Here is a 57,245-nt window from a genome sequence, read left to right on the forward strand (position 1 = left end):
CCGGGGTTCCGCAATTTCAATGGAAATCGGACCTCTGATTTCCATTGAAATTGCGGAAGTTGTCCACAGCCTCCGGCGTGTCGGGGTCTGACACGCCGGAGGGCCGCAATTTCCATTGAAATTGCGGGAAGTCCGGGGTCTCGCGCCTTCAGGCCCAGTTCGACCCCGATCTTGTCGGTGACAAGATCGGGTCTGCTGGTCTTATCTTGTCAATGGCAAGATGGGTTGCATGAGCACGGTGCGGCCCTACCACCACGGAGATCTCCGCCAGACGCTGCTGGACGCGGCTGTCGAGATGATCGCCGAGCACGGCCCGGCGCAGCTGAGCCTCCGGGACCTGGCCCGGCGCGCCGGCGTCTCGCACGCCGCGCCGCGGCACCACTTCAAGGACAAGGCCGGGCTGTTCACCGCACTGGCCGCGGAGGGCTACCGGCTGCTCGCGGACGCCCTGGCCGACGACCTGGCGCTGATCGAGCTCGGCGCCCGCTACGTCGGCTTCGCGGTGGCGCACCCCTGCCACTTCGAAGTGATGCACCAGCCGGACCGGTGCCACCTCGACGATCCCGACCTGCTCGCCGCGAAGGCCCGGGCCTGGGACGCCCTGCGGGCGGGCCTGCCCGCGACGCTCGGCGACGCCGAAGCCGACCGGGCCGCGCTCGCGGTGTGGTCCATCGCGCACGGCTTCGCGACGCTCCGCCTGACCGGCAACCTCCCGGCGGCGGCGCGCGACCGGGACCCCGCCGAGGCGTTCCGCGAGATCGCCGGGCTCCTCGACGTCGACCCCGACTAGGACGTGTCCGCAGGTGAATGCCCGTGAGCACTTTGTGCTGCCATGGCAGCACAAAGTGCTCACGGGACCTGACCAGGCGAAACCTAGGCTTCCGCCACCGCTTCGCGGGCGTGCTGGGGCTCCGTCGAACGGGCCTTGTGGGTCTCGCGCAGCAGCAGCACCGAACCGAGCGTGCACAGGCCCATCAGCAGCAGGTACACCGACACCGACGCCGAGCTGCCGGTGGCCGCCAGCAGCGCGGTCATGATGAACGGCGTGCCGCCGCTGACCAGGATCGCCGCCAGCTGGTAGGCCAGCGATGCGCCCGAGTAGCGGACGCGCGGGGCGAACAGCTCGCTCAGGTACGCCGCCAGCGGCCCGTAGGTCAGGCTCGACCCGATGCTGCCCACCGTCGCCGCGATCGCCACCCCGGCGATCGACGCGGTGTCGACCAGCCAGAAGAACGGGAACGCCCACACCGCCAGCAGGACCGCGCCGGCCACGATCAGCGGGCGCCTGCCCCAGCGGTCCGACAGCGCGCCGCTGGCGAAGATCACGACGATGCCGACCGCCGACGACGCCAGCGTCACCGCCAGCAGCGACTGGCGCGGCATGCCCAGCTCGCGGGTGCCGTAGTCGAGCAGGCCCGAGATGCTGATGTAGAAGATCGAGTTGGTGGCGAACAGCAGGCCCGCGCCCAGCAGCACGGTCCGCTTGCTGGTGCGCAGCACCTCCATCAGCGGCGCCTTGACGACCTCCGCGTCCGCCTTCTCCTTGCGCTCCTTCAGCTCCTGGAACACCGGGGTGTCCTCGATCTTCAGCTGGATGTACAGCACGACCGGCGCCAGCACCGCGCTGGCCAGGAACGGGATCCGCCAGCCCCACGCCTGGAACGCCTCGGGGCTCAGCGCCGCGCCGACGGCGAGGAACGTGATGTTGCCGAGGATCACGCCGAAGGGCACACCCATCTGCCCGAAGGTGCCCGCCATCCCGCGCCGGCCGCGGCCGGCGTTCTCGGTGAGCAGCAGGACGATGCCGCCCCACTGCCCGCCGACCGCGATGCCCTGCAGGAACCGCAGCGTCACCAGCAGGATCGGCGCGAACACGCCGATGGAGTCCGCGCCGGGCAGCACGCCGATCAGGAACGTCGCCGTGCCCATCATGATCAGGCAGGTCACCACGGCCGGCTTGCGGCCGATCTTGTCGCCGAGATGCCCGAAGATCAGGCCGCCGACGGGCCGGGCGATGAAGCCCGCCCAGAAGGTCGCGAAGGACAGCAGGACGCCGATCAGCGGGCTGGCGCCGGGGAAGAACAGGTGGCCGAAGACCAGGGCCGCGGCCGTTGCGTAGATGAAGAAGTCGTACCACTCGATGGAGCTGGCGATCAGCGCCGCGATCATCAGCTTCTTGGGGGTCCTGCTGGCGTGCGTCGTCGGGTCACTCGCAGTCATCGACAGACTCCCTTGACTTGATGGCTGGAGGCCAAGATCACTTTCAGACCGACCGGTTGGTACGACTGTGATGTGCGTCTCTGCTCTCGTCAAGACCGAATTCACATCCAGACCGAAGCCGTCTCAGTGCCCCATTTGCGCGTTCGGCTGGTCACGACGGAGTAACTCGTCCGGCCTACCCCGCACCAGGACGGGCGGTACTCGATCGCGTCGGCCGGTTCGCGCAGGAGAGACTGTCGGCGTGACTGGATCGACGCTGCTGCACCTGCTGCCGCTGAAAACCTTCCACGCCGACCGGAACTCCCCCGTCAGATCCGCCAGCCTCGAGACCGAGGGCTTCGTGCACTGCTCGCCGGACGAGCGCACCGCGCTCGCGGTGGCGAACACCCTGTACCTCGAAACGACCGAACCGATGGTGGCGCTAGAGCTGGACCCCGCGAAGCTGTCGGCGCCGGTGCGCTGGGAGGAGCCGATCCCGGCGCCCCCGGACGGCGCGCCGGCGGATGCGCTGTTCCCGCACGTCTACGGGCCGTTGGAGCGGGAGGCGGTGGTCGGCGTCCGCTACGCCCGGCGCGACGCGGCAGGGCGCTACCTGAGCCTGGAGACGCGCAGCCGGACCGCCGAGGAGTTCGACCTGCTGCCGCACCCGGAGGGCGGCTGGTACCGGCAGACCTGGGCCGGACCGGTCCGGATCGAGCACAACGGCGGCACCCGGTCGAGCGCGACGATGATCTACTTCCTGCTGCCGCCCGGCCAGTTGTCCGCCTGGCACACGGTCGCTTCCGACGAGCTGTGGCTGTGGCACCGGGGCGGGCCGCTGACCCTCTGCCTCGGTGGCGACGGGCCGCGCCCGGTCGACGAGCCCGAGCGGTTGGTGCTCGGCGCGGGCGCCGGGCAGGCGCCGCAGGCCGTGGTCCCGGCCGGCACCTGGCAGTGCGCACAGGCCGCCGCGACGGCCGAGACGCTGGTCAGCTGCGTTGTTTCGCCAGGATTCGACTTCGCCGACTTTCGCGTCCTGTAGGCCGGTCGAAGGAGTGCCGGGGCCCGGGGCGGCGCATCGCGCCGGGACCACCGGCAGGTGCCGCGGCCCGGCCGCGGACCGCCTCGGCGGACGTTCGGAGCATCGCGAAGACCACTGCGAACACGGCAGCGAGGGCGTTGCGCCGGGATCGGGCGCCCGGCGCCGCTCGCTGCTGCCGGTACTCGGCGACGAGCCTGCCGGTCTCGCGATGCCGGCCCCGCGCGGTCTCGCGGCGCGGCACGCCGGAACCGAGCATCTTGCGCTCCACCCAGGACATCGTGATCAGCATGCCGATGATCGCTCCGATGCCGATCGAGGCAGCCAACGCGAACCCTGCCAGCGAATTGATCACCGGCACCACCCCCCACGACGCAGCGGGCCACCGGTTCCAGCGACTCTTGCCGTCGACGCGGAACGGCACCGCACCAATGCCGTTTTCGCTGTGGCCCTTGGAGATTCACCGTAATTCGGGACGTTCATGACCGCCGGGTGTGAACGGCCCCACTCGCCCGAACAGGTGAAAAGTGATCAGGTTCGCCGGTTCGCCGGACGGCGGGCCCGGCGTGATCGGGCGGACAGTTCTTGATCGGGCAAAACGCGCGGAACCGGAGCTACCATCGAAAACGGTCCGGCCACCGCCGGCACCCGGCCGCCCGAGAAGGCGCGGCGCCGGGCAACCCGCCGCGATCGGCGCGCGTGTTCCACAGCGACCCGCTGTTCGCACCGGGATCGTCGACGGGCCGCGATTTCAGGGGAGGTAATCGGGTCGTGAGGGGTTACACCGTCCACCTGCTGTTCCATCTGCTGGCGATCGCGGCCGGTGCCGCGTGCGGCATCGCGGGCGGGCTGTGGTGGTTCGGCGGCGACCCGAGCGGCCTGTGGCTGGGGATCGGCGCGCTCGCCGTCGGGGTCATCGTGCTGATCCTGGAATCCCTCTACATCAGCGCCGACCAGCCGGCCGCGCCGCCGCGGCAGCCGTCGCGACCGCCGCTGGAGTCGCGGCCGCGGATCCCGTTGCCGCCCCGCGAGCGCACCCGGCCCGATCTCGAACCAGTGGCGGCCCCGCCGCCGGACACGCTGCTCCAGCCCTCGATGGACGCCGCCAAGTCCGTCGATCAGGAGACCAAGACCTCGGCGCTCGACGCGCTCGACGCGCAGTGGAGCGACGACCGGTCGACCCGCCAGTCCTGATCCGCGACCGATCGCACGCAACCTGAACGCACTCCGCCGCGTCCTACGGACGCAAGATCCACAACCAGGAGTGCCACGATGGCCACGCAGGACCACGCAGTCTTAGCCAGGGACGTGCGGCGCAGATTCGGTGCGGTGGAAGCCGTGCGCGGGCTGGACCTCGACGTTCCCTACGGCGAGGTGACCGCGCTCGTCGGACCGAACGGCGCGGGCAAGACGACATTGCTGTTGATGCTGGCCACCCTGCTGGCGCCCGACTCGGGCGAGCTGCGGGTGGCCGGCCTGGACCCGGTGGCGGATCCGCTGGCGGTGCGCCGCCGGCTCGGCTGGATGCCGGACGCCTTCGGCGTGTACGACCAGTTGACCGCCCGCGAATACCTGGACTTCTTCGCGGCCGCCTACCGCCTCCCGGCCGCCGACGCGCGGGCCCGGGTGGCCGGGCTGCTCGAACTGGTGCACCTGGCGGAGTTCGCCGACCAACCGGTGCACGTGCTCTCGCGCGGGCAGAAGCAGCGCCTCGCGGTCGCCCGCGCGCTCGTGCACCGGCCGTCGGTGCTGCTGCTCGACGAGCCCGCATCGGGCCTCGATCCGCGTTCCCGCGTCGAGCTCCGCGACCTGCTGCGCGCCCAGGCGGCGGAAGGCACCGCGGTGCTGGTGTCCAGCCACATCCTCAGCGAGCTGTCCGAGGTCGCGGACCGGGTCGTGTTCGTCAACGGCGGCCGGACCGCCGGGCAGCACCGGATGGACGAGCTCGATCATCGCGCGGTGTGGCGGGTGCGCGCGCTCTCCGGCGACCTGCCCGCCGCGCTGGCGCGGCACGGGATCGAGCACGCCGCCCACGCCGCCGGGGTCGACGTGCAGGTGGCTTCCGAGCAGGCCGCGGCGGAACTGCTCGCGCGGCTGGTCGCCGACGGCGTGCAGGTGTCCAGCTTCGCCCCGACCGGCAACCACCTGGAGTCCGCCTACCTGGCCTACACCGAGGAGCGCCGATGACCTTGAGCGGCATCAAGATCGTGGCCGAGCAGGAGTTCCGGGTGCGCCTGCGCACCGGCCGGTGGCGGTGGCTGCTGGCCGCGTGGTTCGTCGTCGTCGCGGCCTTCGCCGCCCTGCTCAGGTACTCCCTGGCGATCGTGCGCGATGACTCCGGCATCGCCGCCGGCAACACCGGCATCCCGCTGTTCGGCGGCGTGATGCTGTTCGTGCTCGCGCTGGCGCTGCTCGTGGCGCCCGCGCTGACGGCGCAGTCGATCAACGGCGACCGCGAGCGCGGCACCCTCGCCACGGTGCAGGCGACGCCGCTGTCGGCGTGGGAGATCACGCTCGGCAAGTTCGCGGCGGCCTGGATCACCGGGCTGGTCTTCCTCGGGCTGACGCTGCCGTTCGTCGTGTGGGCGCTGTTCGAGGGCGGTCTCGGGCCGTTGCGCGCGCTCGCGGTGCTCGCGATCGTCGCGCTGCTGATCGGCGTGATCTGCGCGATGGCGCAGGGCCTTTCGGCGCTGTTCGCGCGCGGGATCACCTCGACGCTGATGTCCTACCTGCTGGTGTTCGCCCTGACCGTGGGCACGGTGATCGTCTTCGGGCTCTCCCTGTCGCTGACGATGACGGAGAAGACCTACACGCCGACGGCCAGCGAGCAAGCCGACTACGGCATGGAGCCCTACACCTACGACGTGCCGCAGCCGCAGTACGTCTGGTGGCTGATGGCGCCGAATCCGTTCGTCGTGCTCGGCGACGCCGCGCCCGCCCCGCCGAGCCGGATCAACCCGCGCACCGGCGAGGAGGAACCGATCGTCGAGATGGATCCGCTGAGCACCATCGGGCTGATGGCGCGCAGCATGCGGGCGGAGCACGACGGCTACGACCACGATGCCTTGGCGGCGAGCCCGGCCGTGTGGCCCTACGGGCTCGGGTTCAACGTGCTGCTCGGGGCCGGTGCGCTGTGGCTGAGCGCGAACCGGCTGCGCACGCCGGTGCGCGGGCTCACCCGCGGCGTGCGGATCGCCTGATGCCGCCGATCCGCTGAGCCGCTGCCCTGGCTCAGCGGATCGGCAGCAGCACGCCGCGCTCGGACTCCGGGCGCGGGCCCCGGATCCGGCGTTCGGCCTCGGCGATCGCGACGTCGTTGATGCTGGCCTCGCGGCGGCTCATCAGCCCGTCCTCGGTGAATTCCCAGAGCTCGTTGCCGTAGCTGCGCCAGCACTGCCCGGCGGCGTCGCGGCACTCGTACTGGAAGCGGACCGCGATGCGGTTGCCGCGGAAGTCCCACAGTTCCTTGCGCAGCGCGTAATCCAGTTCGCGTGCCCACTTCTCGCGCAGGAAGGCCACGATCTCGTCCCGGCCGGTGACGAACCGGTCCCGGTTGCGCCACACCGAATCCGGCGTGTAGGCCAGCGCGACCCGCTCGGGGTCGCGGGTGTTCCAGGCGTCTTCGGCGGCCTGCACCTTCTGGGCCGCGGTCTGCTCGTCGAACGGCGGGTAGGGCGGACGTGACATCGCTCGTGGCTCCCAACTGGAGAACGGTCGTTCTCCGCAACGTCCGCTAGAGTAGAGAACGATCGTTCTCCCGACAACTCCGGAGTGTCCCGCGTGCAGCGCCACGAGGCCGAGTCCAAACTGCTGGACACCGCCGAAGCCCTGTTCTACGAACGGGGCATCCAGGCCGTCGGCATGGCCGAACTGCGCACCGCGTCCGGGGTGTCGCTCAAGCGCTTCTACCAGTGCTTCGCCTCCAAGGACGAGCTGGTCCAGGCCTACCTGCGCCGCCGCGACGAGCGCTGGCGCAGCGCGCTGTCGGCCTACGTCGCGCGAGGCGACCGCACCCCCGAGGAGTCCGTCCTCGCGGTCTTCGACTGGCTGCACGACTGGTTCGGCGAGCCCGGCTTCCGCGGCTGCGCGTTCCTCAACTCCTTCGGCGAGCTCGGCGGCAGCTCCCCGGGGGTCGCCGCAGCAGCGCGCGACCACAAGGCCGAACTGCGCCGCTACCTGGGAGAACTGGTCGACGGGCTGGGCGTCGCCGACCCCGACCAGCTCACCGGGCAACTGCTCGTCCTGGTCGACGGCGCGACCGCCACGGCCGCCGTCGGCGGGGACCCCGGCCCGGCCCGCAGCGCTCGCGCCGCCGCGGCCGCCCTGATCACGGCCGCCTCACGATGAGCCGGATCATCTTGCCCGGAGTGACCTGAGCCACAATCCTGTCTTCAGGTACGCCGATGCGGCGCGAGCGGGCCGAGGGCCCGCCCGGCACCTGGGTGAGGAGGGCCACCCATGTCAATCATGCGTGTCAAATCGGTCGAACAATCCATCCGAGATGCCGAGGCCCCGGAATTTCGCCTGCGCCGCGTGCTGCGCGCGGTCGATCTGCTGGGCATCGGCATCGGCGCGATCATCGGCACGGGCATCTTCGTGCTGACCGGCGTCGCCGCGGCCACCGATGCCGGGCCCGGCATCGCGATCTCGTTCGTCATCTCCGGAATCGCGTGCGGCCTGGCCGCGCTCTGCTACGCCGAGTTCGCGTCGGTCGTGCCGGTGGCCGGCTCGGCGTACACGTTCTCCTACGCGTCGATGGGCGAATTCCTGGCCTGGATCATCGGCTGGGACCTGATGCTGGAATTCATCCTCGGCGCGTCCACCGTGTCCGTCGGCTGGTCCAGGTACTTCGTCGCGGCACTCGACACGATCGGCCTGGGGTTGCCTGCGGCGTTGACCGCCGCCCCGGGCGCCGGCGGCGTGGTGAACCTGCCCGCCGCGATCATCGCCCTGATCCTCACCGTCGTGCTGGTGGTCGGCATCCGGCTGAGCGCCGCGGTGACCAACGTCGTCGTGGCGATCAAGCTCCTCGTGGTGCTGTTCTTCATCATCTTCGGCGCGTTCTTCATCAAGGCGTCCAACTGGAGCCCGTTCATCCCGCCGCACCAGCCGCCGGAGCCCGGCGCCGTGTCGGCACCGCTGGACGAACCGCTGGTCAACGCGTTCTTCGGGCAGACCGGGTCGTTCGGACTGAGCGGCCTGGTGGCGGGCGCGGCACTGGTGTTCTTCGCCTACATCGGCTTCGACATCGTCGCCAGCGGCGCGGAGGAGACCCGCAAGCCGCAGCGCGACATGCCGATCGGCATCCTCGGTTCGCTGGCCGTCTGCTCGATCCTGTACGTGCTGGTGTCGCTGGTGATGACCGGCGTCGTCAAGTACGACCAGCTGGACACCGCGGCGCCGATGGCCACCGCGTTCCAGGCGATCGGCGCGCCGTGGGCGGCCGGACTCGTCTCGCTCGGCGCGATCGCCGGCCTGACCACGGTGATCCTGATCCTGATGCTGGGGCAGGCCCGGGTCGGGTTCGCGATGAGCCGGGACGGCCTGCTGCCGGTGTGGTTCGCCAAGGTGCACCCGAAGTTCCGCACGCCGTACCGGATCACCGTGATCACCGGGATCGTGGTGGCGGCCATCGCCTCGCTGACGCCGATCAACGTGCTCGCCGAGATGACCAACATCGGCACCCTGTTCGCGTTCGTGCTGGTGTCCATCGGCGTCCTGGTGCTGCGCCGCACCCGGCCGGACCTGCCGCGGGCCTTCCGGGTTCCGTGGGTGCCGGTGATCCCGATCCTGGCCGCGGCGGCCTGCCTGTACCTGATGCTCAACCTGGTCGGCTGGACGTGGATCCGGTTCGGCGTCTGGATGCTGATCGGCCTGGTCGTCTACTTCGTGTTCAGCAGGAGGCACAGCAGGCTCGGCAAGGGCGAGACCGCCGAGAAGGCCTCCGGGGAGGGCTGATCCGCCGCGCAAGCCGCTCGTGAGCGATGGTTCCGGTAAGAACCGTCACCGCTCACGAGCGGGGCTCAGCCGAGCCGTTCGTCCACGTAGCACCAGGTCCAGGACTCGCCCGGCTCGAAGGAGCGCACCACCGGGTGGGCCGTCCCGTGGAAGTGGGCGGTGGCGTGCCGGTTGGGGCTGGAGTCGCAGCACCCCACGTGCCCGCACTGCGTGCAGATCCGCAGGTGCGCCCAAACGTGCTGGCCGGCGGCGAGGCAGTCCTCGCAACCGTCCTCGCGGCTGGGGGTCGGCGCTAGACCCGCCGCCTCGCGCAAATGCGCACAACTCATCGGAACCTCCAGGTGCTGAGCGCGGCGTCTGCGGCTCGAACAACAATGTGCTGTCGAACGTAAGCCACCCGCTGCGGATTCCGCAGGCGCCTCGACCGGAGACAGCATGCACGACCTACCCGCGTTGATGGCCCTGCTCGCCGGGGCGCTCGCCGTGACCGCCGTTTCCCGCCGGACCGGGATCTCCGCGCCGCTGGCGCTGGTCGTGGTGGGCCTCGCCGTGTCGTCGATCCCCGGCGTGCCGGATTACACGATCGATCCCGACCTGGTGCTGCTGGTGATCCTGCCGCCGCTGCTGTACTCGGCCGCGCTGAACAGCTCCACCATCGGGATCCGCGCCAACCTGCGGCCGATCGGGCTGCTCGCGTTCGGGCTGGTGCTGTTCAGCACCGCCGTCGCCGGGGTGCTCGCGTGGTGGCTGGTGCCGGGCATGCCGCTGAGCGTGGCGCTGGTGCTGGGCGCCGTCATCGCGCCGCCGGACGCGGTCGCGGCCACCTCGATCGGCCGCCGGCTGGGGCTCCCGCGCAAGATCATGACCGTGCTCAGCGGCGAGAGCCTGGTCAACGACGCCACCGCGCTGACCGCCTACCGGGTGGCCGTGGCCGCCGCGATCGGCACCGGCTACTCGCTGCTGGCCGGGGTCGGCATGTTCCTGCTGGCCGCGGTCGGCGGCGTGGTGATCGGCTACGCCATCGGCTGGGTCGTGCACCGCGTCCGGCGGCTGCTGCGCGACGACATGCTGGAAAGCGCGGTCGGGCTGATCGTGCCGTTCTTCGCGTACCTGGTCGCCGAGGAGGTGCACGCCTCCGGGGTGCTGGCCGTCGTGGTGGCCGGGCTGTACCTGGGGCACCGCGCGCCGTCCGGCAGCGCCGCGACGCGGCTGCAGGACCGGGCGGTGTGGAACGCGGCGGACACGCTGCTGGAAGCGGTCGTGTTCGCGCTGATCGGCCTGCAACTGCGCAGCGTCCTGGAAAGCGTGTCGACGGGCTTCGGGCTGCTGGTCGTCGCCGGTCTCGCCCTCACCGCCGGGATGGTGCTCGCCCGCGGCGCGTGGGTGTTCCTCGTGATGTACCTGCCGGAACTCCTCCGGCGGCGCAGCCCGGACTGGCGGCACAAGGTGATCGTGTCGTGGGCGGGGATGCGGGGCGTGGTGTCGCTGGCCGCCGCCTCCGCGATCCCCACCGCCACGCTGGCCGGGGAGCCGTTCCCGCACCGCGACGAGGTCCTGTTCCTGACCTTCTTCGTGACGCTGGCGACGCTGCTGCTGCACGGCACCACGCTGCCCTGGCTCATCGGATTCCTCGGCGTGCGGGGCACCGAGGACTACACCGACGCGCTCGCCGAAGCCGAAGCGCAGCACAACGCCGCCCGCGCCGCGCAGGAGCGGCTCGACGAGCTCACCGCGGAAGCGGAGCCGCCAGGCGACGTGGCCGAGCGGCTGCGCCGCGCCGCGCAGCAGCGCAGCAACCAGGCGTGGGAGCGGCTGGGCCGGTCCGCCGACGAGGTCGGCGAGAGCCCGACGGCGGCGTACCGCCGCCTGCGCGGCGAGATGCTGGCCGCGGAGCGGGCGGTGTTCGTGCAGTTCCGCGACGACCGCCGCATCGACGACGAAGTGCTGCGCCGCGTCATGCACCAACTGGACCTGGAAGAGCTCTGGCTCTCCCGCGACTGAACATTTGGGTCACTTTGCGCAGCGGCGCGGGTAGCGGAACCTCGGAATCTCTTGGTTGTGGCCGCTGCTACGTCAGGAAGCCGAGCTGCGAGGAGAGTTCCTTGGCCGCGATGCGCATCGCGCCGACGACCTCGCGCATCCGTTTGCGGGAGAAGCGGTACGACGGGCCTGAGGCGCTCAGCGCCGCGATCACGTCGCCCTCGTGGTTGTAGACGGCGACCGCCGCCGCGTTGAGCCCGAGTTCCAGTTCTTCGTAGCTCGTCGCGTATCCGTCGCGGACGATCAGCTCGAAGTCCTTGCGCAGCTCGCCGGCGTTGGTGACCGTTCTGGTCGTGTAGCGCTCCAGCGGCCGGACGAGCACCTCGTCCTGGTCCTCCCGCGGCGCGTGCGCCAGCAGGACCTTGCCGCTGGACGTGGCGTGCAGCGGGGTGCGCTGGCCGACCCAGTTGTGCGCCGTGACGGCCGCCGTGCCGCGGGCCTGGCTGATGTTGATGGCGACGTCGTTGTCCCGGATCGCGATGTTGACCGTCTCGCCCAGGTCGGCGGCCAGCGACTCGCAGAACGGCCGGCCCAGCCGGGGCAGGTCCATCCGCTCGGTCGCCGCGCCCGCCAGCCGCACGATGCCGAAGCCGATCGCGTACTTGCCGCGCTCCCCCAGCTGTTCCACCAGGCCCCGGGCTTCCAGCACGCTCACCAGCCGGGAGGCCGTCGACTTGTGCACTCCCAGCTCCCCGGCGATCTCGGTGATGCCGGCTTCCCCGTTGCGCGCCAGCAGTTCCAAGACGGTCACGGCCCGGTCGACGGACTGCACCAGAGCGCCAGAACTCCTTCCGCGTGCTTCAGCTGCGCTACCCACCGGTCAACCGTATCCGTTCGAGGTGCACATCCCGGAACCATCCGTTGTCCCTCTTGACGTTGTCGCAACAAAAGGGTCAGATTTGTTGCGAATACTACGCTCTGTTCCTCATTGTGCAACGGAGGTCGGCTTGTTGTCACTCACCGCGGCCGCCCCACCGGCCGTGATCGAGGCATGAACACGGTGGTCGTCGTCGGCTCGTCGGTGGCGGGCTGGCGGTCCGCGCAGGAGCTGCGCGAGCAGGGCTTCGACGGGCGGCTGGTGATCGTCGGCGCGGAACCGCACCGGCCCTACGACCGACCGCCGCTGTCCAAGGAATTCCTGGCCGGGAAGCTGCAACCGGAGGAACTCGCGCTGGGCAACGAGCAGGAGGAGGCCGACCTCGCCGCCGAGTGGCGGCTGGGCGTCCCGGCAGCGCGGCTGGACTCCCGGCGCGGCGCCGTGGTGCTCGCCGACGGCAGCGAGGTCCGCGCCGACGGCGTCGTGCTGGCCACCGGCTCCGCCCGGCGGAGCCTGCCGGGCAGCGCCGAAGCCGCCGGCAGCCACCGGCTGCGGACCGTCGACGACGCGATGGCGCTGCGCGGGGAGATCCGCGCCGGCGCTCGGGTGGTGGTCGTCGGCGGCGGGCTGATCGGCACCGAGATCGCCTCGACCTGCCGGTCCCTGGGCGCGGAGGTGACCCTCGTCGACGCCCAGCACCTGCCGCTGGCGCGCACCCTGGGCATCGAGCTGGCGCCGCTGTGCTTCGCGCAGCACGAGGACCACGGGGTTCGCGTGCGGTGCGGAACGCCCGCCCAGCGGGTGCTCGCCGACGACCGGGTCACCGGCGTGGAGCTCGCCGACGGCCGGGTGATCCCGGCCGACGTGGTGGTCGTCGAGGTCGGCGCGGAGCCCGCCACCCGGTGGCTGCGCGGATCGGGGCTGAAGCTCCGCGACGGCGTCGTGACCGACTCCGGGTGCGTGACCGCGCTGCCGAACGTGGTGGCGGTCGGCGACATCGCGCGCTACCAGCCGGCGCACCGGTCGCACACGGTGCGCAGCGACCACTGGTCGACGGCGATGAACCAGCCGCCGGTCGCGGTGCGCAACCTGCTCGCCGGGCGCACCGCGGCGGCCTACACCGGGGTGCCGCACTTCTGGTCGCAGCAGTACGGTTCGACGCTGCAGTTCGCCGGGTACGCCGGGCCGAAGGACCGGATCACGGTGGTGGACGGCTCGCTGAAGGCCCGCCGGTTCGTCGCGACCTACCAGCGCGGCGGCCGGACGATCGCGGTGTTCGCGATGAACAGCCCCAAGCAGTTCGCCACCCACCGCCGCCGCCTCATCACGGCCCTGACGAACCCCGGTCCGGCGGCATCCAGAGCGGTGCGGTGAACGGACCGTTCACTCCGCCAATCGAGGCGAACGGGCCGTTCGCTCCACAACCGCGATCAGGGCGCAGCGAACTCCTGCACCGCGTCCAGGAGCAGGTCCGCCAGGTAGTCGGCGAAGGAGTTGCGGACGAGGATCCGGTAGGCCGGTTCCGGGGTCAGCTGCCAGAGGATCGCCTGGGTTCTGCCCAGCAGGGTCTGGGCGCAGCGGCCCGGGGCGAAGGACCTCGGGTGCAGGTCCAGGGAGCAGATCTTCTCCAGGACCTCTCGGGACAGCGGGCCGGACAGGCGCAGCGCCGTGCGGTTCGCGGACACGTCCACTGTGGATCCCAGCGAGTCCGCGAGCGCGCCGCGGGCCGAGGCGACCAGCTCGGCCGCGCGGCCGTCCGGCGCCACCAGGAGCCACTCGTCCGGGCCGAGCCAGAGGGCCGCGGCGTTCTCGTCGCCCGAGACGAGGTTCGGTTCGTGGTGCGGCAGCGCGAGATCCAGCGCGTGCTCGACGCGCGCCACCGCCGGGCTGCCCGGGTGCACCCGCAGGTTCACCTGGGTCAGGAACGGTTCCTCCGCCAGCCGCAACCGATCGGTGCCGATCGCGGCGAACTCCGCCGCGCGGTCGGCGAGCGGGCTGCGGCGCAGGGACAGGGTGTCGACCTGTGCGGGGCTAGCGACCGTCACGGCGGGCTCCTTCGACGTCGTAGAACAGCGGCTTGGTCACCTCGACCGGGATCGACCGGCCGTCGAGCGGCACGTCCAGCACCTCGCCGATGCGCTGACTCCCGTTGCGCACCAACGCCATCGCGAACGTCCGGTCCAGGATCGCGCTGCGGTAGCTGGACGTGACGTGCCCGAGCATCGGCACCGGCGGCTCCAGCGGGGTGCCGGGCTCGACCAGGTGCGCGCCCTCCGGCAGGAGCTCCGCCGGGTCCAGCGGCAGCAGCCCGACCAGCTGCTTGCGGTCGGTTCGCGCGGTGTCCGGGCGGGCGAACGAGCGCCTGCCGATGAAGTCCTTGCGCTTCGACACCACCCAGTCCATGCCGAGGTCGTGCGGGGTCACGGTGCCATCGGTGTCCTGCCCGACGATCACGAACCCCTTCTCCGCCCGCAGCACGTGCATCGTCTCGGTGCCGTAGGGCGTGATGCCGAAGTCCCGGCCCGCCTCGTGCACCGCCTCCCACACCGCCAGGCCGTACCAGGAGGCGACGCTGACCTCGTACGCCAGCTCGCCGGAGAACGAGATCCGGCTGATCCGCGCCGGAATCCCGTTGCCCAGCACGGTTTCCCGGAATTCCATGAACCCGAACGCCTCCGCCGAGACGTCCAGGCCGGGCGCCACGCGCGCGACGACCTCCCGCGAGTCCGGGCCGACCACCGCCACCGTCGCCCACTGCTCGGTGACCGAGGTGCAGTGCACCGCCAGGTGCGGCCACTCGGTCTGCAGCCACTCCTCCAGCCACTCCAGCACCGCCGCGGCGTTGCCGGTCGTGGTGCTCATCAGGTAGCGGTCCTCGGCCAGCCGCATCGAGACGCCGTCGTCGAAGACCATGCCGTCCGCGGTGCACATGACGCCGTAGCGGGCCTTGCCGACCGGGAGCTTGGCGAAGGCGTTGGTGTAGATCCGGTTCAGGAACTCCGGCGCGTCCGGCCCGACGATCTCGATCTTGCCCAGCGTCGTCGCGTCCTGCATCGCCACCCCGGTGCGCGCCGCCAGGCATTCGCGCCGCACCGCCGCGGCCATGTCCTCGCCGGGACGCGGGTAGTACCAGGGCCGCTTCCACTGGCCGACGTTCTCGAACTCCGCGCCGTGCGCCACGTGCCAGGAGTGCATCGGCGTGGTCCGCACCGGGTCGTGCAGCACGCCCCGGTCCCGCCCGGCCAGCAGCGCGAACGACACCGGCACGTAGGGCGGCCGGAACGTCGTGGTGCCCACCTCGCCCGGCGATTCGGCCAGCAGCGCGTCGGCGATCACGCCGATGGCGTTCACGGCGGAGGTCTTGCCTTGGTCGCTGCCGGTGCCGATCGTGGTGTAGCGCTTGACGTGCTCGACCGAGCGCATCCCGGCGCCGACCGCGCGCCACACGTCGGCGACCGTGGAGTCCCGTTGCAGGTCGACGAAGTGGTCCGTCCACCGCGACGGGTCGCCGGACTCGCCGGGCACCAGCCACAGCGGGCGCGGCTGCGCGACCGGCCGGTCGCCGGTCACCGGCGGGACGGGCGGCGCGGCGGTCCGGAAGCCGCTCGCGGTCGCCGCCTCGGCGCCGGCCGACAGGCCCTGGGCGAGGCAGCCGGCGAGGTCGTAGGTGCCGCGCGCGGCACCGATCACCTTGGGCAGCCCGGGTTTCTGCGCCGGCACGAACCCGGCCACGAGCTGGTCCCAGCGCACCGCGCCGCCCGCCTGGCTGAACAGGTGCACGGCCGGGCTCCAGCCGCCGCACACCGCCAGCAGGTCGCAACCGACGTCCACCGGCGGGCCGGCGATCAGTCCCGCGCCGTCGATCTCGGCGATCCGCGCGGACGACACCCGCCGGTCCCCGGCCGTACCGACGACGGCGGAGCCGGTGCACACCTGGGCGCCGATCGACCGGGCCTGCTCGACGAGCCGTTGCGGCGGTTCGGGCCGCGTGTCGACGACCGCGCGGACGCGGGCGCCCGCGGCGGCCAGGTCGAGCGCCGCTTGGTAAGCGCTGTCGGACGTCGTGACCACGACGGCCTCCCGGCCCGGCAGCGCCGCGAAGCGCTTGATGTAGCTGCGCACCGCCGAGGCGAGCATGATGCCGGGCCGGTCGTTGTCGGCGAAGACCATCGGCCGCTCGTGCGCCCCGGTGGCCAGCACCACCCGCTGGGCGCGCACGTGCCACAGCCGCTGGCGGTTGCCGCGGCGCTCGGCGATGAGCAGGTAGTTGTGGTCGTAGTGGCCCACGGCGGTGGCGCGGGTCAACACCCGCACCTCGGGCAGGTCGACGAATTCCCTTGCCGCGCGGGAGATCCACTCGACGGCGGGCCGGCCGTCGATGCGCTCGCCGCCGTCCAGCAGCGACCCGCCGAGCTCGCGGCCCTGCTCCACCAGCACCACCCGGGCGCCGCTGCGCCCCGCCGCCAGCGCGGCGGCGATCCCGGCGGGACCGGCACCGACCACGACGACGTCGGCGTGCACGTACTTCTTGTCGTAGACGGTGGGATCCGGCGCGTTGCTGAGCCAGCCGATGCCCGAGAGGCTCGCGACCTGCAAGCCGTCGTAGAGCTCCAGCCGCGTCGCGGGCACCAGCGGCTCCGGGCCGCCGTCGAGCACCTGCACCAGCGCGTTCGGCTCGGTGCAGTCGGCGGTGACGATGCCGCGCGGGCGGTCCCGGTAGATCGACGGGCCCACCTCGATCCGGCCGTTCGCGAGCAGCGCCGAGGCGAGCGTGTCGCCGGGGTGCCCGGCGAACTCCATGCCGTCGAAGGTGAAGCGCAGCGTTCGGGTCCGGTCGATGCGACCACCCTCCGGCAGGCGGGAAGGAGGAGTGAGCCGTGTCATGGCGCCACCTTTCCGGGCATCTCCGGGTGCATCTCGTTGGTCGCGGTGTCGCGGACGACGTTGAACCAGCGCCGGCAGCCCGCGGAATGCGTCCAGCGCTCGTGGAACAACCCGCGCGGGTTGTCGCGCACGAACAGGTACTCGGCCCAGGCTGCGTCGTCGACGTCGGCGGGGCTGTCGGGGTAGTCGACGTGGGCCTGACCGCCGTAGTGGAACTCGGTCTCGTCCCGGTCGCCGCACCAGGGGCAATGGATCAGAAGCATCAGGGCCTCCAAACGGGATCGTGAGCGCTTTGGATTGCCGCAGCGGCCAAAACGCTCACCTCCTCAGTGGGCGACGGCTGCCGCGCCGTGCTCGTCGATCAGGGCTCCGGTGCGGAACCGGTCGAGGCCGTAGGGCTCGTTGAGCGGATGCGGGCTGCCGGTGGCGATCGTGTGCGCGTACGCCCAGCCCACGCCGGGCGTGGCCTTGAAACCGCCGGTTCCCCAGCCGCAATTGAGGAAGAGGTTCTCGAACGGCGTCGGCCCGATGATCGGCGAGGCGTCCGGCGTGACGTCCACGGTGCCCGCCCAGGTCCGGATCACGTGCGCCCGCGCGAAGATCGGGAACAGCTCCAGCGCCGCGGCCATCTGGCGCTCGATCACGTGCACCGATCCGCGCTGGCCATAACCGTTGTAGGAGTCGATGCCCGCCCCCAGCACCAGTTCGCCCTTGTGGGCCTGGCTGCAGTAGACGTGCACGTGGTTGGACATCACGACGCACGGGTGGATCGGCTCCAGCAGCTCCGACACCAGCGCCTGCAGCGGGTGGCTCTGCAGCGGCAGGCGCAGCCCGAGCGTGTCGGTCAGCAGCGTCGTCCGGCCGGCCGCCGCGAGCGCCACGCGGCCCGCGCCGATCGGGCCGAGCGACGTCCGCACGCCGGTCACCCGGTCGCCGTCGGTCTCGAATCCCGTTACCTCGCAACCCTGGATCAGGTCCACGCCCAGCTCGTCGGCCTTGCGGGCGAACGCCCACGCCACGTGGTCGTGCTTGGCGATCCCGCCGCGCCGCTGCAGCGTCGCGCCCAGCACCGGGTACCGGATGCCGGCGGAGAGGTTCAGGATCGGGCACAGCTCCGCGATCTCGGCCGGCTCCACCCATTCCGCGTCGACCCCGTTGAGCCGGTTGGCGAACACCCGCCGCCGGGAGTCCCGGACCTCCTGCTCGGTGTGCGCGAGGTTGAGCACGCCGCGCTGGCTGAGCAGGAAGTCGTACTCCAGCTCGGCGGGCAGCTGCTCCCACAGGTCCAGCGCGTGGTTGTAGAGCGCCGCGCTGGCGTCGAAGAGGTAGTTGGAGCGGATGATCGTGGTGTTGCGCGCCATGTTGCCGCCGGCCAGCCAGCCGCGTTCGAGCACCGCGACATCGGTGATGCCGTGGTTGCGCGCCAGGTAGTAGGCGGTCGCCAGGCCGTGGCCGCCGGAACCGACGATCACCACCTCGTAGTGCCGCTTGGGTTCCGGGGTGCGCCACAGCCGCGGCGGCGGCTCTGGAAGCAGGGGACGTGACACCGCAGCCTCCCGCAGAAGCAGGTTCTACCAGGTGAAATGGAATGAGTAGAAGTCATCGACAACTGATATATCAGTCTTTCGGGTAGGCTACGAGACGTGCCCGCAGCCGTCAATTCCCGATCCGGCGACCCGCTCTCCCAGGCCGAGCGCGCGTACCTGACGCTGCGCGACCTGATCCTGACCCTGCGGCTGCCGCCCGGCGCACCGGTGCAGGAGGAGCCGCTGACCACCGAGCTCGGCATCGGCCGCACCCCGTTCCGGGAGGCCGTCAAGCGGCTGGAGGCCGAGTCGCTGGTGGCGATCTACCCGCGCCGCGGCAGCTTCGTCACCGAGGTCAACATCACCGACCACGCGCTGATCGCCGACGTGCGCCGCCGCTTGGAGGGGCATGCCGCCCGCCGCGCCGCCGAGCGCGCGACCGAGGCGGAGCGGTCCGAGCTCGACGAGCTGCGGGTGCTGGCCGATGGCCTCGGCGGCGAGCAGGCGGTGATCATGGACGTCGACTCGCGGGTGCACCGCACGATCTACCGCTGCACCCACAACCGCTACCTCGAAGGCACCCTCGGCCAGTACTACAACCTGGCGCTGCGGATCTGGCACCTGTTCTTCGACCGGCTGCCGGACGTCTCCGAGCACGTCGAGGAGCACGCGGAACTGCTCAAGGCGGTGATCGCCGCGGACGCCGACCGCGCTGACCGCATCGCGGTCGCGCACGTCGACCACTTCGAGCAGGCCATCCGCCGGCTGATCTGACCGCAATTTCAATGGAAATCGAAGATCCGATTTCCATTGAAATTGCGGCCGGACCCGGGCGCGCGGCCAGGTGCACCTGATCGGGATTCTGGGGATCTCGTTTGCCGGCAACGAGATCCGCGTTGATCCGGAGCGGATCCGCGTTGATCCGTTCGGGGTCGCCGTCGCCCGGACGGACGCGCCGGGGCACGGTGCGTGGTCTCCGGGCCGTCTCCGGGTCTCGGTCGGCCGGTGCCGAAATTTGACTCGCGCGCGTCCTTGACGCGACCCTCGGTCGAAGCGCACTGTTGCGATACACGCGGAGAGTTGTCGTAGACGCAACAAGGCGGCAGCGATGGATTCGAGCGCCCAAGTCCTCGTCGTCGGGGCCGGCATCGTGGGGTGCAGCACCGCATTCCACCTGGCGCGCCTCGGGATCACCGATGTCCTCGTGGTGGAGCAGGGACCGCTGTTCGCCACCGGTGGTTCCAGTTCGCACGCGCCCGGCCTCGTCTTCCAGACCAACCCGTCCGAGACGATGAGCCGCCTGGCCGCCGACACCGTCCGCTGCTACGCCGGGCTGGAACTCGACGGGCTGCCGTGCTTCCACCAGGTCGGCGGCATCGAGGTCGCGACGACGCCGGAGCGCTGGGCGGATCTCCAGCGCAAGCTCGGCTTGGCCACCGCGTGGGGCATCCGGGGCGAGCTGCTCGATCCGCGGCAGGTGCACGACCGCATCCCGCAGATCGACCCGGAGCGCATCCACGGCGGTCTGCACGTGCCGACCGACGGCATCGCCAAGCCGGTCCGCGCGGCGGAAGCGATGGCGCGCGAGGCGAAGCGGCTCGGCGTGCGGTTCGCCGAGGGCACCGAGGTGATCGGCTTCGACGTGCGGGACGGGCGGGTCCGCACCGCGCACACCTCGAACGGCGACGTCGCGGTGCAGACCGTGTTGTGCTGCGCGGGGATCTGGGGCCCGAAGGTCGGCCGGCTGGCCGGGGTGTCGATCCCGGTGCAGCCGCTGGCGCACCATTACGCCGTGACCAGCCCGGTGCCGGGCCTGGAGCCGGGCGACGGCGAGGTCCGGCAGCCGATCCTGCGGCACCAGGACAGCTCCATGTACTTCCGGCAGATCCACGACCGCTACGGCATCGGCTCCTACCAGCACCGCGCGATCCCGGTGCGCAGCGACGACCTGCTGCCCACCGCCGCGCCGGGCGCGGGCGCCGAGGCTCCATCGGAGGGCGGCGGCTGGAAGGGCATGGCGTCGGTGCAGCCGTTCACGCCCGAGGACTTCGCCGGGCCGTGGGCGGACGCCTGCGAGCTGCTGCCCGCGCTGCGCCGCACCGAGATCGCCGAGGGCATGAACGGCCTGTTCCTGTTCACCGCCGACGGCATGCCGGTGCTCGGCCCGTCCAACGAGGTCGGCAACTTCTGGGTCGCCGAGGCCGTCTGGATCACCCACGCCGCCGGGGTCGGCCGGGCGATGGCGCAGTGGCTGGCCGGCGAGGTGCCCGGCATCGACCTGCGGCAGGCCGATCTCCGCCGCTTCGAGGACTTCGCGCACAGTCCGTCCTATGTGGGCGAACGCGGCGCGCAGAGCTTCCGCGAGGTCTACGACATCATCCACCCGCAGCAGCCGCCGGAGCACCCGCGCCCGCTGCGCACCAGCCCGTTCCACGACCGGCAGCGCGAGCTCGGCGCGGTGTTCCTGGAGGCGAACGGCTGGGAGCGCCCGCACTGGTACGAGAGCAACAAGTCCCTGGTCGACGGCCGCGACATCGCCGAGCCTGGGCCGTGGGCGGGACGCTACTGGTCCCCGATCGTCGGCGCCGAACACCAGGCCACCCGTGAGCGAGCAGCGATGTACGACATGACTTCCCTTCCCCGCGCGGAAGTCACCGGTCGCGGCGCCCTGGACCTGCTGCAGCGGCTGACCACCAACCAGCTCGACCGGCCGCCCGGCTACGTCACCTACACGCTGATGCTGGAGCCCACCGCGGGCATCCGGGCCGACATCACGGTCGCCCGGCTGGCGCGGGACGCCTTCCAGGTCGGCTGCAACGGCCCGCGCGACATCGCCTGGCTGCGCCGCCACGCCGACGAGACGGTCCAGGTCCGCGACATCACCGGCGGCACCTGCTGCATCGGCCTGTGGGGGCCGCGGGCCCGGGACGTGCTCGCGGCGCTGGCCGACCGGGACGTCTCGCGCGAGGCCTTCCGGTTCTTCCGCGCGAAGCGGCTGTTCGTCGGCGAGGTGCCGGTGCTCGCGCTGCGACTGTCCTATGTGGGCGAACTCGGCTGGGAGCTGTACACCTCGGCGGAGTTCGGCAGGCGGCTGTGGGACCTGCTGGCCGCCGCCGGCGCTGAGCACGGGATCTTCCCCGGCGGCCGCGGCGCGTTCAACGGACTGCGCCTGGAGAAGGGATACCGGGCCTGGGGGGCGGATATGTGGAGCTTGCACGATCCCGATGAAGCGGGCCTGGCCTTCGCGGTGAAGGCGGACAAGGGCGAGTTCATCGGGCGGGACGCGTTGCTGCGGCGCCGGGAGCAGGCCCCGCGGCGGCGGTTGTGCTGTCTGAGGATCGACGACGGCACCGTGTTGATGGGATCAGAGCCGGTGTTCGCCGACGACGCCCCCGTCGGCTTCACGACGAGCGCCGGCTATGGGCACAGCGTCGGAGCGAGCCTCGCCTACGCGTGGCTGCCCGCCGAGCTGTCCGATCCGGGCACCCCCGTGCGGGTGGCCTACTTCGACCAGCGACATCCGGCGACGGTCGTCGCTGACCCCGTGTTCGACCCCGAGATGACCAGAATGCGCTGCTGATCGGCGCATTCCCCCGCCAGACCTGCAAAGCGCCCGGCCGCGGTGATCGGCCAGCGGTGCGGGTGCCGCACACCCCGCTACCCGGACCAGGAGGAACCAGTCATGAGCATCAACCCGAACCCCGGCGTCCTGCTCTACCCGCGCCTGCGCAAGTCGCCGTTCTTCTACGCCTCCCGGCGGCACGGCGTCGGCCTCTACAGCGTCTACAACCACACCTACCACGCCCGCCACTACGGCGACCCGATCGGCGAGTACTGGGCGCTGCTGGAAGGCGTGACGCTGTGGGACGTCGGCGTCGAGCGGCAGGTGGAGATCACCGGACCCGACGCGTTCGAGTTCACCAACATGCTCGTGCCGCGTGACCTGACCAAGTGCAAGGTCGGGCAGTGCAAGTACGTGTTCGTCACCGCCGAGGACGGCGGCATCATCAACGACCCGGTGCTGCTGCGGCTCGGCGAGAACCACTTCTGGCTGTCGCTGGCCGACAGCGACGTGCTGCTGTGGGCGAAGGGCCTGGCGCACAACCTGGGGATGGACGTGCAGATCCGGGAGCCGGACGTCGGACCGGTGCAGGTCCAGGGGCCGAAGTCGCGGGACGTGCTGGTCGACCTGTTCGGCGAGTCCATCCTGGACGTTCCCTACTACTACGCCGTCGACCGCGAGCTCGACGGCATGCGGGTGGTGGTGTCGCGCACCGGCTACACCGCCGAGCTCGGCTACGAGATCTACCTGCACGACGCCAGCCGCGACGGCGTGAAGCTGTGGGACGCCATCTGGGAGGCCGGGAAACCGCACGACCTGAAGGTGATCGGGCCGTGCCACATCCGGCGCATCGAGGCCGGCATCCTGTCCTGGGGCTGCGACATCACCTACGACACCAACCCGTTCGAGGTGGGCTACGGCTTCGAGAAGACCTGGATGGTCGACCTCGACCAGGAGGCCGACTTCATCGGCAAGGCCGCCCTGCGGCGGATCAAGGACGAGGGCATCAGCCGCAAGCTCGTGGGCGTCGAAATCGGCGGCCCGAGCGTGGGTTCGTTCAACGACGGCGCGATGATCGACACCTTCGACGTGCACGACCCGCACGGCCTGCGCATCGGCGAGGTCACCTCGGCCTGCTACTCGCCGCGGCTGGAGCGCAACATCGGCTACGCGATGGTGCCGATCGCCTACCACGAGCTGGGCACCGAGCTGGTGGTGGACACCCAGCACGGCCCGCAGGAAGCGGTCGTCGTGGAGAAGCCGTTCCTGGACCCCACCAAGGACATCCCGAAAAAACTCGTCCGGACGGCGTGAAGGGGAGGTGATCGCGATGGACGCCAATGCCGGGCAACTGGAGCAGTACCTGATGAACGCCCGGTTCGAGGTGCTGCCGCTGCGCGGCGCGGTCGAGCAGGCCGAGCTGCTGCCGGCGGGGACGACCGTGACCGTCACCGCCTCCCCGTCGAAGGGCACCGAGGCGACCCTCGACGTCGCCGCCCAGCTGGTCGGCCGCGGTCTGCGCGCGGTGCCGCACCTGGCCGCCCGCCTGATCGCCGACACCGCGCACCTGACCGCGCTGCTGGACCGCGCGGACGGGCTCGGGCTGTCCGAGGTGTTCGTGGTGGCCGGCGACTCCCCCGAGCCGCGCGGTGACTTCCCGGACGCGTTGGCGCTGCTGCGCGCGATGGACGAGCTGGGCAGGCGGCCCGCGCGAATGGGCATCACCGGGTATCCCGAGCGGCACGCGTTCATCTCCGACGCCTCGACGATCCGCGCGATGGCCGAGAAGTCCCGCTACGCCGACTACGTCGTCTCGCAGATCTGCTACGACCCGCACACCGTGGCGGCCTGGCTGAAGGCCGTGCGGGCCCGCGGCCTGGCGCTGCCGATCCACATCGGGGTGCCGGGCGTGGTGGACGCGCACCGGCTGCTGCGGATCTCGCTGAAGATCGGGCTCGGCGAGTCGATGCGCTTCCTGCGCAAGCAGCACGGCGTGGTGTCGAAGCTGCTCACCCGCTACACGCCCGAGGAACTGCTCGGCGAGCTGTCCCCCCACCTCGCCGACCCGGACCTCGGCATCGCGGGCTGGCACTTCTTCACGTTCAACGAGATCGCGAAGACCCTGCAATGGCGCCACGACCTGGTCGCCAGACTACGGGAGGTCCCCGCATGAGCATTCCGTCCGATTTGGACATCTCCCGGGCCACCGCGCTGCTGCCGCTGGAGGACGTCGCGGCGCAGCTGGGCATCGGCGCGCACCTGCTCGAACCCTACGGGCGTAGCGCGGCGAAGATCTCGCTGGACGCGCTCGACGAGCTGCCCGAGCGGCCGACCGCGCGCTACGTCGTGGTCTCTGCCATCACGCCCACCCCGCTGGGCGAGGGCAAGACCACCACGACGGTGGGGCTCGGCCAGGCGTTGCGGCACCTCGGCAAGCGGTCCGCGGTCGCGATCCGGCAGCCGTCGATGGGCCCGACGTTCGGCATCAAGGGCGGCGCCGCGGGCGGCGGCTACAGCCAGGTGGTGCCGATGGAGGCGCTGAACCTGCACCTCACCGGCGACATGCACGCGGTCACCGCGGCGCACAACCTGCTGGCCGCGATGCTGGACAACCACCTGGACAAGGGGAATTCGCTGGGCATCGACCCGAACCGGATCACCTGGCGGCGGGTGCTGGACGTCAACGACCGGGACCTGCGCAACATCGTCACGGGCCTGGGCGGCAGGCTCGACGGCACGCCGCGGCAGACCGGCTTCGACATCACGGCGGCCAGCGAGGTGATGGCGGTGCTCGCGCTCTCCACGTCGCTACAGGACATGCGGCGGCGGCTGGGCCGCATCGTCGTCGGCTACACCCGCGACGGCTCGCCGGTCAGCGCCGAGCAGCTGCGGGCGGCCGGGGCGATGACGGTGATCATGCGCGAGGCGATCAAGCCGAACCTGATGCAGACCACCGAGAACACGCCGGTGCTGGTGCACGCGGGGCCGTTCGGCAACATCGCGCACGGCAACTCGTCGGTGGTGGCCGACCGGATCGCCAGCCGCTGCGCGGACTACGTGGTCACCGAGGCGGGATTCGGCGCCGACATGGGCGCGGAGCGGTTCTTCAACATCAAGTGCCGCACGTCGGGCCTGCGCCCGGACGCGGCGGTGCTGGTGGCGACGGTGCGGGCGCTGAAGGCGCATTCCGGGCGCTACAAGGTGGTGGCGGGCAAGCCGCTGCCCGCGGCGATGCTGGCGGAGAACCCCGACGACGTGCTGGCCGGGGCGGCGAACCTGCGCAAGCAGATCGACAACATCCGCTTGCACGGGGTGTCGCCGGTGGTGGCGATCAACGCGTTCCCGACCGACTACCGCAGCGAGCACGAGGCGATCCGGCAGGTCGCGGAGGCGGAGGGCGCGCGCGTCGCGATCAGCAACCACTTCCTGGAGGGCGGCAAGGGCGCGGTGGAGCTGGCCGAAGCGGTGGTGGCGGCGGCCGAGGAACCGAACGGTTTCCAGCTGCTGTACCCGGATTCGGCGGACCTGCGGGCGAAGATCGAAACGATCGCGACGAAGGTGTACGGCGCGGACGGCGTGTCGTACCTGCCGGCGGCGGCCCGCGCCCTGGACGGCTACGAGGCGAACGGCTTCGGCGACCTGCCGGTGTGCATCGCCAAGACGCACCTGTCGCTGAGCTCGGACCCGGCGCTGCTCGGGGCCCCGACGGGCTGGACCCTCCCGGTCCGCGAAGTCAGGGCCTCGGTGGGAGCGGGCTTCATCTACCCGATCTGCGGCGAGATGAGGACGATGCCGGGCCTGGGCTCCCACCCGGCGGCGGAGACGATCGACATCGACGACCACGGCCAGATCACCGGCCTGAACTGAAGCGCTGCTCCACTCCTGCTGTGGAGCGGGGCCGGTGTGATCGCGCGCTCGGCCTGGCGGTCAGTCCGGCAGGCCCAGGCGCAGGTGCTCGATGTGGTAGACCGCCTCGTCGAGCAGCTGGGCGACGTGGTTGTCGTACAGCGAGTAGACCACGCTGCGGCCGGAGCGGTTCCCGACGACGAGACCGAGCGAGCGCAGCAGGCGCAGCTGGTGCGAGACCGCCGACTGCTCCATGCCCACCGCCTCCGCCAGTTCGCCGACCGCCATCGCGCGCTGGCGCAGTTCGCTGAGGATCAGCAGGCGTGACGGCGTGGCCAGGGCCTGCAGGGTCTCGGCGACCGAGGCGGCCGACGCCGCGTCCAGCCGCGCAGTCGGCGTGACATCGCGCTTGACCCCGTGACCCATGTCCGGGAGTCTAACGTCCTGGGATACATGAATGATTGATCAGACGTTCATGTATCGTGCTCGCCCGGACCACAACCGACTCCGGAGGGGTGCTCGCGATGACCGCCGTCACCGACCGCACGACCACGCCGATACCCGAGCCGCCGAGCACCCGGCGCGGCCTGTTCGCGCTCCCGGAGGCGCGGTGGGCCGCCGCGGCGCTGGCGGCGTTCCTGCTCGGCCTCACCGTGCAGCTCGCCGGCGGCCCCGCCGGGCTCTACTGGGCGCTGTACCTGGTCTGCTACGCCACCGGCGGCTGGGAACCATGCCTGGCCGGGCTGCAGGCGGTGCGCGAGAAGACCCTGGACGTGGACCTGCTGATGATCGTCGCGGCCATCGGCGCCGCCGCGATCGGGCAGATCACCGACGGCGCGCTGCTGATCGTCATCTTCGCCACCTCCGGCGCCCTGGAGGCCTACGCCACCGCCCGCACCGAGGACTCCGTGCGCAGCCTGCTCGACCTCGCGCCGGAGACCGCGGTGCGGGTGCGCGACGGCGTCGAGGAGACCGTCGCCACGGCGAAGCTGCAGGTCGGCGACGTGATCGTGGTGCGCCCCGGTGAGCGGATCGGCGCCGACGGCGAGGTGCTCGACGGCACCAGCGACGTCGACCAGGCGACCATCACCGGCGAGCCGCTGCCGGCGGCGAAGCGGCCGGGCGACGAGGTGTTCGCCGGCACCCTCAACGGCACCGGCGCGCTGCGGGTGCGCGTCGCGAAGGACGCCTCGGAGTCGGTGATCGCGCGCATCGTGGCGCTGGTCGCGGAGGCCGGCGAGGCGAAGGCGCCGACGCAGCTGTTCATCGAGAAGATCGAGCAGCGGTACTCCATCGGCGTCGTGGTGGCCACGCTCGCGGTCTTCGGGATTCCGCTGCTGTTCGGCGACGACCTGGAGGGCGCCCTGCTGCGCGCGATGACGTTCATGATCGTCGCCTCGCCGTGCGCCGTGGTGCTGGCGACGATGCCGCCGCTGCTGTCGGCGATCGCCAACGCCGGCCGGCACGGCGTGCTGGTGAAATCGGCCGTGGCGATGGAACGGCTCGGCGAGGTCGAACGGGTCGCGCTGGACAAGACCGGCACGCTCACCGAAGGCGCGCCGCGCGTGGTGCGGATCGACCCGGCCGACGGCCGCGGCGCCGACGAGCTCCTCGCGCTGGCGGCCGGCGCCGAGCACCTCAGCGAACACCCGCTGGCGCGCGCGATCGTCGCGGCCGCACGCGAAAAGGGCCTCGCCATCCCGGCCGCCGAGGACTTCCGGGCCACGCCGGGATTCGGCGTATCGGCCACAGTGGACGGACGCGTCGTGGCGGTCACCAGCCCGCGCGGCTCGGACACCGCCGCCGACCTGGAAACCGCTGGCCACACCGCGGTGCTGGTGACCGTCGACGACTCCCCCGCCGGAGTGCTCGGGATCGCCGACCGGCTGCGCCCGGACGCCGCCGAAGCGGTGCGCGGACTGCGGGAACTGACCGGTGCCGAGCCGGTGCTGCTCACCGGCGACAACAAGCGCGCGGCGGCCCGGGTCGCGGCCGAAGTCGGCATCGGCGACGTGCGCGCGGACCTGCTGCCCGCGGACAAGGTCGCGGCCGTGCGGGAATCCGGGCGGCGGACGATGGTGCTCGGCGACGGCGTCAACGACGCGCCCGCGCTGGCCGCCGCGCACTGCGGGGTGGCGATGGGGCGCACGGGCTCCGACCTCACGCTGCAGACGGCGGACGTGGTGATCGTCCGCGATGAGCTGGTCGCGGTGCCGAAGATCGTGGACCTGTCCCGCCGGGCCCGCCGCCTGGTCAAGCAGAACCTCGTCATCGCAGGCACCTTCATCGCGGTGCTGGTGGCGTGGGACCTGGCCGGGAACCTGCCGCTGCCGCTGGGCGTGGCGGGCCACGAGGGCTCGACGATCATCGTGGGCCTCAACGGCCTGCGCCTGCTCGGCGAACGCGCCTGGCGCCGCCGCTGACCGGTTGGTGTTGCGCCGTGGCGGAATCCTGATGCAACCGCGCTTCGGCGCTCGCTGACGACGGAGGGGGAACCGTGCCGGCGAACGAGGATTGGGACGTCGCGTCGGGCGTCGGGATCACCGCGCTGATGGTCGCCGCGGCCCGGGCGCTGGAGACCGAGCGCGCCGACCGGCTCATCGACGACCCGTTCGCCGCGGACCTGGCCAGGGCCGCCGGGGCGGCGGTGCCCACGACGGCGGCCGACTTCGGCGAGGGCTGGCAGGACACCATCGACTACATCGGCCTGCGCTCCCGGCTGTTCGACGAGTGGTTCGAGCTGGCTTGCGCCGGGGGCGTGCGACAGGCGGTCGTCCTGGCGGCCGGCCTGGACACCAGGGCGTTCCGGCTGTCCTGGCCGTCCGGCTTGCGGCTGTTCGAGGTCGACCAGCCGAAGGTGCTCGCCTACAAGGGCGCGGTCCTCGCCGGCCTCGGCGCCCGGCCCGCCTGCGACCGCCACGAGGTGCCGGCGGACCTGCGCGACGACTGGCCCGCCGCGCTCCGGCACGCCGGATTCGACCCGGCCCTCCCCACCGCGTGGCTGGCCGAAGGGCTGATCTACTACCTGCCCGTCGAGGCCGACGTGCGGCTGCTGGCGGCCGTGGACGAGATGTCCGCGCCCGGCAGCAGGATCGCGATCGAGAACCCCACCGCGAAGCGGAGCGCGCTGCTCGGCGACGACATGGCGCGGTCCTCGGAGAAGTGGGGCGTCGACCTGGACGCGCTGTTCGGCCCCGACGAGCGGCCGGACCCGGCCGAGCGGCTCACCGGGTTCGGCTGGCGGGTGCGGCGCGAGACCGCCGGCGAGGCCGCCGACCGGTTCGGCCGCGCCCTGACCTCCGGCGGGCGCGGCCTGACCCGGGTCGGCGACTTCCTCACCGCGGAGCGCTGATCAGTCCGCCACCAGGGACACTTCGGAGAAGCGGATCGCGAAGCCCGCGCCGTCCGGCGAGGCGCACATCGGGCCGGCCTCGGCCGGGAGGTCCGGCGGGAAGTACGCCATCCTCAGCACCGACTTCGGCTCGCCGCCGTCGGCGGCGTAGCGGACCGTCACGGTGTCGCCCGCCCGCTCCAGTTCCAGGGTGATCGACTCGACCGGCCCGCACACCGCCTCCAGCGGCACCACGCTCCAGTCCGAGACGTCGCGGGTCACCACGGCGCTGAGCAGCTGCTCGCCGTCGACCAGCTCGATGCCCGCCTTGATCCAGTTGCGCTCGTCCAGCCGCAGCAGCAGCCCGGCCTGGTCGTACTGCTCGCGGTAGTCGCCGAACAAGCGGGTCGTCAGCTTGAACCGCGGCCCCACCGGCCGCAGCAGCGCGTGCCCGCTGTCGCGCACGAATCCGTAGTGCGTGGTCCGCCAGAAGTCCGTGCCGGAGTCGGCGGTCACCGTCAAACCCCCGTAGGACAACCAGTTCACCGGTGGGTTGAGCCACCGCCACCCACTGAGCCCGAACATCGTGATGTCCTCGGCCTGCTGCATGCCCACCCGTCTCCACTTGTCCCGGGGCCGGCCGTCGTCAGCGGACGACGACCACCGGGCAGGCCGCGTGGTGCACCAGCTTCAACGCCACCGACCCGACCAGCATGCCGGTGAAGGCGCCGTGCCCCTTGTTGCCCACCACCAGCAGATCGGCCTGCTTGGACAGTCCGACCAGCTCGTCGACCACGTGCCCGCGGATGAGCCTGGATCGCAGGTCCACGTCGGGGAAATCGGCCTCGACCGCCTTCACGGCGGTGTTCAACGCCTTGTTCGCCCGCTCTTCCAGCTCGGTGTCCGGGGTCGGCAGACGATATCCGAATTGGACCGGCTGGTGCCAGACCATGATCGCGTGGGCGATGCCGCCGACCTCGCGGATCTGGTTGGCCGCCCAGCGCAATGCCCGCACCGACTCGTCCGATCCGTCCACTCCGACTGCGATGGTCTGCGGCATGCCCGGCTCCCTTCGGCGAGGTTCTGGGTGATCCCGCCGGGATGGTAGGGCAGACCGGGGTGCTCCGCGACCGCCGGAACGGTCGCATTCCGCACGGGTCGTGCGCGTTTTGGATCGCTATGGCGGCCCAAAACGCGCACGAGACCGTCAGAGCTGGTTGACGTCGGTGATCCGGATGACCGCGCCGCCGGTCTCGTCGGACGCGGCGAGGTCGACCTCGGCGCTGATGCCCCAGTCGTGGTCCTCGTCCGGGTCGGCGAAGATCTGCCGGACCAGCCAGCGCTCCGGCTCCTCGGTGATCAGCAGCAGCGCCGGGCCGCGCGCGTCCGGGCCGGCGCCGATCTCCTCGTGCTGCTCGAAGTACTCCTCCAGCGCGTCGGCCCACGCCTCGGCGTCCCAGCCGCTGTCGCCGTCCAGCTCGCCGAGCTCGTCGTAGCGGCGGCGGGCCGCAAGCTCCACGCGGCGGAACAGCGCGTTGCGCACCTGCACCCGGAAGGCCCGCTTGTTCAGCGTGATCCGCTCCGGTCCCTCGTCCACCGCCACGACCGTCGGCTCCGCGCCCGGGTGGCGCAGCTTCTCCCACTCGTCGAGCAGGCTGGAGTCGACCTGCCGGACCAGCTCGCCGAGCCACTCGATGATGTCGGTGAGCTCCTCGGTCTTGGCGTCGTCGGGCACCGTGTGCCGCAGCGCCTTGTAGACGTCCGCCAGATAGCGCAGCACCAGGCCCTCGGAGCGGGCCAGCCCGTAGAAGTTGACGAACTCGACGAAGTTCATCGCCCGCTCGTACATGTCGCGGGCCACCGACTTCGGCGACAGCTCGTGCTCGCCGACCCACGGGTGCCCCTTGCGGTAGGTCTCGTAGGCGGCTTCCAGCAGCTCGGCCAGCGGCTTCGGGTGGGTGATCTCTTCGAGCAGCTCCATCCGCTCGTCGTACTCGATGCCGTCGGCCTTCATCTGCGACACGGCCTCGCCCCGCGCCTTGAACTGCTGCTGCGAGAGCACCTGCCGCGGATCGTCCAGAGTGGACTCGATCACCGACAGCACGTCCAGCGGGTAGCCCGGCGACTCGGTGTCCAGCAGCTCGATCGCGGCCAGCGCGAACGGCGAGAGCGGCTGGTTGAGCGCGAAGTCGAACTGCAGGTCCACGGTCAGCCGCACCCGGCGGCCCTGCTCGTCGGGCTCGTCGAGCTGCTCGACCACACCGGCGGACAGCAGCGCGCGGTAGATCGCGATGGCGCGCAGGATGTGGCGGCGCTGCGTCGGCCGGTCCTCGTGGTTGTCGGTCAACAGGTGGGACATTGTGGCGAACGCATCACTGTGCCGACCGTTGGAGGACCGGTTGATGACGTTGAGCAGCATCGCGTGGTTGACGTTGAAGCTGGACCGCAGCGGCTCCGGCTCCGCGGCCACCAGCTTCTCGAAGGTCTTCTCGCTCCAGGACACGAAGCCCTCGGGCGCCTTCTTGCGCACCAGCTTGCGCTTCTTCTTCGGGTCGTCGCCGGCCTTGGCGATCGCCCGCTCGTTCTCGATCTCGTGCTCGGGCGCCTGCACCACCACGTAGCCGGCGGTGTCGTACCCGGCGCGGCCGGCGCGACCGGCGATCTGGTGGAACTCGCGCGCCTTCAGGTGCCGGGTGCGGACCCCGTCGTACTTGGTCAGCCCGGTGATCAGCACGGTGCGGATCGGCACGTTGATGCCCACCCCGAGGGTGTCGGTGCCGCAGATGACCTTGAGCAGCCCGGCCTGCGCGAGCTGCTCGACCAGCCGCCGGTACTTCGGCAGCATCCCGGCGTGGTGCACGCCGATGCCGTGCCGCACCAGCCGGGAAAGGGTCTTGCCGAACCCGGCGGTGAACCGGAAGTCGCCGATCGCCTCGGCGATCTGGTCGCGCTGCTCGCGGGTGGCGACCTTGACGCTCATCAGCGCCTGCGCCTGCTCCAGCGCGGAGGCCTGGTTGAAGTAGACGACGTAGACCGGGGCCTGCTGGCCGGCCAGCAGCTCCTCGATCGTCTCGTGCAGCGGCGTCTTGGCGTAGCGGAAGGTCAGCGGGATCGGCCGCTCCGCCGAGGTGACCACGGCGGTCTCCCGGCCGGTGCGCCGGGTCAGGTCCTCCTGAAAGAACGTGACGTCGCCGAGCGTGGCGGACATCAGCACGAACTGGGTGCGCGGCAGCTCCAGCAGCGGCACCTGCCACGCCCAACCCCGGTCGGGCTCGGAGTAGAAGTGGAACTCGTCCATCACGACCTGGTCCACGTCGGCGCGGTCGCCGTCGCGCAGCGCGATGTTGGCCAGGATTTCCGCGGTGCAGCAGATGATCGGGGCGTCGGCGTTGACGCTGCTGTCGCCGGTCATCATGCCGACGTTCTCGGCGCCGAAGACGTCCACCAGCGAGAAGAACTTCTCCGACACGAGAGCCTTGATCGGCGCGGTGTAGAAGCTGCGCTTGCCGGCGGCCAGCGCGGTGAAGTGCGCCCCGGTGGCGACCAGGCTCTTGCCGGAGCCGGTCGGCGTGCTCAGGATCAGGTTCGCCCCGGTCACGACCTCCATCAGCGCTTCTTCCTGCGCCGGGTAGAGCTCGATGCCCTGGTCGGTCGTCCAGGACACGAACGCGTCGAGCAGCGCGTCGGGGTCCGGGGTGTCGGTCGTCAGGGCCGGGAGCTGATCGGTGAGCTTCATCAGTCACCCATCGTCCCTGGTCAGCTCGGGCCGGAGTGACCCGGGGTGGCCGAACCCGCCGTCCCGCGAACCACGCCGGTTCGCGTGCTGGTGCTCGGGACCTGCGATCGGGGACCATTGGAGCACGTGCGGGAGGAGGGGTGTCATGGAGAACCGGAACGTGCGCTTCGTCGGCGGGCCGCTGGACGGCCGGATCCAGGACCTGCGCGACTCGGAGGCGGTCGCGGGACGGCTGCTGCGGCACGTCCACCTGCACGACGGCCCGAAGATCGAGACCCACTACGAGCTGCACTACACCCCGGAATCAGGCTGGGTCTACCACCTCTGCGGCCGCCGGCCGTGACCCAGGGGGATCGATCAACTACTTGTACCGACTGTACAACTCGCGCATGTGCGTCGAAGCTGTACACATGGACGACAGCGCCGCCATCGAAGTCAACGTCTCGTCTGCCCGCGCCCAGCTGCCGAACTACATCGAGCTGGCGAGCGAGGGCCAGTACGTCTACCTGACTCACCGGGGCAAGCGGGTTGCCGCACTGGTGGCAGCGGACGTCGCCGAGCATTGGGAAGCCGAGGAAGACGCGCACTGGGCGCGCCGCGTCGCCGAGGCGGAAGAGTCGGGCACGGTTTCCTGGGAAGCGGCGATCGTCGCGTTGGAGCGGGATCAGTGACCTACCAGATCGAGATCACCCGCGACGCCCTGAAGACCCTGGCCAAGCTGGACAAGCCGATTCGGCGACGACTGCAGGTCGCGATCGACCAGCTCGCCGCGAATCCACGCCCCGCCGGGGCCATCGCGCTCAAGGGCGTTTCCGGTTACCTGCGGATCCGGGTCTCGGATTTCCGGGTGATCTACCGCGTCGAAGATGGACGCCTCGTTGTCGTGGTGGTCGCGGTCGGCCACCGTCGCGAGATCTACGAGCGCTGACAGCTGTGCCGACGAAGCCCACGACCGGTCCCGATCATGGCTGCGGAGCAAATGGGACTGACCGGGCCGTCGCCGGACTACCCCACATGGCCGCTAAGTGAATCGCCGCTAGGTTGTCTTGCGACCTGATTCACAGATCAGGGGTATTCCCAGAACCGGGCACTCGGCTAACCTCACCTCCATGGTGGCGCACTCGATGTCGAGCGGCGGCGGGCCGGACCTCTCCTCCGCCACACCCGTGGACCGCGAGCAGTGGCGGGCTCAGGTCAAGAAGGTGCTGCAGCGATCCGGGCTGATCGGCGAGCAATCACCGGCCGGTCCGGTGGAGGACGTGCTCGCCTCGACGACCTACGACGGCATAGTCGTGCACCCCCTCTACACCGAGGGTCCGCCCGAGGCCGGCTCGCCCGGGCTCGCGCCGTTCGTGCGCGGCAGCCGCCCGCAGGGCAGCGTCGCCGAGGGCTGGGACGTGCGGCAGCGGCACGAGAACCCGGATGCCGCCGAAACCAACCGGGAGGTCCTGGCCGACCTCTACAACGGCGTGTCGTCGCTGTGGCTCCGGCTCGGTTCCGGCGGACTGGCGGTCGACGACCTCGCGGACGCGCTGGAAGGCGTCCACTTGGACATGATCGGCGTGGCCCTGGACGCGGGCGAGGACTTCGTCGCCGCAGCCGAGGCGTTCCTGGCGGTGGCCACCGAGCAGGGCGTGCGCGGCAGCGCGCTCAGCGGCAACCTCGGCGCGGACCCGCTGGGCGTGCAGGCCCGGACCGGCCGCCCCGGCGACCGGGACGGCGCGGTGCGGTTGGCGCGCCGCTGCGCCGCGGAGTTCCCGGAGCTGAAGGCGCTGGTCGTGGACGGGTTGCCGTACCACGAGGCGGGCGGCTCGGACGCGCAGGAGCTCGGCTGCTCGCTGGCCGCGGGCACGACCTACCTGCGGTGGCTGACCGAGGCCGGGCTGGACGTCGACACCGCCGCCGGGCTGCTGGAGTTCCGCTACGCGACCAACGCCGACCAGTTCCTGGGCATCGCCAAGCTGCGCGCCGCGCGGCGGCTGTGGGAGCAGGTCACCCGCGCCTGCGGCGCGTCGGAGCCCGCGCGGGCGCAGGCCCAGCACGCCGTGACGTCGGCGGCCATGCTGACCAGGCGCGATCCGTGGGTGAACATGCTGCGCACCACGATCGCGACCTTCGCCGCCGGGATGGGCGGCGCGCAGGCGGTCACCGCGCTGCCGTTCGACGCCGCGATCGGCCTGCCGGACGGGTTCTCCCGCCGCATCGCCCGCAACACGCAAACCCTGCTGCTGGAGGAATCGCACCTGGCGCAGGTGATCGACCCGGCGGGCGGCTCCTGGTACGTCGAGTCGCTGACCGACGAGCTGGCGCAGGCCGCCTGGCGGTGGTTCCAGGAGATCGAGGCCGCGGGCGGGCTGCCCGCCGCGCTCGAATCCGGCCTCGTCGCCGAGCGGCTCTCGGCCACGTGGGAGGAGCGCCGGGCGGCGATCGCGCACCGCGCGGACGCGATCACCGGCGTCAGCGAGTTCCCGAACCTGGACGAGGCGCCGCTGGAACGCGAGCCCGCACCGCAGCAGCCTTCGGGCGGCCTCCCGGTGCACCGCTACGCCGAGGACTTCGAGCGGCTGCGCGACGCCGCCGACGCGCAGCTCGCCGAGACGGGCAACCGCCCGACGGTGTTCCTCGCGACGCTCGGCTCGCTCGCGGCGCACAACGCGCGCGCCTCGTTCGCGCGGAACCTGCTCGCCGCAGGCGGCATCGAAAGCACCGACGCCGGAGCGATGGAGTCCACAGAGGACGTTCTGGCGGCGTACGCCGGCGCGCCGGTGGTCTGCCTGTGCTCCAGCGACAAGGTTTACGCCGAGCGCGCCGCGGAAACCGCCGCGGCGCTCAAGCAGGCCGGGGCGAAGCACGTGCTGCTGGCCGGAAAACCGGGCGATCCGCCACCGGAGGGCGTCGACGGGTTCGTCTTCGCCGGGTGCGACGCGCTGGCCGTCCTCACCGACGTCCACGAGAAGCTGGGAGTGGGCCGATGACGCAGATCCCGAACTTCGCCGACATCCCGCTGGATGCCACCCCCGCCGCCGACCCGGCCCGGTGGCAGGCCGAGATCCTCGCCGCCACCGGCAAGGAGGCCGACGCCCTGGTCTGGGAGGCGCCGGAGGGCATCGGCATCAAGCCGCTCTACACCTCGGCCGACGTCGAGGGGCTCGAATTCCCGCACACCTACCCGGGTTTGGCGCCGTTCCTGCGCGGGCCGTACCCGACGATGTACGTCAACCAGCCGTGGACGGTGCGGCAGTACGCCGGGTTCTCCACCGCCGAGGAGTCCAACGCCTTCTACCGCCGCAACCTGGCCGCCGGGCAGAAGGGCCTGTCGGTGGCGTTCGACCTCGCCACCCACCGCGGCTACGACTCCGACCACCCGCGCGTCGCGGGCGACGTCGGCATGGCCGGGGTGGCGATCGACTCGATCTTCGACATGCGCCAGCTCTTCGACGGCATCCCGCTGGACCGGATGAGCGTGTCGATGACCATGAACGGCGCGGTGCTGCCGGTGATGGCGCTCTACATCGTCGCCGCCGAGGAGCAGGGCGTCGCGCCGGAGAAGCTGGCCGGGACCATCCAGAACGACATCCTCAAGGAGTTCATGGTCCGCAACACCTACATCTACCCGCCGCAACCGTCGATGCGGATCATCTCCGACATCTTCGCCTACACCTCGCAGCGGATGCCGAAGTTCAACTCCATCTCCATCTCCGGCTACCACATCCAGGAGGCCGGGGCGACCGCTGACCTGGAGCTGGCCTACACCCTCGCGGACGGCGTCGAATACCTGCGCGCCGGGCGGCAGGCCGGGCTGGACATCGACGCCTTCGCGCCCCGGCTGTCGTTCTTCTGGGGCATCGGGATGAACTTCGCGATGGAGGTCGCGAAGCTGCGCGCGGCGCGGCTGCTGTGGTCGAAGCTGGTGCAGTCCTTCGAGCCGCAGAACCCGAAATCGCTGTCGCTGCGCACCCACTCGCAGACCTCCGGCTGGTCGCTGACCGCCCAGGACGTCTACAACAACGTGGCGCGCACCTGCGTCGAGGCGATGGCCGCCACCCAGGGCCACACCCAGTCGCTGCACACCAACGCGCTCGACGAGGCGCTGGCGCTGCCCACCGACTTCTCCGCGCGCATCGCCCGCAACACGCAGCTGCTGCTGCAGCAGGAATCCGGGACCACGCGGGTGATCGACCCGTGGGGCGGCAGCTACTACCTGGAGCGCCTCACCAAGGACCTCGCCGAGCGCGCCTGGGCGCACATCGCCGAGGTCGAGGACGCGGGCGGCATGGCGCAGGCCATCGACGCCGGCATCCCCAAGCTGCGCATCGAGGAGGCCGCGGCCCGCACCCAGGCCCGCATCGACTCCGGGCGGCAGCCGCTGATCGGCGTCAACAAGTACCGCTACGACGGCGACGAGCAGATCGATGTGCTCAAAGTGGACAACGCCGGGGTCCGCGCGCAGCAGCTGGAGAAGCTGCGGCGGCTGCGCGCGGAGCGCGACAGCCAGGCCTGCGAGGACGCGCTGCGCCGGCTCACCGCGGCTGCCGAGGCGTCGATGTCGGACGAGCGGCCCGACGACCTGGCGCACAACCTGCTGACGCTGGCCGTGGACGCGGCGCGGGAGAAGGCGACCGTCGGCGAGATCTCCGATGCGCTGGAGAAGGTCTTCGGCCGCCACTCCGGGCAGATCCGTACGATCACCGGCGTGTACCGGGACGAGTCGGGGCCGTCGGAGCAGCTGGAGGCGGCCCGCCGGCAGGTGGTGGACTTCGCCGAGGCCGAAGGCCGCCGGCCGCGCATCCTGGTCGCCAAGATGGGGCAGGACGGCCACGACCGCGGCCAGAAGGTGATCGCGACCGCGTTCGCCGACCTCGGCTTCGACGTCGACGTGGGCCCGCTGTTCCAGACCCCGGCCGAGGTGGCCCGCCAGGCCGCCGAGTCGGACGTGCACATCGTCGGCGTCTCCAGCCTCGCCGCCGGGCACCTGACCCTGGTGCCCGCGCTGCGCGACGAGCTGGCCGGGCTGGGCCGGGAGGACATCATGGTCGTCGTCGGCGGGGTCATCCCGCCGGCCGACTTCGACGCCCTCCGGCAGGCCGGGGCCAGCGCGATCTTCCCGCCCGGCACCGTGATCGCCGACGCCGCGCTGGGCCTGCTCGAAGAACTCCGCACCCGACTCGACCACTGATCATGCCGCGACAGATCGACGTCCAGGACTACGCCAAGGGCGTGCTCGCCGGTTCCCGCACCAAGCTGGCGCAGGCGATCACGCTCGTCGAATCCACCCGCGCCGACCACCGCGCGCTGGCCCAGGAGCTGCTCGTCGAGCTGCTCCCGCACAGCGGCGGCGCGCACCGCGTCGGCATCACGGGCGTGCCCGGGGTGGGCAAGTCGACGTTCATCGAGGCGCTGGGCTCGATGCTGACCGCGGCGGGGCATCGCGTCGCGGTGCTCGCGGTCGACCCGTCGTCGACCCGCAGCGGCGGCAGCATCCTCGGCGACAAGACGCGGATGGGCAGGTTGGCCAGCGACCCCGCGGCGTTCGTGCGGCCGTCGCCGTCGGCGGGCACGCTCGGCGGCGTCGCGCGCGCGACGCGCGAGACGATCGTGCTGATGGAGGCGGCCGGATTCGACGTCGTGCTGGTGGAAACCGTCGGCGTCGGCCAGTCCGAGGTGACGGTCGCGGGCATGGTGGACTGCTTCCTGCTGCTCACCCTGGCCCGCACCGGCGACCAGCTGCAGGGCATCAAGAAGGGCGTGCTGGAGCTGGCGGACGTCATCGCGGTCAACAAGGCCGACGGCGACCACGCGGCCGAGGCCCGCAAGGCGGCCCGCGAGCTCCGCGGCGCGCTGCGCCTGCTCACCCCGGTCAGCGCCGCCTGGACGCCGCCGGTGCTGACCTGCAGCGGCCTGCAGGAGCTCGGGCTGGACACGGTGTGGGAGCAGATCGAGCAGCACCGGGCGGCGCTGGACGAGGCCGGCGAGCTGGCCGACAAGCGCAGCCGCCAGCAGGTCGAGTGGACCTGGGCCCTGGTGCGCGACCAGCTGATGTCGGAACTCACCCACCACCCGGCGGTCCGCGCGATCGTCGGCGACGTGGAAACCCGGGTGCGGGCGGGAGAACTCACCGCGAGCCTGGCGGCGGAACAGCTGCTCGACGCCTTCCGGAAGACCACGTAGGACGAGGGCGGATACTGTCCCCGTCCAGCAGTCCCGACCCGGAACCGGTGAGCCATGCGGATCAGCGTTGACAACGCCTCGGGCGTCGCGCCCTTCGAGCAAGTGCGGTCGGCGATCGCGGAGCAGATCAACAGCGGCGAGCTCCCGGTGGGCACCAAGCTGCCGACGGTCCGCGCCCTGGCGGCGGAGCTGGGCATCGCGGCGAACACGGCGGCGAAGGCCTACCGGGAACTGGAACAGGCGGGACTGCTCGAAACCCGTGGCCGCGCAGGCACTTTCGTCAGCGATGCGGGCAACCAGGCGGCGGCCCGAGCGGCGGAAGCGGCAGCGACCTACGCCCAGATCACCCACGCCCTGGGAATCTCCAGGGATGAAGCGTTGGCGATCGTGAAAGCGGCGCTCAAGGCGTGATCGCTCCTTCCCGCTGCGCGATCTTTTCGTTCCGCCCCGCAGGCGCTCGGTCGCGTGCTAGCGTGCCGACGAACGTGAGATGGCAAGAAATGCCGGATTTTTCGGGATTTCGTCTGTCCACAAGTGATTCTTAGGCTCCGGGGGGAGGGCGCTGTGCGGGCAGCCACGAGCGAACTTCCGGCTTTCCCGTTCACCACCGCGGACGGCAGCGGGGATGTCGAACGCATCCTCAGGTTGCGCGACGAGCAGCCGATCTCGCGCGTGCTGCTGTCCGGCCAGCCGGTGTGGCTGGTCACCACGTACTCCGACGTGCAGGCGGTGCTGCAGGACCCGCGGTTCAGCCTGGCCCGGGCCATCGAACCGGACATCCCGCGGCTCGGCATCCTGGAGATGCCACCGGGGCTGCTGATCACCACCGACCCGCCGCAGCACACCCGGTTGCGCAGGCTGGTGGCGAAGGTGTTCACCGCGCGGGGCGTGGAGCGGCTGCGGCCCCGCGTGCAGGAGGTGGTCGACCGGCTGCTCGACCGGCTGCCGGAAGCGCCACCACCAATCGACCTGATCGAGCACTTCGCCGCGGCGCTGCCGATCGAGATCATCTGCGAGATGCTCGGCGTGCCCGAATCCGACCGCGCCGACTTCCAGGAAGCGACCGAATTCATCCTGTCCGTGACCGGTCGCTCCGGTGACGAGGTCCAGGCGGCGTGGGTGCGCCTGTGCGAATACATCGCCGCGCTCGTCGCCGAGAAGCGCGACCGCCCGACCGACGACCTGCTCAGCTTGCTGATCGCGGCCCGCGACGAGGGCGACCGGCTCAACGAGGACGAACTCGTCCTCTTCGGACTCACGCTGCTCACCTCCGGGTACGAGACCACCAAGAACCAGCTGGCCAATTCGGTGCTGGCGCTGCTCGACGAGCACCCCGACCAGTGGCGACGCCTCGTCGAGCACCCCGAACTGGTGCCTTCCGCCGTCGACGAGCTGCTGCGCTACGTGCCACTGTTCGGCTTCAGCGTGATCTTCCCGCGGGTGGCCACCGCGGCCGTCGAGCTCAGCGGCGTGACCATCGGCGAAGGGGACACCGTGCTGGTGGCGCTGACCTCTGCCAACTTCGACGCGGCCGTGTTCGACGCCCCGGACTCCTTGGACCTGGAACGCGACGACAACCGCCACCTCGCCTTCGGCAGCGGCGTCCACCGCTGCCTCGGCGCGCAACTGGCCAAGATCGAGCTGGAGATCGCCCTCACCGGCCTGCTCCAGCGCTTCCCGAACCTCCGCCTCGCGACCGGCGAAGTCGCGTGGAAGAACGGCGCGTTCATCCGAAGCCTCCACGCGCTGCCGGTCACCTGGTGACCGGTACGCCGGTCAGCCCACCTCGGCCTGCAACCGCATGGTGTTGATCGCCAGGACAGGTCAGCTGCCACGCCAGGCCGCGGAAGAAGCCTTCGCGGGGACAAGTTCGTCCTTCTGGGGCAACGGTTTTGGCCATTCTAAATTGATCGACGACAGCTCAGCAGCGGGATAACCTGCCGGTGGTGGGTGCCGAACCGAGCGGAACCCACCGAGGTCCCAGAGTTCAGCCACCGGCAAGGTTCCGCCGGAGTGGTTCCTCCCGGACGGCTCCACCACGTCCGCGCGCGACCGGGCCGGTCAGATCCCTCCCCAGGAGGCGTTGTGCGCGCGACCGAGAGCGATCTCCCGGTTTTCCCGTTCACCACCGCGGACGGCAGCAGCGATCACCACGAACGATTGGTCCGGCTGAGCGACGAGCAGCCGATCACCAGGGTCCTGCTGTCCGGTCGGCCGGTCTGGCTCGTCACCCGCTACGCCGAGGTCAACGCCGTGCTGCTCGACACGCGGTTCAGCCTGGCCCGCGCCATCGACCCGGGCATCCCCCGAGTGGGCAACTTCGAGCTGCCGCCGGAGCAGATCCTGGCCACCGACCCACCGGAGCACACCCGGCTGCGCAAGCTGGTCGCGAAGGTGTTCACCTCCCGGCAGATCGAACAGCTCCGGCCGCGCGTGCAGGAAGTGACCGACCGGCTGCTGGACCGGCTCGCCGAGCTGACACCCCCGGTCGACCTGATCGAGCACTTCACCGCCTCGCTGCCCATCGAGATCATCTGCGAGATGCTCGGCGTGCCCCACCAGGACCGGGACGACTTCCAGGACTGGACCGAGCGCATCCTCACTGTGACGGGGCTGCCGCCCGAGGAGGTCCAGGCGGGGTATGCGCGGATGGGCGGCTACATCGCCGGACTCATCGCCGACAAGCGCCGCACCCCCACCGACGACCTGCTCAGCCTGCTCATCGCGGCGCGCGACGAGGACGACCGGCTCACCGAGGACGAACTCGTGACGCTCGGATTCACACTGCTGATCGGCGGGCACGAGACCACCAAGAACCAGCTGGCGAACTCGGTGGCCATGCTGCTCGCCGACCACCCCGACCAGTGGCGCCGGCTGATCGAGCACCCCGAGCTCATGGGGCCCGCGGTGGACGAGCTGCTGCGCTACCTCCCGCTGTTCAGCTACGAGGTGGCTTTCCCCAGGGTCGCCACCGCGACGGTCGAGCTGGGCGGGGTGACCATCGCCGAGGGTGACACCGTGCTCGTCTCGCTGAGCTCGGCGAACCGCGATGCCGCGGTGTTCGACGCTCCCGACGACTTCGATCCCGCCCGCCTGCCCAACCGCCACCTGGCCTTCGGCAACGGCATCCACCGCTGCCTCGGCGCGCAGCTGGCCAGGATCGAGCTGGAGATCGGGCTCGGCGAACTCGCCCGGCGCTTCCCGCGACTGCGCCTGACCGACGCCGAACTGCCCTGGAAGACCGGCGGTCTCGTCCGGGGCCTGCACCAGCTCCGGGTCGAATGGTGAGCCAGCTCGGCCCGGGGTGACCAGGACGTCCTGCACTTCGCAGGTGGAGGGGCAACTTTCAGGCGACTACCGCGAGCAGGGCCGTCGCCGCGTCGATCAGGGCGGGATCACCTTGCGCGGCTACTCGTCGGCGGGCTTCGGTGACGGTGATCCCCCGGGTGGCGAGCCGCCAGAGGTCGTCCGGGCGCATGGTGATCGTCGCTGCTGGTTCACCGGCGGGTTCCGCCTCGTCACCGGCCATTCGCCAGCGGCCCTCGTCGGACATCGCGTGCCAGGTGCCGCCGGACGGACCGGTGACGACGACGCGGACCGCGGTGCCGTGCGGGCGGGCGACTTCGCGCAGCGCGTGGGGCAGTGCGCGCAAGAACGTGTCCAGCACGGGATGCACCAGTTCGGGCCGGTCGGCACCAGGCCGCCCCACCGCGTCCCGGATCTGCTGCTGGTGCACCCAGAACTCGGTGTAGTCGCGAGCGATGTCCAGCCAGGCCGGGCTCGGACCAGGGCCGGCCCAGGACACGTCCAGCGCGGCCGGACCGGTGAGGTCGAAGGTTGCCCAGAGCCGGTCCAGCTCCGGGCCGAGGTGCGCCAGCAGCCCGATCATCAGCTCCGGGCTGCACTGCCGCGCGGCTCGGACGAATTCGTCGTTGGTGCGGGCCAAATAGCCCGGCAGGGTCTCGTCGTTGGCGAAGGTCGCCCCCGCGAAGCCGTCCCGGCTTCCCGAAATCCGCCGCAGGTAGTCGTTCAGGACGTGCCCGACCACGTCGTGCACGTCCCAACCCGGGCACACCGTTTCCCTCGCCCAGTCCTCGGCGCTCAGCGACCGGAGCAGCGCGAGCAGCTCCTGCCGCTCCTGGCCGAACAGGGGGCGAACGTCCAGCACGGGCCCGAAGATCGTCATGCCAGGAATGCTCCCACCACCTGCACGCCGCAGCCATCGAATTTGTCCTGCCCGAAGCCCAGGTCAGCCGGCGGGGACGCGCCACAGCCGCACGACGCCGTCATCGCCCGCGGTTGCCAGGGTGCGGCCGTCCGGGCTGAACGACATCGCGCTGACGCGGTCGATCGACGAGCCGATCTGCTCGTTGCCGGCCACGTTCCACAGCCGCACGGTGCTGTTGTCCTTGATGGCGAGCACGCTTCCGTCCGGGTTGGGCACCTGCCAGGAGCCGTCGGGAATGGTGCTGGGCTGGCGGATCTGGTTGCGGCTGGACAGGTCCCACAACCGCAGCCAGTTGGTCTCGGTGGACGCGCTGTCGGTCTCGTCGTCGGACGTGGTCGCGGTGGCCTTGCCCACGGTCATCAGGACGCGTCCGTCGGGGCCGAACGCGGTGGTGCTGAGGCTCTCGGCCCGGGGCAGGCTGATCGGGTCGCCGATCTGCTGACGGGTGGCCAAGTCCCAGAGGATCACGGCGCTGACGTCGTTCTCGGACCCGGACTCGTCGGACCACTGCACGCTGATCGCGACGGTGCGGCCGTCCGGGCTGAAGGTGATCCCAGGACCGCCGTACCCCTCGTTCCGGACGGTGAGATCGCCGGTCGGCTGGCCGCTGGCCGCGTCCAGCAGCCGCACGAGGTCCACGCCCTCGTTCTCGTTCTCGTTGTCCTCGTAGCCGACGGCCAGGTAGCGGGCATCCGGGCTGAACACCAGCCACTCGGACCACGCGGCCAGCTCGCCGACCCCGACGATCGGGTGCTGGCCGACCTGGGCACCGCTGGCCACGTCCCACTGCCGCACCGAACCGCTGGAGCCGGCGTAGATCGCGGCGATCAGGGTTCGGCCGTCCGGGCTGAACACGAGGTCGTTCAGACCGTCGAGCGGGCCGATGATCTGGCCGACCTGTCGCTGTTCGGCGACATTCCACAGCTGCACGGTGCTGTCCTGGTGGACGGTCGCCAGGGTGCGGCCGTCCGGGCTGAACAACACACGCCGGGCCGGGACGGCAGCGGCCATCGAACCGACCTGGGCAACCTGCGGTGGCGGCGGGGAGACCTGCGGTGGCGGCTGCAGCGCCCAGATCAGGACGCCGACCAGAGCCAGCGCGACGGCGGCGATGCCGAGGCCCAGCAAGCCCCGCCGGGCGCCCCCGCCGGCCGTCGGCTCGGTGCGCGTGGGCGGGGTTTCCTCCGCGGTGGCCTCGCGGGTCGGACCGGTGGCCACCCGGGTGGACACCACCGTCGGCGTGCCGGTGATCTCAGTCGGCACCTGCGACGCGTCGAGGAGCCGGGCGATGTCGGCGTTGCGCTGCGCGATCAACCGGTGCACCCCGGCGGGCCACGGCCGCGCGGACGGCGCGATCTGGCCGATCGATTCCAGCAGCTCGGCCGGGGTCGGCCGCTCGGCGGGGTCCTTGGCCAGGCACGGCTCGGCGATGCGCCGGACCGCGCCGGGAACCCCGGAGAGGTCCGGGTCGACCTGCACGACGTTGTTCAGGGTTTGCAGGGTCGCCGTGTCGGTGAACGGGCTGCCACCCGTGCAGGCCGCGACGACGACCGAGCCGAGGGAGAACACGTCGCTGGCCGAGGTCACCGGCTCGCCCTTGGCCTGCTCGGGGGACATGTACTCGGGCGAGCCGACCAGCCAGCCGGCCCGGGTCAGGTCGCCGGCCCGGTCGCCGTTGACGGCCCGGACGATGCCGAAGTCGATGACCCGGGGACCGTCGTCGGCGAGCAGCACGTTGGACGGTTTCAGGTCCCGGTGCACCAGCCCGGCCCGGTGGATCTGGACCAGCGCGGTGGTCAGCCCGGCGGCCAAGCGCAGCACCGAATCCTCCGGCAGCGCACCGATGGCCGCGGCCGTCTCGTGCAGCGAGGGACCGGGCACGAAAACCGATGCCAGCCACGGCGTGGGCGCGTCCGGGTCGGCATCGATGACCGCGGCGGTGTACGCGCCGGACACCGCGCGAGATGCCTCCACCTCGCGGCGGAACCGCTCCCGGAACCCGTCGTCCTCGGCGAACTGCTCGTGCACCAGCTTCAGCGCGACCAGCCTGCCATCGGGGCCACTTCCCAGCAGCACCCGCCCCATCCCGCCCCGGCCCAGCTCCGCGAGCACCCGGTACTGCCCGACCTCGCGCGGGCCCGACAGACCTAACGGCCGCACGACGACCCCGTTCCAGTCCGTGCCGAAATGGCGGCCGGAACACCGCCGGACATCGCATCGCCTGCCATGATCCCCTCTCCAGGACCGCGCGGATCCAGATCATGGATCTTCCCAGGAAGGGCCCCTGCGCGGAAGCGGAACGGCGCATCGCGCGACCCCGTCCGCCCAATTAGGACAGGACGGGACGGCTCAGCCCACTTCGGCCTGCAGGGCTCGCATGGTGTTGATCTCGTCCTGCTGGGTCACCAGGACGTCCTGGGCCATCGCGTGGACCTGCTCGTCCAGGCCGCCTGCCATGACGTCGGTGGCCATCGTCAGGGCGCCTTCGTGGTGGGCGATCATCAGCCGCAGGAACAGCCGGTCGAAGTCCGCACCCTTGGAGTTCCCGAGCTGCGCCAGCTGTTCCGGGGTCGCCATGCCCGGCATGCTCGCGTGATCGTGCCCGCCGCCGTGGCCGCCGTGTCCACTGTGGCCGGTCTGCTCGTCGAGGCCGCGGGTGGCCAGCCAGCCCTGCATCGCGCCGATCTCCGGGCCCTGCGCGCCGCCGATGCGCTCCGACAGCGCGCGAACCTTGGGATTCTGCACGCGTTCCGGGGCCAGCGACGTCATCTCCACCGCCTGCTGGTGGTGCGCGATCATCATGCGCACGTAGTCCGCCTCGACCTCGACCGGCGTGCTCCGCTCCGGCGCCGCGCTCGCCACCACCTGCGGCTGGTCGCCCGGCGCACCCGGCAGTACCACCGGCGGCGACGCCTGCTCCGTCGCGCAACCGGCCAACGCGCCCACCGCCAGAAGCAACGCGGCTGTTAACCGGCGCATCGATTCCTCCTCGTGTTGCAGGCAATTGCGGCCAATTGGCCGATGGGGACACGATCCGGACATCACAATACTGATCTCCAGCGGTACTCGGTACCGCCCATTTCGACTGCCCGGACCCAGGGCAGCGACGAGCATGGGAGTGGATGGTCTTGAAACCGAGCCCCAGGGGAAGGTTGCGCGTGCTGGGCGCCGCGCTCGGAGTGTTGACTCTCGGCTTAGCGCTCGCCCCGGCATCCGCGGCGACGCCCCCGAACAACGGCCCCGAGGAACTCTCCGCGCAGACCGTCGCCGCGCCGGCCGGCGACGTCAGCAAGAGCGAGAACATCGAGCACGTCACGAACCTGCCGAAGCAGGCGCCGTTCAACACGCTCGAAGCCTTCGGCACCGACATCGCCTTCAAGCAGGACTACGCGTACGTCGGCAACTACGACGGATTCGTCGTCTACGACATCAAGAACCCGAAGAAGCCGCAGATCGTCACGCAGGTGCTCTGCCCCGGCGGCCAGGGCGACGTTTCCGTCTCCGGCAACCTGCTGTTCGTCTCCACCGACTACCCGCGCACGAACAACACGTGCACCAGCGAGAAGACCGACGCCAAGGACCCCAACGGCTGGGAGGGCATGAAGGTCTTCGACATCAGCGACCCGGCCAAGCCGCGCTACGTGTCGGCGATCGCCACCGACTGCGGCTCGCACACCCACACCCTGGTGCCGGACAAGGCCGGCGAGGCGGTGTACCTGTACATCTCGTCGTACGGCCCGCGGGCGGAATTCCCGAAGTGCCAGCCGCCGCACGACAAGATCTCCATCATCAAGGTGCCGCTGGACAACCCGGCGGAACCGGTGATCGTGGACGCGCCCGTGCTGTTCCCGGACGGCGGCAACCCGGGCACGCCGGACACCAGCGCGACCACCGGTTGCCACGACATCACGGCGTTCCCGGAGAAGGACCTCGCCGCCGGCGCCTGCATGGGTGACGGCGTGCTGCTGGACATCTCCGACCGGGAGCAGCCGCGGGTGATCAACCAGGTCCGCGACGAAGAGAACTTCGCGTTCTGGCACTCGGCGACGTTCAACAACGAGGGCACCAAGGTCGTCTTCACCGACGAGCTCGGCGGCGGCGGCGCGGCCACCTGCAACGAGGCGACCGGCCCGACCCGCGGCGCCAACGGCGTCTACGACATCGTCGGCTCCGGCGCGGACTCGAAGCTGGAGTTCCGCAACTACTTCAAGATCCCGCGGCACCAGGCCGACACCGAGAACTGCGTGGCGCACAACGGTTCGCTGATCCCGGTCGACGGCCGCGACATCATGGTGCAGGCCTGGTACCAGGGCGGCGTGTCGGTCTGGGACTTCACCGACTCCACCAAGCCGGAGGAGATCGGCTTCTTCGACCGCAGCGCGTTCGACCCGTCGAAGCTGCAGACGGCGGGTTCCTGGTCGGCGTACTACTACAACGGCTACATCTACTCCAGCGGCATCCAGGAAGGCCTGGACGTGCTGGACATCAAGGACAAGCGGACGGACCCGGCGAAGAAGGTCCGCTTCGAGGAGTTCAACCCGCAAACCCAGCCGGTGTACCAGAACTGAGCCGGTGGCGACGTGACGCGGCCCCCGCCGGAACCTCCGGCGGGGGCCGTGCCGCGTTCCCGGGCTAGTCCTTCGCGCCGAGGAAGTCGGGGACGTCGAAGGCGAACAGCGGTTCTCCGAAGTGGGCTCCCGCGGCGACCTCGCAGCCCATCTCGCGCCAGGTGGCCGCCTGCTCCGCCGTGTCGATCCCGCCCACCCACAGGCGGGCTCCGCAGGCGTCGACCAGCGGCACCAGGGCCCGGAGCGCCTGCACCTCCGGCACGTCCGCGGACTCCGCCGCGTGCACCAGGTCGACGAGGTCGTCGCACAGGCGCACCGAGTCGACCGGGAGGTCGCGCAGCAGGCGCAGTTCGTCCGCGGAGCCGCGGAAGCTGTGCAGCGAGGTCTTGATGCCGCGGCTGTTGAGGTAGCGGACGTTGTCCCGGGCTTCCTCGTGGTCGCCGCTGATCGCAGCCATCGGCATGCACAGCCGCATCCAGGTCGCGTCGATGTCGCAGGAGGCCAGCACCCGGTGGATCACCGCCGCCAGGTCCGGGTCCTGACCCTGGTTCGGGCTCAGCGACAGCTGCAGCTGCACCGGGTACCCGGCCGCGTGCCACTCGCACAGCTGCCGCCACGCGGTTTCCAGCATCCAGTCCCGCAGCGACAGGGTGACCCCGGAGCGCTCCGCGAGGCGCTGGCACTCGAAGTGCTCCAGGGTGCCGTATTCGCTCGTCTCCCAGCGGAGTTCGGCCTCCAGCGCGACCAGCGCACCGTCGTCCATGCGGGCCAGCGGCCGGTAGAGGACCTCGAATTCGCCGAGCTCCAGCCCGCCGGGCATCACCGCAGCGAGCTTCGACTCGATCCGCTCCTCCGGCGCCGTGTCCGGGTCGAACAGCGCCCACTGCCGCTTCCCCGCGGCCGCCGCGCGGCGCAACGCGACGTCCGCCGCCCACAGCATGCTCGCCGCGTCCGCGTCGGCCGCCATCCGCTCCACCACGCCGATCCCGGCCGACGCCGCGATGCCCTGGTCGTCGCCGACGTAGACCGGCTCCGCGAGCAGATCGTTGATCTGCTGGGTCAACGTTGTCACCGGCGGTGTCTTCTCCTGCTGCCAGAGCAGGATCGCGAACTCGGTGCCGCCGAACCGCGCGACGATCGCCTCCTCGTTCTCGACCAGCTGCTCCAGCCGCCGGGCCACGGCCTTGATCACCCGGTCGCCGACCTCGTAGCCGAGGCCGTCGTTGATCAGCTCGAAGCCGTCCAGGCCCAGGTGGTAGAGCGCGATCCGGGCGTCGCCCGGCAGGTTCGCCAGCGCCGTCTCCAGGCGGGTGTGGAAGAACTGCCGGTTCGGCAGCCCGGTCAGCGCGTCGTGCAGGGCCTGGTACTGGAAGCGGTCCTGCAGCAGGTGCAGCTCGGTGATGTCCTCGACCATCGTGACGAAGTGCCGCGGCGCGCCGTCGGAGCCCCGCAGCACCGACACCGCCAGGTAGACCCACGCCTCCTCGCCGGTGGCGTGCTGCAGGCGCTTGCGGTCGCCGAGCCGCTTCGAGCTGCCGCCCTCGGCGAGCTCGCGGTAGGCAGCCGCCAGGTATTCGGCGTCGTCGGGGTGGAACAGGTCGTGGATCGTCATCGCCGCCAGGTCGTGCGCCTGGTAGCCGAGGGTGTTCTCGAACGCCGGGTTCACCTGCACGAACTTGCCCTCCAGGTCGCAGATCGCGACCCCGATGGGCGTCGTCGTGAACACCTCGCCGAATCGAGCCTCGCTGGCCGCGAGCTCCCGGTCGGCCTTCAGCTTCGAGCGCAGCAGCGCCTTCTTCAGCGTCTCCTGCTGGACGAAGGTGCTCTCCCGGTCGGCGGCGGCGTAGCCGGCCGCGACCGCGGTGACCAGCCCGAGGATCCGGCGCACCGCGTCGTTCCCGGGCAGCTGGACCAGCTCGTCGCGCAGCAGGTTCAGGCTCAGCGGCAGGCTGTCCTCCCCTGTGGCGTGCATCTCGACCAGCCTGCTGCCGACGGTGCGCCCCACCTCGTCCACCGCGGACGGATCGTCCAGGGCGCCGACGACGCGGTCGACGAGTTCCTGCAGCGTCTCCTCGACGGTCTCGCGGGCCAGCGGGATGTAGGACGCCGTGCTGAGCTCCGCCGCCCAGCGGCGCGCCACCTCCGCCCGCCAGCCGGCGTCGTACCTCTTCGGGTCCAGCACGTCCGGCATCCCGCTCGGGGCGTCCGGAGTTCCGTCGCTCATCTCACCCGTCCGTCAACGTTCGGCGAATCGCCCTGGTCGCACACCTTCCTAGCATCATCGGAAATCAGCGCCACGCCCCCCGTGACCCGTCATAGCTTGCGTCCCACCCCCGCGTAGATCTGCGCGCCGCCTGGCTCGTCGGCGGCCCGTTCGGGCCGGTCCGGCCGCCACATCGCGGTGCCGACGACACCCGGCTCCACCAGGTCGAATCCGGTGAACAGCTCGGTGATCTCCGCGTGCGTGCGGGTGTGGATCGGGTCCGAGCTGCGCCGCATGACTTCCACCACACCGGCCATCTCGTCCGGGCTGATGTCGGCGGTGAAGTGCGACAGCGCCAGGTAGCTGCCGGTCGCCAGCGCGTCCCGGTAGCGGGCGATGATCGCCGGGGCGTCCAGCTCGTGCGACACGAAGTGGAACACCCCGGCCATGATCAGGCCGATGGGCTCGTCGAAGTCGAGCAGCCGCCGGGTCTCCGGGTGCTCCAGGATCACGCCCGGCTCGACCAGGTCGGCCTGGATGATGGTGGCGTTGTCGTTGTCCTCCAGCAGCAGCTGGCTGTGCGCGACGGCGACCGACTCGTAGTCCACGTACACGACGCGCGCGTGCGGGTCGGCGGCCTGGGCGATCTCGTGCACGTTGCCCACGGTCGGGATGCCGGAGCCGACGTCGAGGAACTGCCGCACGCCCTGCTGCGCCATGTGGACCACGGCGCGCCGCAGGAAGGCCCGGTTGAGCCGCGCCACGTCGCGCGCGCTGGGCAGTGCGGACAGGAACTTCTCGGCCAGCACCCGGTCGGCGGCGAAGTTGTGCGCGCCGCCCAGCAAGTAGTCGTAGAGCCGCGCCGCGCTCGGGATCTCCTCGTCGACATCCTGGGGTACCCACGTCGCCTGTTCGGTCACGGTTCGCCTCACTTCTCGCGCCGTTGCGTGTCGGCCAGACTACTGGGTGACACCAAACAGCCTGACGGGCGTGACCATGCCGCGACCATCCGTATCGATCGAGACCGGCTTCAGGTGCCGGATCGCGCAGGCAGTCGCGGTGAGCGTCAGTGCGCCTCTTCCAGGGTTTCCCCGTCTGCGACCAGGGCGTCCAGCTCGGCGACGTCCTCGGCGGTGAGCGCCACGCCGGCGGCCGCGGTGTTCTCCTCGAGGTGGCCGATGGAGGAGGTGCCCGGGATCAGCAGGATGTTCGGCGAGCGCTGCAGCAGCCAGGCCAGGGACACCTGGGCCTGGGTCGCGCCGCGGCGCTCGGCGACCGCGCGCAGCACGTCGTCCTGGCGAGCGCGGCTGTCGGCGAAACCGGAGCCCAACGGGAAGAACGGGACGAACGCGGCACCGGCCGCCGCGGTCTGCTCGACCAGGTCGGCCGAGGTCCGGTTCACCACGTTGTAGAGGTTCTGCACGGACGCGATCTCGGTGTGCCGCCGCGCCTCCTCGAACTGCGCGGCGGACACATTGGACAGTCCGATGGCGCGCAGCAGGCCCTGCTCGCGGAGCTCGGCCAGCGCGCCGAGCTGGTCGGCCAGCGCGATGCCCCGGTCGACGGTGTGCCGCAGGTAGACCAGGTCCAGGGTCTCCAGCCGCAGGCGGCGCAGGTTGTCGTGCACCTGCGCGCGCAGCGCGTCGGGGTGGTTCAGCGGCAGCCACGCCGCCTCGTGGTCGCGGTAGGCGCCGATCTTGGTGGCCAGCACGAGCCCGTCGCGGTAGGGCCACAGCGCCTCCGCGATCAGCTCGTTGACCACCCACGGCCCGTAGAAGTCGCTGGTGTCGATGTGGTCGATGCCCAGCTCCACGGCGCGGCGCAGCACCCGGATCGCCTGCTCGCGATCGGCGGGCGGGCCGAACACGCCGGGCCCGGCCAGCTGCATCGCGCCGAAACCGAGCCGGCTCACGGTCAACTCCGCGGTCAGCGGGAACTTTCCACCCAGGGCGGTCGAAGCACTCGTCACGCCGCGATGCTGCTAGAAAACCCCAGCCTCGGCAACAAGCCGTTGCTCACACCTGCGGCATCAGGAGCAGCCAGGTCCCACCGATCACCAACGCGACGAGCCCGGCGAGGAACCAGGTCGCCAGCCAGATCCCGGCGGGCAGCCCGGTGAGCCGGGCGAGCTGGTCGGCGTCGGAGTTCGGGGCGCGGCCGCCGGAGCGCTTGCGGCGCAGCTCGGCGATCGGCCGCAGGCCGCCGAAGAGCAGGAACCAGCTGAACAGCGCGCAGCACAGCGCCTGCCAGGCCGGCGTCGCGAACCAGGACACCGCGAAGATCACGCCGCCGGTGAGCACGATCGACAGCACGCCGTAGGCGTTGCGGATGGCCAGCAGCATCGCGGCGAGCAGCGCGATGCACGCCCACAGCATCACGTGCGCGAGGTCGACGGTGACCAGCCACGCGCCGCCGAGCCCGAGCAGCGACACCGCCGGGTATCCGGCCAGCAGCGTGAACACCATGCCCGGCCCGGTCGGCTTGCCGGTCGACACGGTCAGCCCCGAGGTGTCGGAGTGCAGCCGGATGCCGTTCAGCTTGCGCCCGCTGAGCAGCGCGACCACCGCGTGCCCGCCCTCGTGGGCGATCGTCACCACGTTGCGCAGCAGCAGCCAGGTGTTGCGGCTGAGCACCAGGAGCAGCGAGAGCACGCCCGCGACCAGCGCGGCGACGTTGCCCGAATCCAGCAGTTGCGCGGACCATTCCCGCACTAAATCGTCCACAGTAGACACCCAAGGTCGGCGACAGACCGCGGCCCAGCGTAGCCGTCGCTCAGCCGGAGGCGCGGACGACCAGCTCCGGGGCGATGGCGACGCTGCGGGACGCGCCCTCGTCGCCGGCCAGGTGCGCCGCCAGCATCCGGACCGCCTCCGCCGCGATCTGCTCCTGCGGCTGCCGCACCGTGGTCAGCGCGGGCTGGGCGAGTTCGGCGTACGGGATGTCGTCGAAGCCGCTGACCCGGACGTCCTCGGGCACCCGGACGCCCCGCCGCGCAAGCTCGCTCAGCACGCCCAGGGCGATCGTGTCGTTGCCGCACACGATGCCGTCCGGCAGCGGCCCCTGCGCCAGCAGGCGCTCCCCGGCCTGCTGGCCCCATTCCTTGCTGAAGTCGCCGAGCAGCACGTCGGCGCCGTCGCCCGCGGCGCGCCGGAAACCGTCCAGCCGGGCCTGCGCCGACGAATCGGTGGGCTGCGATCCGACGAACACCAGGCGCTTCGCGCCGAGCCCCAGCAGGTGGCGCACGACCTGGCTCATCCCGGCCTCGTTGTCGACGCCGACCCAGCTGCCCGCGAAGCCGTCCACCCGCAGGTCGAGCTGGATGACGGGAACCCGCCCGGCGGCCGCCGCCAGCACCGCGCCGCTGCGTTCGCGGTGGCACGGGATCATGATCAGCGCGTCGACCCGGCGATCCAGCAGCGCGCGGACCTGGCGCTGTTCGGTTTCCGGCTCGTAGTGCGAGTTCGCGAGCAGCAGGCTGCGCTGCCCGTCCTGCAGCTGCTTCTCCACGGATTCGACGAGCGTGGCGAAGAAGGGGTTGCCGATGCGAGGCACGACCATGCCTATGGTGTGCGTGGTGCGGCTGCGCAGGGATGCGGCGACGACGTTCGGCTCGTAGTCGAGCTCGCGGGCCGCCGCGAGCACCTTCTCCCGGTTCTCCGCCCGCACGCCGCGCTGCCCGGACAGGGCTCGCGACGCGGTCGCGACCGATACACCCGCCCGCGCCGCCACGTCGTGGATCGTGACGCCCACGCCACCTCCTCGGTCTCGTGCCGCCTGGAGCGTAATCGATTTCGCGCTGTTCTCTCCACAGAACCGGGGATTCCCGAACTCGATTTCGCCGATCCGCGGAAACCGATTCCACAGCTCGGATGCCGTTGCCGACCAGCGGCCCGGACCGGGGCGGCGAATACCGGCTGGACGCGTTCCGCGCAGGCCGCTGCCCGGTCAGTCGAAGTAGGTGGCGACGTCCAAGGCGCCTCCCGCGGCCTCGAACTCGGCCCGGGCCGCCCGCCGGAGCTCGGCGTCGGCCAGGTAGTCCACTGTGGTCAGAGCCAGGCCGATCGCGCCGTCGAGGACCGCCCGGTCGCCCGCCGGGGTCGCCGCCGCGGCGGCGAATTCCTCGGTGTGCAGGGCGAGGTTCGGGTCGCCCAGGCCGATCATCGGGTGGATCGCCGGGAGCCGGTAGCTGATGTTGCCGAGATCCGTCGAGCCGGTGAGGTACTCCGGGACGACGCCGCGCGGCAGGGACGTCCGGCCGCGCCGGGCCTGGTGCTGCGCCCAGCGGGCCGCCAGCGCGTCGTTGTGCCGGATGGGCAGGTAAGCGGGGTTGTTGTCCCAGTTCAGCTCGACGCCGCAGCCCGTCATCGAGGCCGCGCCGTGCGCGATCGCCTCGATCCGGGCGGCGAGGTCCTGCAACGAGCCCGGCTCGGCGGACCGGACGTAGAACACCGCCGCGGCGCGGTCGGGCACGACGTTGGGCCGCTTGCCGCCGTCGGTGATGATCCCGTGCACCCGGTCCGTCGACGGCATGTGCTGCCGCATCGCCGCGACGCCCTGGTACGTCGCCACGACCGCGTCGAGCGCGTTGCGGCCCATGAACGGCTGCGCGGCGGCGTGCGCGGCGACGCCGTGGAACACCACCTCCAGCTGGCGTCGCCCGAGGAACGGGTGCGCGGCGATGTCGTGGGAGAACGGGTGCAGCATCACGACCGCGTCGACGTCGTCGAAAAGCCCTGCCCTGGCCAGGTGTTCCTTGCCGCCGCCGCCCTCCTCGGCCGGCGTGCCGACCAGGCTCACCCGGCCGCCGGTCGCCGACACCGCGGTGGCGGCGGCGAGGAACCCGCCGACGGCCGCCGAGCAGATGATGTTGTGGCCGCAGCCGTGCCCGATGCCCGGCAGCGCGTCGTACTCCGCCAGCACCGCGACGTGCGGGCCGTCGCCGCCGGCCTCGACGCGCAGCGCGGTGTCCAGCCCGCCGACACCCACCTCGGCGTCGTGCCCGTGGCGCCGCAGCAGCTCGGCGGCCTGGGCGACGGACCGGTGCTCGGCGAACGCCTCCTCCGGGTGCGCGTGCAGGTCCCGGCTCAGCGCAACGAGATCCTCGGCGTTGTCGTCCACCCACCGCTCGACGTCGGCGCGCAACGTCTCGTCGGCCCCCGCGAACTCGGAGCGGATCGGCTCGGCGGCGGCCACGGCCCGCTCGGTAGCAGCGGAAACGGCGCGGAGGTACGAGTCATCGGGCTGCGTAGGCTGTGTCACACCCAGACTCTAAAACCTGTGGACGACCGGATCACCGCCGCGCGGCGCCGTCCTGCCGGGGAACCGGTCCGAGCACCCGGTGCGCCAGGAGCGTGCCGCCGACGACGGCCGACGGGATCACCACGAGCTGCGCGACCGGGATCAGGCACAGCAGGTAGGTCGGCAGCCCGAAGCCGAAGACCACCGCCCGGTACTGCCGCAGGGCCCGGCGCCGGTCGCGGAAGGTCAGGCCGCGCCGCTGGAACACCAGGCCGACCATCTCCAGGGTGACCAGCCACGCGCCGAAGAACGCGCCCAGCACCAGCGCCGCGATCTGCCCGACCACCGGGATGAACCCGATGCCGAACAGCACGATCGCACCGATCAGTGCCACGCCCACCAGCTTCAGCGAATCCCGCACGCCACGGCCGAGTTGCCGCGCGAAACCGGCGCCGTCGTCGGAGGCGTCCAGCCCGAGCTGCTGCTCCGCCTGCTCGGCGATGTGCTCGTAGAACGGTCCGCCGATGAGCAGCGTGACGGCGATGAACGACACCGATGCCAGCAGCCCGGCGGCGCCGACCAGCGCCACGCCGATCAGGACGCGCAGCGCCTGGCGGGCGGCATCGCCCCAGCTGTCGGCGAACGGCGTCATCCAGGTGACCAGGTCGGGGCTGAAGTAGATCAGCGTGCCGAGGCCGCCCAGCAGCAGCAGGGCGCTGATCAGCGCCGGCAGCGCGCCGAGGAACAGCAGCTTCGGATTGCGCAGGATGATGCCGAAACCGGTGCCGAGCGTGCGGACACCGGAGAGGAACGAACTCATCAGGATTGGTCTCCCGTACGGTGGCGATCAACGCCCACCGTATCGGCCGGGGCCCGGCGGCCGGACGGGAAACGGCGGATCAGCGCGCCACGCGGTGCCGGTTGCGCCGCGGGTGCGGCACCGACCGGGGCCGCCGGCCGTCGGCCGGCCCGGGATGGCGGCGGTCCTCCTGGTGGTTCGCGTGCAGCTCCACCAGCAGGACGTCGGGATTCTCCCCGGCGTGGCTGCGCCAGAGCATCCTCAGCAGCTCGTCCTCGGCGAGCACCCAGCGACGGCCGAAAACATCATCGTCACGCATGGCGGCTCCAGCATCCCCGCGGCTGTTCACGCATGGTGCACGTGCGATCTCTCCCCGTACACCATACCCCGCGAACGACCTTCGGTGATCCGTCTCACCGGGCCGCGGTCCACGGTTGCCCGACCGCAAGAGGTCAACTTAGGTTAGCCTTTCTTTCCAGAACTTCGGGCGGTCGGCCCGAACCGGACGACGAAGGACTTCGGTGATGACGCCTCCCCCAGCAGCTGGTGCCCGGTTCGGCCGTCGGGGCTTCCTGATCGGCACGACCGGCGTGCTCGCCGCCGGACTGGCCGCCGGGCTGACGGCCTGCGGCGGCTCCGGCGGACCGGACGGGACCGGCAACGCCCAGGCCGGGCCCGGATTCCCGGCGAACATCCCCAACCGGTACGGCGCGGCGGAGATCAAGGCCGCGCCGCAGCGCGTCGTCACCCTGGGCATCACCGACCACGACGTGCTGCTGCCGCTGGGCGTGATCCCGGCCGGGCTGACCAAGTGGGGCCCGTGGGACAGCGGCGTCGGCCCGTGGGCGGAGCCGTTCCTGGGCGGCCAGCGCCCCAAGGTGTTCGGCAGCGAGGTCGACGTGGAGGGCGTCATCGCGCTCGCCCCGGACGTCATGATCGCGCTGCAGAGCGCCCTGACGCAGGAGCAGTACAACCGGCTCAGCACCTTCAACCCGGTGGTGGCGCAGCCGCCGAACTCCATCGACTACGGGGTGAACTGGCGGGTGCAGGCGGAGACGATCGGCCAGGCGCTGGGCAAGCAGGCCGAGGTCGCCAAGCTGCTC

51 protein-coding genes (1 of these 51 running past the window's edge) are annotated in these 57,245 nt (G+C 71.3%); 27 read left to right on the forward strand and 24 right to left on the reverse strand.

Annotated elements, in window-relative coordinates:
* Window positions 1–229: 229 nt before the first annotated feature.
* Window positions 230–790: a TetR/AcrR family transcriptional regulator gene (locus ACWEV3_RS30865; protein WP_452617242.1), complete on the forward strand. Its 561-nt coding sequence runs from the start codon at window positions 230–232 to the stop codon at window positions 788–790.
* Window positions 791–873: 83 nt separating this feature from the next.
* Here the strand turns inward: ACWEV3_RS30865 and ACWEV3_RS30870 are convergent, their stop codons facing one another.
* Window positions 874–2,220: an MFS transporter gene (locus ACWEV3_RS30870; protein WP_452617243.1), complete on the reverse strand. Its 1,347-nt coding sequence runs from the start codon at window positions 2,218–2,220 to the stop codon at window positions 874–876.
* A 241-nt stretch (window positions 2,221–2,461) separates the two neighbouring features.
* On the opposite strand from ACWEV3_RS30870, the gene ACWEV3_RS30875 reads away from it, so the two are divergent.
* Window positions 2,462–3,241, forward strand: coding sequence for a cupin domain-containing protein (locus tag ACWEV3_RS30875; RefSeq protein WP_452617244.1), 780 nt, complete (start codon window positions 2,462–2,464; stop codon window positions 3,239–3,241).
* On the opposite strand, the gene ACWEV3_RS30880 is transcribed toward ACWEV3_RS30875, so the two are convergent.
* A complete protein-coding gene (locus ACWEV3_RS30880; RefSeq protein WP_452617245.1) occupies window positions 3,189–3,593 on the reverse strand; it encodes a hypothetical protein in 405 nt (134 codons plus the stop codon). The two genes, ACWEV3_RS30875 and ACWEV3_RS30880, sit on opposite strands and share 53 nt — an antisense overlap.
* Window positions 3,594–4,009: 416 nt before the next feature.
* On the opposite strand from ACWEV3_RS30880, the gene ACWEV3_RS30885 reads away from it, so the two are divergent.
* From ACWEV3_RS30885 to ACWEV3_RS30895, 3 genes are all read left to right on the forward strand, one after another.
* Complete coding sequence (locus ACWEV3_RS30885; RefSeq protein WP_452617246.1) at window positions 4,010–4,432, forward strand: hypothetical protein; 423 nt, start codon at window positions 4,010–4,012, stop codon at window positions 4,430–4,432.
* 78 nt (window positions 4,433–4,510) lie between these two features.
* Window positions 4,511–5,425 carry an ABC transporter ATP-binding protein gene (locus ACWEV3_RS30890; protein WP_452617247.1) on the forward strand — a complete coding sequence of 305 codons (915 nt, stop codon included), beginning with the start codon at window positions 4,511–4,513 and terminating at the stop codon, window positions 5,423–5,425.
* Complete coding sequence (locus ACWEV3_RS30895; protein ID WP_452617248.1) at window positions 5,422–6,438, forward strand: ABC transporter permease; 1,017 nt, start codon at window positions 5,422–5,424, stop codon at window positions 6,436–6,438. The genes ACWEV3_RS30890 and ACWEV3_RS30895 overlap by 4 nt, the downstream gene beginning before the upstream one ends.
* A gap of 31 nt (window positions 6,439–6,469) precedes the next feature.
* On the opposite strand, the gene ACWEV3_RS30900 is transcribed toward ACWEV3_RS30895, so the two are convergent.
* The gene (locus tag ACWEV3_RS30900) at window positions 6,470–6,925 is read right to left on the reverse strand and encodes a nuclear transport factor 2 family protein (protein WP_452617249.1); all 456 of its coding nucleotides are present in this window, start codon (window positions 6,923–6,925) and stop codon (window positions 6,470–6,472) included.
* A gap of 93 nt (window positions 6,926–7,018) precedes the next feature.
* Between ACWEV3_RS30900 and ACWEV3_RS30905 the strand changes: the two genes are divergently transcribed.
* Window positions 7,019–7,585, forward strand: a complete 567-nt coding sequence (locus tag ACWEV3_RS30905) for a TetR/AcrR family transcriptional regulator (protein ID WP_452617250.1) — start codon at window positions 7,019–7,021, stop codon at window positions 7,583–7,585.
* A 111-nt stretch (window positions 7,586–7,696) separates the two neighbouring features.
* A complete protein-coding gene (locus ACWEV3_RS30910) occupies window positions 7,697–9,196 on the forward strand; it encodes an amino acid permease (protein WP_452617251.1) in 1,500 nt (499 codons plus the stop codon).
* 65 nt (window positions 9,197–9,261) lie between these two features.
* On the opposite strand, the gene ACWEV3_RS30915 is transcribed toward ACWEV3_RS30910, so the two are convergent.
* Complete coding sequence (locus ACWEV3_RS30915; RefSeq protein ID WP_452617252.1) at window positions 9,262–9,525, reverse strand: UBP-type zinc finger domain-containing protein; 264 nt, start codon at window positions 9,523–9,525, stop codon at window positions 9,262–9,264.
* A 106-nt stretch (window positions 9,526–9,631) separates the two neighbouring features.
* Between ACWEV3_RS30915 and ACWEV3_RS30920 the strand changes: the two genes are divergently transcribed.
* On the forward strand, window positions 9,632–11,197 hold the full coding sequence (locus tag ACWEV3_RS30920; protein ID WP_452617253.1) for a Na+/H+ antiporter: 1,566 nt from the start codon (window positions 9,632–9,634) through the stop codon (window positions 11,195–11,197).
* Window positions 11,198–11,264: 67 nt separating this feature from the next.
* On the opposite strand, the gene ACWEV3_RS30925 is transcribed toward ACWEV3_RS30920, so the two are convergent.
* Window positions 11,265–12,008 carry an IclR family transcriptional regulator gene (locus ACWEV3_RS30925; RefSeq protein ID WP_132483400.1) on the reverse strand — a complete coding sequence of 248 codons (744 nt, stop codon included), beginning with the start codon at window positions 12,006–12,008 and terminating at the stop codon, window positions 11,265–11,267.
* Between the two features lie 219 nt (window positions 12,009–12,227).
* On the opposite strand from ACWEV3_RS30925, the gene ACWEV3_RS30930 reads away from it, so the two are divergent.
* Complete coding sequence (locus ACWEV3_RS30930) at window positions 12,228–13,427, forward strand: NAD(P)/FAD-dependent oxidoreductase (RefSeq protein ID WP_452617254.1); 1,200 nt, start codon at window positions 12,228–12,230, stop codon at window positions 13,425–13,427.
* Between the two features lie 56 nt (window positions 13,428–13,483).
* Here ACWEV3_RS30930 and ACWEV3_RS30935 read toward each other — a convergent pair whose 3' ends face one another.
* The 4 genes from ACWEV3_RS30935 to ACWEV3_RS30950 form a co-directional block, all read right to left on the reverse strand.
* Window positions 13,484–14,098 (reverse strand): sarcosine oxidase subunit gamma, encoded by a 615-nt coding sequence (locus ACWEV3_RS30935; protein ID WP_452617255.1) that lies wholly within the window; start codon window positions 14,096–14,098, stop codon window positions 13,484–13,486.
* Complete coding sequence (locus ACWEV3_RS30940) at window positions 14,085–16,937, reverse strand: 2Fe-2S iron-sulfur cluster-binding protein (protein WP_452617256.1); 2,853 nt, start codon at window positions 16,935–16,937, stop codon at window positions 14,085–14,087. Before ACWEV3_RS30940 ends, ACWEV3_RS30935 begins: the two co-directional genes overlap by 14 nt.
* On the reverse strand, window positions 16,934–17,200 hold the full coding sequence (locus ACWEV3_RS30945; protein WP_132483390.1) for a sarcosine oxidase subunit delta: 267 nt from the start codon (window positions 17,198–17,200) through the stop codon (window positions 16,934–16,936). The genes ACWEV3_RS30940 and ACWEV3_RS30945 overlap by 4 nt, the downstream gene beginning before the upstream one ends.
* A gap of 63 nt (window positions 17,201–17,263) precedes the next feature.
* On the reverse strand, window positions 17,264–18,484 hold the full coding sequence (locus ACWEV3_RS30950; RefSeq protein WP_358575521.1) for a sarcosine oxidase subunit beta family protein: 1,221 nt from the start codon (window positions 18,482–18,484) through the stop codon (window positions 17,264–17,266).
* A gap of 96 nt (window positions 18,485–18,580) precedes the next feature.
* Between ACWEV3_RS30950 and ACWEV3_RS30955 the strand changes: the two genes are divergently transcribed.
* The 5 genes from ACWEV3_RS30955 (at window position 18,581) to ACWEV3_RS30975 (ending at window position 25,892) form a co-directional block, all read left to right on the forward strand.
* On the forward strand, window positions 18,581–19,237 hold the full coding sequence (locus ACWEV3_RS30955; RefSeq protein WP_452617257.1) for a GntR family transcriptional regulator: 657 nt from the start codon (window positions 18,581–18,583) through the stop codon (window positions 19,235–19,237).
* Window positions 19,238–19,571: 334 nt separating this feature from the next.
* On the forward strand, window positions 19,572–22,043 hold the full coding sequence (locus tag ACWEV3_RS30960; RefSeq protein WP_452617258.1) for a GcvT family protein: 2,472 nt from the start codon (window positions 19,572–19,574) through the stop codon (window positions 22,041–22,043).
* A 102-nt stretch (window positions 22,044–22,145) separates the two neighbouring features.
* A complete protein-coding gene (locus ACWEV3_RS30965; protein ID WP_452617259.1) occupies window positions 22,146–23,339 on the forward strand; it encodes a glycine cleavage T C-terminal barrel domain-containing protein in 1,194 nt (397 codons plus the stop codon).
* Between the two features lie 16 nt (window positions 23,340–23,355).
* Entirely contained in the window at window positions 23,356–24,198 is an 843-nt protein-coding gene (locus tag ACWEV3_RS30970) for a methylenetetrahydrofolate reductase (RefSeq protein WP_452617260.1), read from the forward strand.
* Window positions 24,195–25,892: a formate--tetrahydrofolate ligase gene (locus ACWEV3_RS30975; RefSeq protein WP_452617261.1), complete on the forward strand. Its 1,698-nt coding sequence runs from the start codon at window positions 24,195–24,197 to the stop codon at window positions 25,890–25,892. The genes ACWEV3_RS30970 and ACWEV3_RS30975 overlap by 4 nt, the downstream gene beginning before the upstream one ends.
* A 60-nt stretch (window positions 25,893–25,952) precedes the next feature.
* On the opposite strand, the gene ACWEV3_RS30980 is transcribed toward ACWEV3_RS30975, so the two are convergent.
* A complete protein-coding gene (locus ACWEV3_RS30980; RefSeq protein ID WP_452617262.1) occupies window positions 25,953–26,297 on the reverse strand; it encodes an ArsR/SmtB family transcription factor in 345 nt (114 codons plus the stop codon).
* Between the two features lie 98 nt (window positions 26,298–26,395).
* Between ACWEV3_RS30980 and ACWEV3_RS30985 the strand changes: the two genes are divergently transcribed.
* On the forward strand, window positions 26,396–28,294 hold the full coding sequence (locus ACWEV3_RS30985) for a heavy metal translocating P-type ATPase (protein WP_452617263.1): 1,899 nt from the start codon (window positions 26,396–26,398) through the stop codon (window positions 28,292–28,294).
* Window positions 28,295–28,368: 74 nt separating this feature from the next.
* The gene (locus ACWEV3_RS30990) at window positions 28,369–29,223 is read left to right on the forward strand and encodes an SAM-dependent methyltransferase (RefSeq protein WP_452617264.1); all 855 of its coding nucleotides are present in this window, start codon (window positions 28,369–28,371) and stop codon (window positions 29,221–29,223) included.
* Here ACWEV3_RS30990 and ACWEV3_RS30995 read toward each other — a convergent pair whose 3' ends face one another.
* From ACWEV3_RS30995 to ACWEV3_RS31005, 3 genes are all read right to left on the reverse strand, one after another.
* Entirely contained in the window at window positions 29,224–29,811 is a 588-nt protein-coding gene (locus ACWEV3_RS30995) for a DUF1349 domain-containing protein (protein WP_452617326.1), read from the reverse strand. It lies immediately after the preceding gene.
* Window positions 29,812–29,848: 37 nt separating this feature from the next.
* Entirely contained in the window at window positions 29,849–30,262 is a 414-nt protein-coding gene (locus ACWEV3_RS31000) for a universal stress protein (protein WP_358575536.1), read from the reverse strand.
* Window positions 30,263–30,409: 147 nt separating this feature from the next.
* Complete coding sequence (locus ACWEV3_RS31005; RefSeq protein ID WP_452617265.1) at window positions 30,410–32,938, reverse strand: DEAD/DEAH box helicase; 2,529 nt, start codon at window positions 32,936–32,938, stop codon at window positions 30,410–30,412.
* A gap of 145 nt (window positions 32,939–33,083) precedes the next feature.
* Between ACWEV3_RS31005 and ACWEV3_RS31010 the strand changes: the two genes are divergently transcribed.
* The 9 genes from ACWEV3_RS31010 (at window position 33,084) to ACWEV3_RS31050 (ending at window position 42,394) form a co-directional block, all read left to right on the forward strand.
* Entirely contained in the window at window positions 33,084–33,281 is a 198-nt protein-coding gene (locus ACWEV3_RS31010; RefSeq protein WP_358575538.1) for a hypothetical protein, read from the forward strand.
* Between the two features lie 67 nt (window positions 33,282–33,348).
* Entirely contained in the window at window positions 33,349–33,609 is a 261-nt protein-coding gene (locus ACWEV3_RS31015; protein WP_452617266.1) for a type II toxin-antitoxin system prevent-host-death family antitoxin, read from the forward strand.
* The gene (locus ACWEV3_RS31020) at window positions 33,606–33,866 is read left to right on the forward strand and encodes a type II toxin-antitoxin system RelE family toxin (RefSeq protein ID WP_093261291.1); all 261 of its coding nucleotides are present in this window, start codon (window positions 33,606–33,608) and stop codon (window positions 33,864–33,866) included. Before ACWEV3_RS31015 ends, ACWEV3_RS31020 begins: the two co-directional genes overlap by 4 nt.
* Window positions 33,867–34,047: 181 nt before the next feature.
* On the forward strand, window positions 34,048–35,913 hold the full coding sequence (locus ACWEV3_RS31025) for a methylmalonyl-CoA mutase family protein (RefSeq protein ID WP_452617267.1): 1,866 nt from the start codon (window positions 34,048–34,050) through the stop codon (window positions 35,911–35,913).
* Window positions 35,910–38,114 carry a methylmalonyl-CoA mutase gene (scpA, locus tag ACWEV3_RS31030; RefSeq protein WP_452617268.1) on the forward strand — a complete coding sequence of 735 codons (2,205 nt, stop codon included), beginning with the start codon at window positions 35,910–35,912 and terminating at the stop codon, window positions 38,112–38,114. Before ACWEV3_RS31025 ends, scpA begins: the two co-directional genes overlap by 4 nt.
* Before the next feature lie 2 nt (window positions 38,115–38,116).
* The gene (gene meaB / locus ACWEV3_RS31035; protein WP_452617269.1) at window positions 38,117–39,106 is read left to right on the forward strand and encodes a methylmalonyl Co-A mutase-associated GTPase MeaB; all 990 of its coding nucleotides are present in this window, start codon (window positions 38,117–38,119) and stop codon (window positions 39,104–39,106) included.
* 54 nt (window positions 39,107–39,160) lie between these two features.
* Window positions 39,161–39,517 carry a GntR family transcriptional regulator gene (locus ACWEV3_RS31040; protein ID WP_452617270.1) on the forward strand — a complete coding sequence of 119 codons (357 nt, stop codon included), beginning with the start codon at window positions 39,161–39,163 and terminating at the stop codon, window positions 39,515–39,517.
* A gap of 153 nt (window positions 39,518–39,670) precedes the next feature.
* Window positions 39,671–40,870 (forward strand): cytochrome P450, encoded by a 1,200-nt coding sequence (locus tag ACWEV3_RS31045; RefSeq protein ID WP_452617271.1) that lies wholly within the window; start codon window positions 39,671–39,673, stop codon window positions 40,868–40,870.
* Between the two features lie 321 nt (window positions 40,871–41,191).
* On the forward strand, window positions 41,192–42,394 hold the full coding sequence (locus ACWEV3_RS31050) for a cytochrome P450 (RefSeq protein ID WP_452617272.1): 1,203 nt from the start codon (window positions 41,192–41,194) through the stop codon (window positions 42,392–42,394).
* A gap of 58 nt (window positions 42,395–42,452) precedes the next feature.
* Here ACWEV3_RS31050 and ACWEV3_RS31055 read toward each other — a convergent pair whose 3' ends face one another.
* From ACWEV3_RS31055 to ACWEV3_RS31065, 3 genes are all read right to left on the reverse strand, one after another.
* Window positions 42,453–43,292, reverse strand: coding sequence for a maleylpyruvate isomerase family mycothiol-dependent enzyme (locus ACWEV3_RS31055; protein ID WP_452617273.1), 840 nt, complete (start codon window positions 43,290–43,292; stop codon window positions 42,453–42,455).
* Window positions 43,293–43,355: 63 nt separating this feature from the next.
* On the reverse strand, window positions 43,356–45,494 hold the full coding sequence (locus tag ACWEV3_RS31060) for a WD40 repeat domain-containing serine/threonine protein kinase (protein ID WP_452617274.1): 2,139 nt from the start codon (window positions 45,492–45,494) through the stop codon (window positions 43,356–43,358).
* 189 nt (window positions 45,495–45,683) lie between these two features.
* Window positions 45,684–46,313 (reverse strand): DUF305 domain-containing protein, encoded by a 630-nt coding sequence (locus ACWEV3_RS31065; RefSeq protein WP_452617275.1) that lies wholly within the window; start codon window positions 46,311–46,313, stop codon window positions 45,684–45,686.
* Between the two features lie 143 nt (window positions 46,314–46,456).
* Between ACWEV3_RS31065 and ACWEV3_RS31070 the strand changes: the two genes are divergently transcribed.
* Window positions 46,457–47,902 (forward strand): LVIVD repeat-containing protein, encoded by a 1,446-nt coding sequence (locus ACWEV3_RS31070; protein ID WP_452617276.1) that lies wholly within the window; start codon window positions 46,457–46,459, stop codon window positions 47,900–47,902.
* A 64-nt stretch (window positions 47,903–47,966) separates the two neighbouring features.
* On the opposite strand, the gene ACWEV3_RS31075 is transcribed toward ACWEV3_RS31070, so the two are convergent.
* From ACWEV3_RS31075 to ACWEV3_RS31110, 8 genes are all read right to left on the reverse strand, one after another.
* Window positions 47,967–50,126 carry a putative bifunctional diguanylate cyclase/phosphodiesterase gene (locus tag ACWEV3_RS31075; protein ID WP_452617277.1) on the reverse strand — a complete coding sequence of 720 codons (2,160 nt, stop codon included), beginning with the start codon at window positions 50,124–50,126 and terminating at the stop codon, window positions 47,967–47,969.
* Window positions 50,127–50,215: 89 nt separating this feature from the next.
* Entirely contained in the window at window positions 50,216–51,025 is an 810-nt protein-coding gene (locus tag ACWEV3_RS31080) for an SAM-dependent methyltransferase (RefSeq protein ID WP_452617278.1), read from the reverse strand.
* Between the two features lie 146 nt (window positions 51,026–51,171).
* Window positions 51,172–52,074 (reverse strand): oxidoreductase, encoded by a 903-nt coding sequence (locus ACWEV3_RS31085; RefSeq protein ID WP_452617279.1) that lies wholly within the window; start codon window positions 52,072–52,074, stop codon window positions 51,172–51,174.
* A gap of 46 nt (window positions 52,075–52,120) precedes the next feature.
* Complete coding sequence (locus tag ACWEV3_RS31090) at window positions 52,121–52,828, reverse strand: M50 family metallopeptidase (protein WP_452617280.1); 708 nt, start codon at window positions 52,826–52,828, stop codon at window positions 52,121–52,123.
* Between the two features lie 49 nt (window positions 52,829–52,877).
* Entirely contained in the window at window positions 52,878–53,855 is a 978-nt protein-coding gene (locus ACWEV3_RS31095) for a LacI family DNA-binding transcriptional regulator (RefSeq protein ID WP_452617281.1), read from the reverse strand.
* Between the two features lie 195 nt (window positions 53,856–54,050).
* Window positions 54,051–55,364, reverse strand: a complete 1,314-nt coding sequence (locus ACWEV3_RS31100; RefSeq protein WP_452617282.1) for a M20 family metallopeptidase — start codon at window positions 55,362–55,364, stop codon at window positions 54,051–54,053.
* A gap of 31 nt (window positions 55,365–55,395) precedes the next feature.
* The gene (locus ACWEV3_RS31105; protein WP_452617283.1) at window positions 55,396–56,163 is read right to left on the reverse strand and encodes an EI24 domain-containing protein; all 768 of its coding nucleotides are present in this window, start codon (window positions 56,161–56,163) and stop codon (window positions 55,396–55,398) included.
* Between the two features lie 79 nt (window positions 56,164–56,242).
* Window positions 56,243–56,461, reverse strand: coding sequence for a hypothetical protein (locus tag ACWEV3_RS31110; RefSeq protein ID WP_452617284.1), 219 nt, complete (start codon window positions 56,459–56,461; stop codon window positions 56,243–56,245).
* A gap of 205 nt (window positions 56,462–56,666) precedes the next feature.
* Here ACWEV3_RS31110 and ACWEV3_RS31115 point away from each other — a divergent pair, with 205 nt between their 5' ends.
* A protein-coding gene (locus ACWEV3_RS31115) for an iron-siderophore ABC transporter substrate-binding protein (RefSeq protein WP_452617285.1) crosses the window boundary here: on the forward strand, window positions 56,667–57,245 show its 5' portion. Its footprint extends 450 nt past the window's final position; 579 of the gene's 1,029 nt are visible here — the first part of the coding sequence; it begins with the start codon at window positions 56,667–56,669; the stop codon falls past the right edge of the window.

Source organism: Saccharopolyspora sp. NPDC003752 (assembly GCF_053605825.1).

Bases quoted from the DNA above. Each gene is read 5' to 3' on its own strand.
- ACWEV3_RS30865 (WP_452617242.1), top strand. From the start codon at position 230: ATGAGCACGGTGCGGCCCTACCACCACGGAGATCTCCGCCAGACGCTG.
- ACWEV3_RS30870 (WP_452617243.1), bottom strand. From the start codon at position 2,220: ATGACTGCGAGTGACCCGACGACGCACGCCAGCAGGACCCCCAAGAAG.
- ACWEV3_RS30890 (WP_452617247.1), top strand. From the start codon at position 4,511: ATGGCCACGCAGGACCACGCAGTCTTAGCCAGGGACGTGCGGCGCAGA.
- ACWEV3_RS30895 (WP_452617248.1), top strand. From the start codon at position 5,422: ATGACCTTGAGCGGCATCAAGATCGTGGCCGAGCAGGAGTTCCGGGTG.
- ACWEV3_RS30900 (WP_452617249.1), bottom strand. From the start codon at position 6,925: ATGTCACGTCCGCCCTACCCGCCGTTCGACGAGCAGACCGCGGCCCAG.
- ACWEV3_RS30910 (WP_452617251.1), top strand. From the start codon at position 7,697: ATGTCAATCATGCGTGTCAAATCGGTCGAACAATCCATCCGAGATGCC.
- ACWEV3_RS30915 (WP_452617252.1), bottom strand. From the start codon at position 9,525: ATGAGTTGTGCGCATTTGCGCGAGGCGGCGGGTCTAGCGCCGACCCCC.
- ACWEV3_RS30920 (WP_452617253.1), top strand. From the start codon at position 9,632: ATGCACGACCTACCCGCGTTGATGGCCCTGCTCGCCGGGGCGCTCGCC.
- ACWEV3_RS30930 (WP_452617254.1), top strand. From the start codon at position 12,228: ATGAACACGGTGGTCGTCGTCGGCTCGTCGGTGGCGGGCTGGCGGTCC.
- ACWEV3_RS30940 (WP_452617256.1), bottom strand. From the start codon at position 16,937: ATGACACGGCTCACTCCTCCTTCCCGCCTGCCGGAGGGTGGTCGCATC.
- ACWEV3_RS30945 (WP_132483390.1), bottom strand. From the start codon at position 17,200: ATGCTTCTGATCCATTGCCCCTGGTGCGGCGACCGGGACGAGACCGAG.
- ACWEV3_RS30960 (WP_452617258.1), top strand. From the start codon at position 19,572: ATGGATTCGAGCGCCCAAGTCCTCGTCGTCGGGGCCGGCATCGTGGGG.
- ACWEV3_RS30965 (WP_452617259.1), top strand. From the start codon at position 22,146: ATGAGCATCAACCCGAACCCCGGCGTCCTGCTCTACCCGCGCCTGCGC.
- ACWEV3_RS30970 (WP_452617260.1), top strand. From the start codon at position 23,356: ATGGACGCCAATGCCGGGCAACTGGAGCAGTACCTGATGAACGCCCGG.
- ACWEV3_RS30975 (WP_452617261.1), top strand. From the start codon at position 24,195: ATGAGCATTCCGTCCGATTTGGACATCTCCCGGGCCACCGCGCTGCTG.
- ACWEV3_RS30980 (WP_452617262.1), bottom strand. From the start codon at position 26,297: ATGGGTCACGGGGTCAAGCGCGATGTCACGCCGACTGCGCGGCTGGAC.
- ACWEV3_RS30985 (WP_452617263.1), top strand. From the start codon at position 26,396: ATGACCGCCGTCACCGACCGCACGACCACGCCGATACCCGAGCCGCCG.
- ACWEV3_RS30995 (WP_452617326.1), bottom strand. From the start codon at position 29,811: ATGCAGCAGGCCGAGGACATCACGATGTTCGGGCTCAGTGGGTGGCGG.
- ACWEV3_RS31000 (WP_358575536.1), bottom strand. From the start codon at position 30,262: ATGCCGCAGACCATCGCAGTCGGAGTGGACGGATCGGACGAGTCGGTG.
- ACWEV3_RS31005 (WP_452617265.1), bottom strand. From the start codon at position 32,938: ATGAAGCTCACCGATCAGCTCCCGGCCCTGACGACCGACACCCCGGAC.
- ACWEV3_RS31010 (WP_358575538.1), top strand. From the start codon at position 33,084: ATGGAGAACCGGAACGTGCGCTTCGTCGGCGGGCCGCTGGACGGCCGG.
- ACWEV3_RS31015 (WP_452617266.1), top strand. From the start codon at position 33,349: ATGGACGACAGCGCCGCCATCGAAGTCAACGTCTCGTCTGCCCGCGCC.
- ACWEV3_RS31025 (WP_452617267.1), top strand. From the start codon at position 34,048: ATGGTGGCGCACTCGATGTCGAGCGGCGGCGGGCCGGACCTCTCCTCC.
- scpA (WP_452617268.1), top strand. From the start codon at position 35,910: ATGACGCAGATCCCGAACTTCGCCGACATCCCGCTGGATGCCACCCCC.
- meaB (WP_452617269.1), top strand. From the start codon at position 38,117: ATGCCGCGACAGATCGACGTCCAGGACTACGCCAAGGGCGTGCTCGCC.
- ACWEV3_RS31040 (WP_452617270.1), top strand. From the start codon at position 39,161: ATGCGGATCAGCGTTGACAACGCCTCGGGCGTCGCGCCCTTCGAGCAA.
- ACWEV3_RS31055 (WP_452617273.1), bottom strand. From the start codon at position 43,292: ATGACGATCTTCGGGCCCGTGCTGGACGTTCGCCCCCTGTTCGGCCAG.
- ACWEV3_RS31065 (WP_452617275.1), bottom strand. From the start codon at position 46,313: ATGCGCCGGTTAACAGCCGCGTTGCTTCTGGCGGTGGGCGCGTTGGCC.
- ACWEV3_RS31070 (WP_452617276.1), top strand. From the start codon at position 46,457: ATGGTCTTGAAACCGAGCCCCAGGGGAAGGTTGCGCGTGCTGGGCGCC.
- ACWEV3_RS31075 (WP_452617277.1), bottom strand. From the start codon at position 50,126: ATGAGCGACGGAACTCCGGACGCCCCGAGCGGGATGCCGGACGTGCTG.
- ACWEV3_RS31105 (WP_452617283.1), bottom strand. From the start codon at position 56,163: ATGAGTTCGTTCCTCTCCGGTGTCCGCACGCTCGGCACCGGTTTCGGC.
- ACWEV3_RS31110 (WP_452617284.1), bottom strand. From the start codon at position 56,461: ATGCGTGACGATGATGTTTTCGGCCGTCGCTGGGTGCTCGCCGAGGAC.